This window comes from Stenotrophomonas sp. YJH_SMC_101-4, from assembly GCF_059370395.1.
Map to the genome: position 1 here is coordinate 1 of NZ_JCAFTP010000002.1, position 54,770 is coordinate 54,770.

Annotated in this window: 61 protein-coding genes (1 of these 61 running past the window's edge); 49 read left to right on the top strand and 12 right to left on the bottom strand. The window is 65.7% G+C overall.

Annotation, left to right across the window (positions count from 1 at the left end):
- The 29 genes from AC5P8D_RS06095 to AC5P8D_RS06235 form a co-directional block, all read left to right on the top strand.
- A partial coding sequence (locus AC5P8D_RS06095) for an EF-Tu C-terminal domain-related protein (RefSeq protein WP_487247787.1) occupies positions 1 to 141 on the top strand: 141 nt, incomplete at its 5' end.
- Between the two features lie 332 nt (positions 142 to 473).
- Entirely contained in the window at positions 474 to 785 is a 312-nt protein-coding gene (rpsJ, locus tag AC5P8D_RS06100; protein ID WP_005408208.1) for a 30S ribosomal protein S10, read from the top strand.
- A gap of 11 nt (positions 786 to 796) precedes the next feature.
- On the top strand, positions 797 to 1,447 hold the full coding sequence (gene rplC / locus AC5P8D_RS06105) for a 50S ribosomal protein L3 (protein WP_004145336.1): 651 nt from the start codon (positions 797 to 799) through the stop codon (positions 1,445 to 1,447).
- Between the two features lie 12 nt (positions 1,448 to 1,459).
- On the top strand, positions 1,460 to 2,065 hold the full coding sequence (gene rplD / locus AC5P8D_RS06110) for a 50S ribosomal protein L4 (protein WP_004145337.1): 606 nt from the start codon (positions 1,460 to 1,462) through the stop codon (positions 2,063 to 2,065).
- Positions 2,062 to 2,361: a 50S ribosomal protein L23 gene (rplW, locus tag AC5P8D_RS06115; protein WP_495203181.1), complete on the top strand. Its 300-nt coding sequence runs from the start codon at positions 2,062 to 2,064 to the stop codon at positions 2,359 to 2,361. The genes rplD and rplW overlap by 4 nt, the downstream gene beginning before the upstream one ends.
- Positions 2,362 to 2,371: 10 nt before the next feature.
- Positions 2,372 to 3,199: a 50S ribosomal protein L2 gene (gene rplB / locus AC5P8D_RS06120; RefSeq protein WP_004145339.1), complete on the top strand. Its 828-nt coding sequence runs from the start codon at positions 2,372 to 2,374 to the stop codon at positions 3,197 to 3,199.
- Positions 3,200 to 3,205: 6 nt separating this feature from the next.
- Complete coding sequence (gene rpsS, locus AC5P8D_RS06125) at positions 3,206 to 3,475, top strand: 30S ribosomal protein S19 (protein ID WP_004154485.1); 270 nt, start codon at positions 3,206 to 3,208, stop codon at positions 3,473 to 3,475.
- Between the two features lie 12 nt (positions 3,476 to 3,487).
- Positions 3,488 to 3,823: a 50S ribosomal protein L22 gene (gene rplV, locus AC5P8D_RS06130; RefSeq protein ID WP_004145348.1), complete on the top strand. Its 336-nt coding sequence runs from the start codon at positions 3,488 to 3,490 to the stop codon at positions 3,821 to 3,823.
- Positions 3,824 to 3,841: 18 nt separating this feature from the next.
- Positions 3,842 to 4,576 (top strand): 30S ribosomal protein S3, encoded by a 735-nt coding sequence (gene rpsC / locus AC5P8D_RS06135; protein ID WP_005415414.1) that lies wholly within the window; start codon positions 3,842 to 3,844, stop codon positions 4,574 to 4,576.
- A 5-nt stretch (positions 4,577 to 4,581) separates the two neighbouring features.
- Positions 4,582 to 4,995, top strand: a complete 414-nt coding sequence (rplP, locus tag AC5P8D_RS06140; protein ID WP_004154486.1) for a 50S ribosomal protein L16 — start codon at positions 4,582 to 4,584, stop codon at positions 4,993 to 4,995.
- Positions 4,995 to 5,180, top strand: a complete 186-nt coding sequence (rpmC, locus tag AC5P8D_RS06145; protein WP_004154487.1) for a 50S ribosomal protein L29 — start codon at positions 4,995 to 4,997, stop codon at positions 5,178 to 5,180. The genes rplP and rpmC overlap by 1 nt, the downstream gene beginning before the upstream one ends.
- Positions 5,181 to 5,191: 11 nt before the next feature.
- Positions 5,192 to 5,461 carry a 30S ribosomal protein S17 gene (rpsQ, locus tag AC5P8D_RS06150; RefSeq protein WP_004154489.1) on the top strand — a complete coding sequence of 90 codons (270 nt, stop codon included), beginning with the start codon at positions 5,192 to 5,194 and terminating at the stop codon, positions 5,459 to 5,461.
- A gap of 12 nt (positions 5,462 to 5,473) precedes the next feature.
- Positions 5,474 to 5,842: a 50S ribosomal protein L14 gene (gene rplN, locus AC5P8D_RS06155; protein ID WP_010483978.1), complete on the top strand. Its 369-nt coding sequence runs from the start codon at positions 5,474 to 5,476 to the stop codon at positions 5,840 to 5,842.
- 16 nt (positions 5,843 to 5,858) lie between these two features.
- Positions 5,859 to 6,176, top strand: coding sequence for a 50S ribosomal protein L24 (gene rplX, locus AC5P8D_RS06160; RefSeq protein WP_004154490.1), 318 nt, complete (start codon positions 5,859 to 5,861; stop codon positions 6,174 to 6,176).
- An 11-nt stretch (positions 6,177 to 6,187) separates the two neighbouring features.
- A complete protein-coding gene (gene rplE, locus AC5P8D_RS06165) occupies positions 6,188 to 6,730 on the top strand; it encodes a 50S ribosomal protein L5 (RefSeq protein WP_004154491.1) in 543 nt (180 codons plus the stop codon).
- Positions 6,731 to 6,748: 18 nt separating this feature from the next.
- Positions 6,749 to 7,054, top strand: coding sequence for a 30S ribosomal protein S14 (gene rpsN / locus AC5P8D_RS06170; protein WP_005408209.1), 306 nt, complete (start codon positions 6,749 to 6,751; stop codon positions 7,052 to 7,054).
- Positions 7,055 to 7,312: 258 nt separating this feature from the next.
- A complete protein-coding gene (gene rpsH / locus AC5P8D_RS06175) occupies positions 7,313 to 7,711 on the top strand; it encodes a 30S ribosomal protein S8 (protein ID WP_005408210.1) in 399 nt (132 codons plus the stop codon).
- 18 nt (positions 7,712 to 7,729) lie between these two features.
- Complete coding sequence (rplF, locus tag AC5P8D_RS06180) at positions 7,730 to 8,254, top strand: 50S ribosomal protein L6 (RefSeq protein WP_010483977.1); 525 nt, start codon at positions 7,730 to 7,732, stop codon at positions 8,252 to 8,254.
- Between the two features lie 32 nt (positions 8,255 to 8,286).
- A complete protein-coding gene (gene rplR, locus AC5P8D_RS06185; RefSeq protein ID WP_010483976.1) occupies positions 8,287 to 8,640 on the top strand; it encodes a 50S ribosomal protein L18 in 354 nt (117 codons plus the stop codon).
- A 161-nt stretch (positions 8,641 to 8,801) separates the two neighbouring features.
- A complete protein-coding gene (rpsE, locus tag AC5P8D_RS06190; protein WP_004145411.1) occupies positions 8,802 to 9,344 on the top strand; it encodes a 30S ribosomal protein S5 in 543 nt (180 codons plus the stop codon).
- Complete coding sequence (gene rpmD / locus AC5P8D_RS06195) at positions 9,337 to 9,528, top strand: 50S ribosomal protein L30 (protein WP_004154497.1); 192 nt, start codon at positions 9,337 to 9,339, stop codon at positions 9,526 to 9,528. Before rpsE ends, rpmD begins: the two co-directional genes overlap by 8 nt.
- A gap of 6 nt (positions 9,529 to 9,534) precedes the next feature.
- On the top strand, positions 9,535 to 9,978 hold the full coding sequence (rplO, locus tag AC5P8D_RS06200; protein ID WP_004154498.1) for a 50S ribosomal protein L15: 444 nt from the start codon (positions 9,535 to 9,537) through the stop codon (positions 9,976 to 9,978).
- A 7-nt stretch (positions 9,979 to 9,985) separates the two neighbouring features.
- Positions 9,986 to 11,353 (top strand): preprotein translocase subunit SecY, encoded by a 1,368-nt coding sequence (gene secY, locus AC5P8D_RS06205; RefSeq protein ID WP_005408215.1) that lies wholly within the window; start codon positions 9,986 to 9,988, stop codon positions 11,351 to 11,353.
- Between the two features lie 347 nt (positions 11,354 to 11,700).
- The gene (gene rpsM / locus AC5P8D_RS06210; protein ID WP_004154500.1) at positions 11,701 to 12,057 is read left to right on the top strand and encodes a 30S ribosomal protein S13; all 357 of its coding nucleotides are present in this window, start codon (positions 11,701 to 11,703) and stop codon (positions 12,055 to 12,057) included.
- A gap of 11 nt (positions 12,058 to 12,068) precedes the next feature.
- Positions 12,069 to 12,458 carry a 30S ribosomal protein S11 gene (gene rpsK / locus AC5P8D_RS06215; protein WP_004145443.1) on the top strand — a complete coding sequence of 130 codons (390 nt, stop codon included), beginning with the start codon at positions 12,069 to 12,071 and terminating at the stop codon, positions 12,456 to 12,458.
- 15 nt (positions 12,459 to 12,473) lie between these two features.
- On the top strand, positions 12,474 to 13,103 hold the full coding sequence (rpsD, locus tag AC5P8D_RS06220) for a 30S ribosomal protein S4 (RefSeq protein ID WP_004145446.1): 630 nt from the start codon (positions 12,474 to 12,476) through the stop codon (positions 13,101 to 13,103).
- Between the two features lie 55 nt (positions 13,104 to 13,158).
- Positions 13,159 to 14,157 carry a DNA-directed RNA polymerase subunit alpha gene (locus AC5P8D_RS06225; RefSeq protein WP_010483975.1) on the top strand — a complete coding sequence of 333 codons (999 nt, stop codon included), beginning with the start codon at positions 13,159 to 13,161 and terminating at the stop codon, positions 14,155 to 14,157.
- A gap of 191 nt (positions 14,158 to 14,348) precedes the next feature.
- Positions 14,349 to 14,732, top strand: coding sequence for a 50S ribosomal protein L17 (gene rplQ / locus AC5P8D_RS06230; protein WP_005408217.1), 384 nt, complete (start codon positions 14,349 to 14,351; stop codon positions 14,730 to 14,732).
- Between the two features lie 231 nt (positions 14,733 to 14,963).
- A complete protein-coding gene (locus tag AC5P8D_RS06235; RefSeq protein WP_043401431.1) occupies positions 14,964 to 15,470 on the top strand; it encodes a disulfide bond formation protein B in 507 nt (168 codons plus the stop codon).
- Positions 15,471 to 15,504: 34 nt separating this feature from the next.
- On the opposite strand, the gene AC5P8D_RS06240 is transcribed toward AC5P8D_RS06235, so the two are convergent.
- Positions 15,505 to 17,628, bottom strand: coding sequence for a TonB-dependent receptor (locus AC5P8D_RS06240; protein ID WP_010483973.1), 2,124 nt, complete (start codon positions 17,626 to 17,628; stop codon positions 15,505 to 15,507).
- 217 nt (positions 17,629 to 17,845) lie between these two features.
- Here AC5P8D_RS06240 and AC5P8D_RS06245 point away from each other — a divergent pair, with 217 nt between their 5' ends.
- On the top strand, positions 17,846 to 19,237 hold the full coding sequence (locus AC5P8D_RS06245; protein ID WP_495203182.1) for a class II 3-deoxy-7-phosphoheptulonate synthase: 1,392 nt from the start codon (positions 17,846 to 17,848) through the stop codon (positions 19,235 to 19,237).
- Between the two features lie 630 nt (positions 19,238 to 19,867).
- A complete protein-coding gene (locus tag AC5P8D_RS06250) occupies positions 19,868 to 21,055 on the top strand; it encodes a mechanosensitive ion channel family protein (protein WP_265330694.1) in 1,188 nt (395 codons plus the stop codon).
- 72 nt (positions 21,056 to 21,127) lie between these two features.
- Here AC5P8D_RS06250 and AC5P8D_RS06255 read toward each other — a convergent pair whose 3' ends face one another.
- Genes AC5P8D_RS06255 through typA form a run of 3 tightly spaced genes read right to left on the bottom strand, consistent with a single transcriptional unit; the run spans position 21,128 to position 25,118 of the window.
- A complete protein-coding gene (locus AC5P8D_RS06255) occupies positions 21,128 to 22,750 on the bottom strand; it encodes an amidase (protein WP_019336447.1) in 1,623 nt (540 codons plus the stop codon).
- A gap of 41 nt (positions 22,751 to 22,791) precedes the next feature.
- Complete coding sequence (locus AC5P8D_RS06260; RefSeq protein ID WP_005408223.1) at positions 22,792 to 23,259, bottom strand: DUF2127 domain-containing protein; 468 nt, start codon at positions 23,257 to 23,259, stop codon at positions 22,792 to 22,794.
- A gap of 11 nt (positions 23,260 to 23,270) precedes the next feature.
- A complete protein-coding gene (typA, locus tag AC5P8D_RS06265) occupies positions 23,271 to 25,118 on the bottom strand; it encodes a translational GTPase TypA (RefSeq protein WP_010483969.1) in 1,848 nt (615 codons plus the stop codon).
- Between the two features lie 273 nt (positions 25,119 to 25,391).
- Here typA and AC5P8D_RS06270 point away from each other — a divergent pair, with 273 nt between their 5' ends.
- The 6 genes from AC5P8D_RS06270 to AC5P8D_RS06295 all read left to right on the top strand — a co-directional run bounded on the left by AC5P8D_RS06270 (position 25,392) and on the right by AC5P8D_RS06295 (position 32,036).
- Entirely contained in the window at positions 25,392 to 25,883 is a 492-nt protein-coding gene (locus AC5P8D_RS06270; RefSeq protein ID WP_004153629.1) for a peptidylprolyl isomerase, read from the top strand.
- A 118-nt stretch (positions 25,884 to 26,001) separates the two neighbouring features.
- Entirely contained in the window at positions 26,002 to 26,988 is a 987-nt protein-coding gene (locus AC5P8D_RS06275; protein ID WP_004153634.1) for a malate dehydrogenase, read from the top strand.
- Between the two features lie 129 nt (positions 26,989 to 27,117).
- On the top strand, positions 27,118 to 27,732 hold the full coding sequence (locus AC5P8D_RS06280) for a pseudouridine synthase (RefSeq protein ID WP_049455385.1): 615 nt from the start codon (positions 27,118 to 27,120) through the stop codon (positions 27,730 to 27,732).
- A gap of 623 nt (positions 27,733 to 28,355) precedes the next feature.
- The gene (prpE, locus tag AC5P8D_RS06285) at positions 28,356 to 30,236 is read left to right on the top strand and encodes a propionate--CoA ligase (protein ID WP_010483967.1); all 1,881 of its coding nucleotides are present in this window, start codon (positions 28,356 to 28,358) and stop codon (positions 30,234 to 30,236) included.
- A gap of 193 nt (positions 30,237 to 30,429) precedes the next feature.
- A complete protein-coding gene (locus AC5P8D_RS06290) occupies positions 30,430 to 30,933 on the top strand; it encodes a hypothetical protein (RefSeq protein ID WP_010483966.1) in 504 nt (167 codons plus the stop codon).
- 47 nt (positions 30,934 to 30,980) lie between these two features.
- On the top strand, positions 30,981 to 32,036 hold the full coding sequence (locus AC5P8D_RS06295; RefSeq protein WP_010483965.1) for a suppressor of fused domain protein: 1,056 nt from the start codon (positions 30,981 to 30,983) through the stop codon (positions 32,034 to 32,036).
- A 67-nt stretch (positions 32,037 to 32,103) separates the two neighbouring features.
- Here AC5P8D_RS06295 and AC5P8D_RS06300 read toward each other — a convergent pair whose 3' ends face one another.
- From AC5P8D_RS06300 to AC5P8D_RS06320, 5 genes are all read right to left on the bottom strand, one after another.
- The gene (locus AC5P8D_RS06300) at positions 32,104 to 32,715 is read right to left on the bottom strand and encodes a glutathione S-transferase N-terminal domain-containing protein (RefSeq protein WP_043401403.1); all 612 of its coding nucleotides are present in this window, start codon (positions 32,713 to 32,715) and stop codon (positions 32,104 to 32,106) included.
- A gap of 84 nt (positions 32,716 to 32,799) precedes the next feature.
- On the bottom strand, positions 32,800 to 33,258 hold the full coding sequence (locus AC5P8D_RS06305; RefSeq protein WP_004154513.1) for a cell wall hydrolase: 459 nt from the start codon (positions 33,256 to 33,258) through the stop codon (positions 32,800 to 32,802).
- Positions 33,259 to 33,556: 298 nt separating this feature from the next.
- Positions 33,557 to 35,587: an NADPH-dependent 2,4-dienoyl-CoA reductase gene (locus tag AC5P8D_RS06310; RefSeq protein WP_159359830.1), complete on the bottom strand. Its 2,031-nt coding sequence runs from the start codon at positions 35,585 to 35,587 to the stop codon at positions 33,557 to 33,559.
- Between the two features lie 101 nt (positions 35,588 to 35,688).
- Positions 35,689 to 36,321: a membrane protein YczE gene (gene yczE / locus AC5P8D_RS06315; RefSeq protein ID WP_495203183.1), complete on the bottom strand. Its 633-nt coding sequence runs from the start codon at positions 36,319 to 36,321 to the stop codon at positions 35,689 to 35,691.
- A gap of 173 nt (positions 36,322 to 36,494) precedes the next feature.
- Complete coding sequence (locus tag AC5P8D_RS06320; protein WP_043401399.1) at positions 36,495 to 37,514, bottom strand: zinc-binding alcohol dehydrogenase family protein; 1,020 nt, start codon at positions 37,512 to 37,514, stop codon at positions 36,495 to 36,497.
- 357 nt (positions 37,515 to 37,871) lie between these two features.
- Between AC5P8D_RS06320 and AC5P8D_RS06325 the strand changes: the two genes are divergently transcribed.
- The 4 genes from AC5P8D_RS06325 to AC5P8D_RS06340 all read left to right on the top strand — a co-directional run bounded on the left by AC5P8D_RS06325 (position 37,872) and on the right by AC5P8D_RS06340 (position 40,941).
- Positions 37,872 to 38,963 (top strand): OmpA family protein, encoded by a 1,092-nt coding sequence (locus tag AC5P8D_RS06325; protein ID WP_010483958.1) that lies wholly within the window; start codon positions 37,872 to 37,874, stop codon positions 38,961 to 38,963.
- A gap of 220 nt (positions 38,964 to 39,183) precedes the next feature.
- Positions 39,184 to 39,690, top strand: a complete 507-nt coding sequence (locus tag AC5P8D_RS06330; protein ID WP_010483956.1) for a hypothetical protein — start codon at positions 39,184 to 39,186, stop codon at positions 39,688 to 39,690.
- A 20-nt stretch (positions 39,691 to 39,710) separates the two neighbouring features.
- Positions 39,711 to 40,520: a pseudouridine synthase gene (locus AC5P8D_RS06335; RefSeq protein WP_049412609.1), complete on the top strand. Its 810-nt coding sequence runs from the start codon at positions 39,711 to 39,713 to the stop codon at positions 40,518 to 40,520.
- An 85-nt stretch (positions 40,521 to 40,605) separates the two neighbouring features.
- Complete coding sequence (locus AC5P8D_RS06340) at positions 40,606 to 40,941, top strand: hypothetical protein (RefSeq protein WP_005412356.1); 336 nt, start codon at positions 40,606 to 40,608, stop codon at positions 40,939 to 40,941.
- Between the two features lie 118 nt (positions 40,942 to 41,059).
- Here the strand turns inward: AC5P8D_RS06340 and kbl are convergent, their stop codons facing one another.
- Entirely contained in the window at positions 41,060 to 42,268 is a 1,209-nt protein-coding gene (kbl, locus tag AC5P8D_RS06345) for a glycine C-acetyltransferase (RefSeq protein WP_049412614.1), read from the bottom strand.
- 206 nt (positions 42,269 to 42,474) lie between these two features.
- Between kbl and AC5P8D_RS06350 the strand changes: the two genes are divergently transcribed.
- A complete protein-coding gene (locus AC5P8D_RS06350) occupies positions 42,475 to 43,170 on the top strand; it encodes a TorF family putative porin (RefSeq protein ID WP_495203184.1) in 696 nt (231 codons plus the stop codon).
- Between the two features lie 115 nt (positions 43,171 to 43,285).
- On the opposite strand, the gene tdh is transcribed toward AC5P8D_RS06350, so the two are convergent.
- Positions 43,286 to 44,308 carry an L-threonine 3-dehydrogenase gene (tdh, locus tag AC5P8D_RS06355; RefSeq protein WP_010483949.1) on the bottom strand — a complete coding sequence of 341 codons (1,023 nt, stop codon included), beginning with the start codon at positions 44,306 to 44,308 and terminating at the stop codon, positions 43,286 to 43,288.
- 498 nt (positions 44,309 to 44,806) lie between these two features.
- Here tdh and AC5P8D_RS06360 point away from each other — a divergent pair, with 498 nt between their 5' ends.
- The 7 genes from AC5P8D_RS06360 to AC5P8D_RS06390 all read left to right on the top strand — a co-directional run bounded on the left by AC5P8D_RS06360 (position 44,807) and on the right by AC5P8D_RS06390 (position 53,386).
- The gene (locus AC5P8D_RS06360; RefSeq protein ID WP_010483947.1) at positions 44,807 to 46,969 is read left to right on the top strand and encodes a S46 family peptidase; all 2,163 of its coding nucleotides are present in this window, start codon (positions 44,807 to 44,809) and stop codon (positions 46,967 to 46,969) included.
- A gap of 198 nt (positions 46,970 to 47,167) precedes the next feature.
- Positions 47,168 to 47,812, top strand: a complete 645-nt coding sequence (locus AC5P8D_RS06365; protein ID WP_305730137.1) for a histidine phosphatase family protein — start codon at positions 47,168 to 47,170, stop codon at positions 47,810 to 47,812.
- 41 nt (positions 47,813 to 47,853) lie between these two features.
- Complete coding sequence (gene folC, locus AC5P8D_RS06370; RefSeq protein WP_197653910.1) at positions 47,854 to 49,125, top strand: bifunctional tetrahydrofolate synthase/dihydrofolate synthase; 1,272 nt, start codon at positions 47,854 to 47,856, stop codon at positions 49,123 to 49,125.
- Between the two features lie 81 nt (positions 49,126 to 49,206).
- A complete protein-coding gene (locus tag AC5P8D_RS06375; RefSeq protein WP_329763694.1) occupies positions 49,207 to 50,229 on the top strand; it encodes an SPOR domain-containing protein in 1,023 nt (340 codons plus the stop codon).
- Positions 50,230 to 50,275: 46 nt separating this feature from the next.
- The gene (locus AC5P8D_RS06380; RefSeq protein ID WP_019336370.1) at positions 50,276 to 51,055 is read left to right on the top strand and encodes a CvpA family protein; all 780 of its coding nucleotides are present in this window, start codon (positions 50,276 to 50,278) and stop codon (positions 51,053 to 51,055) included.
- A 30-nt stretch (positions 51,056 to 51,085) separates the two neighbouring features.
- Positions 51,086 to 52,552, top strand: coding sequence for an amidophosphoribosyltransferase (purF, locus tag AC5P8D_RS06385; protein WP_010483938.1), 1,467 nt, complete (start codon positions 51,086 to 51,088; stop codon positions 52,550 to 52,552).
- 9 nt (positions 52,553 to 52,561) lie between these two features.
- Positions 52,562 to 53,386: a ferritin-like domain-containing protein gene (locus AC5P8D_RS06390; protein ID WP_224329009.1), complete on the top strand. Its 825-nt coding sequence runs from the start codon at positions 52,562 to 52,564 to the stop codon at positions 53,384 to 53,386.
- A 69-nt stretch (positions 53,387 to 53,455) separates the two neighbouring features.
- On the opposite strand, the gene AC5P8D_RS06395 is transcribed toward AC5P8D_RS06390, so the two are convergent.
- Positions 53,456 to 54,770: the 3' portion of a T6SS phospholipase effector Tle1-like catalytic domain-containing protein gene (locus AC5P8D_RS06395; protein WP_329761165.1), read on the bottom strand. Its footprint extends 143 nt past the window's final position; only the last 1,315 of its 1,458 coding nucleotides appear in the window; its start codon lies beyond the right edge, outside the window — the gene reads right to left on this strand; its stop codon occupies positions 53,456 to 53,458.

Below are 54,770 nucleotides of genomic sequence, written 5' to 3' on the forward strand. Positions count from 1 at the left end.
GAAATGGTGATGCCGGGTGACAACGTCAAGATGGTCGTCACCCTGATCAACCCGGTGGCAATGGACGAAGGCCTGCGCTTCGCCATCCGCGAAGGCGGCCGTACCGTCGGCGCCGGCGTGGTCTCGAAGATCATCGAGTAATCTGGTAGTATCTGCGCCCCGATGTTGCCTGGGTAGGGCATCGGGGCGTATCAAATGGGAAAGCAGGCACAGGATGTGCCTTGTGTTCCCCGGACCAGGAAGGGTCAATGCCATTCAGGCGGCGTCAACAGGCGACTGTTGACAGCTGCCTTGCGTGCCATTATGCTTCTACGTCTGGGCAGGCCTGGGAACGGGTCTGCCTACGTTTTTGAGGTCTATGGAGTGACCTTGTCGGCCTGCAGGAGTGTGGGCCGTCCGTATTCAGGAATTTCATGGGACAAAGCAACCCAGAGGCTTTGTCTGTCGCTCTTTTAACGAAGGAACCTACCGCCATGGCGGACCAAAAGATCCGGATCCGGCTGAAAGCGTTCGATCATCGTCTGATCGACCGTTCGGCCAGCGAGATCGTTGAAACGGCAAAGCGGACCGGCGCGCAAGTGCGTGGCCCGATCCCGCTGCCGACCAAGATCGAGCGTTACACCGTTCTCGTTTCCCCGCACGTCGACAAGGACGCGCGTGACCAGTACGAGACCCGCACGCACAAGCGCGTGCTCGATATCGTTGACCCGAATGACAAGACCGTGGACGCGCTGATGAAGCTCGAACTGGCTGCCGGCGTCGACGTTCAGATCAAGCTGACCTGAGGACTACGACCATGACGAAGAAGTATTCGTTGGGCTTCGTGGGCCGCAAGGCCGGCATGAGCCGCGTGTTCACTGAAGATGGCCGCTCCATCCCGGTGACCCTGATCGAAGCAACCCCGAACCGCATCGCGCAGATCAAGACCGTCGAAACCGACGGCTACAGCGCCGTGCAGGTGACCGTCGGCGCGCGTCGCGCTGCCCTGGTCAACAAGCCGGAAGCCGGCCACTTCGCCAAGGCGAAGGTGGAAGCGGGTCGTGGCCTGTGGGAATTCCGCGTTGAAGACGCGCAGCTCGGCGATTTCGCCGTTGGCGGCGAAGTCAAGGCGGACATCTTCGAAGTCGGCCAGATCGTCGACGTCCAGGGTGTCACCAAGGGTAAGGGCTTCCAGGGCACCATCAAGCGCCACAACTTCCGTATGGGCGATGCAACCCACGGTAACTCGCTGTCGCATCGCGCGCCGGGTTCGCTGGGTCAGCGCCAGACCCCGGGTCGCGTTTTCCCGGGCAAGAAGATGTCGGGCCACATGGGCGCGGTGCAGCAGAGCACCCAGAACCTGGAAGTGGTCAAGGTCGACGTCGAGCGCGGTCTGATCGCCGTTCGCGGCGCCGTTCCGGGCGCGGCGGGTGGCGACGTGATCGTCCGTCCGGCGAGCAAGGCATAAGGAGAGATGACGATGGAACTCGTTATCACGGGTAGCAACAACAAGGTCTCGGTCTCCGACGCCGTGTTCGGTCGCGATTTCAGCGAAGATCTGGTCCACCAGGTCGTCGTTGCCTACCGCAACGCCGGTCGCGCCGGCACCAAGGCACAGAAGACTCGCTCCGAAGTGGCTGGTACCACCAAGAAGTCGAAGAAGCAGAAGGGCGGCGGCGCGCGTCATGGCGCACTGACGGCTCCGATCTTCGTCGGCGGCGGTGTCACCTTCGCGGCCAAGCCGCGCAGCTTCGAGCAGAAGGTCAATCGTAAGCAGTACCGTGCCGCCATGTGCGCGATCCTGTCCGAGCTGAACCGTCAGGGCCGTCTGACCATCGTGGAGTCCTTCGACGTCGAAGTGACCAACACGAAGGGTCTGATCGCCAAGCTGGCCGGCCTGGAAGTGGGCAAGCGCCCGCTGATCGTCACCGAAGAAGCGTCCGAGCACCTGTACCTGTCCGCCCGCAATCTGCCGTACGTGCAGGTGCGTGACGTCCAGGGTCTGGATCCGGTCTCGCTGGTGGGTGCCGACACGGTCGTCATCACCGCTGACGCGGTCAAGAAGGTCGAGGAGTGGCTGGCATGAACAGCAACGAAAAAATCTTCAGCGTGCTGCTCGCCCCGCGTGTCTCCGAAAAGACCGCGCGCCTGCAGGAACTCTCCAACCAGTATGTCTTCGAAGTTTCGAACGAAGCCACCAAGGCCGATGTAAAGGCCGCGGTTGAGCAGCTGTTCGACGTCAAGGTCGAAGCCGTCAACGTGGTCAACGTCAAGGGCAAGAACAAGTCCTTCCGTAACCGTGCTGGCCGCCGCGGCGATTGGCGCAAGGCGTACGTTCGCCTGGCCGATGGCCAGTCGATCGATGTAACGGCCAAGGCCTGAGGTACATCCCATGCCATTGATGAAATTCAAGCCCACTTCCCCCGGCCGCCGTTCGGCCGTGCGCGTGGTCACTCCCGACCTGCACAAGGGTGCTCCGCACGCTGCGCTGGTCGAGTCGCAGAGCCGCTCGGGTGGTCGTAACCACCATGGCCGCATCACCGTGCGTCACGTCGGTGGTGGTGCCAAGCAGCACTACCGCATCATCGACTTCAAGCGCAACAAGCTGGGCATCCCGGCGCGCGTGGAACGCATCGAATACGATCCGAACCGCACCGCGCACATCGCTCTGCTGTGCTACGTCGACGGTGAGCGTCGCTACATCATCGCCCCGAAGGGCCTGAAGGCTGGTGATCAGGTGATCGCTGGTTCGGATGCCCCGATCAAGGCCGGCAACACCCTGCCGCTGCGCAACATCCCGGTCGGCACCACCATCCACTGCATCGAACTGAAGCCGGGCAAGGGCGCTCAGATCGCTCGCGCCGCGGGTGCGGCCGTGCAGCTGGTGGCTCGTGAAGGCATCTACGCCACCCTGCGCCTGCGCTCGGGTGAAATGCGCAAGGTTCCGGTCGAGTGCTGCGCCACCATCGGCGAAGTCGGCAACGACGAGCACAGCCTGGAAAAGCTGGGCAAGGCCGGTGCCAAGCGTTGGCGCGGCGTCCGCCCGACCGTTCGTGGTGCTGCCATGAACCCGGTTGACCACCCGCACGGTGGTGGTGAGGCGAAGGCCGGCCAGGGTAATCCGCATCCGGTCACCCCGTGGGGTGTCCCGACCAAGGGTTACAAGACGCGCCATAACAAGCGCACTCAGCAGTTCATCGTCCGCGATCGTAGGGGCTAATCGACCATGGCACGTTCACTCAAGAAGGGCCCGTTCGTCGATCACCACCTCGTCAAGAAGGTGGAGGCCGCTGCGGGCAGCAAGAAGCCGATCAAGACCTGGTCGCGCCGTTCGATGATCCTGCCTGACATGGTAGGCGTCACCATTGCCGTGCATAACGGCAAGAACCACATCCCGGTTCTCGTCAACGAGAACATGGTCGGCCACAAGCTCGGCGAATTTGCCATCACCCGGACCTTCAAGGGTCACGGTGGTGACAAGAAGTCGGGCAAGTAAGGAGAGATGACAATGGAAGCGAAAGCCATCCTGCGCACTGCGCGCATCTCCCCGCAGAAGGCTCGTCTGGTCGCTGACCAGGTGCGCGGTCTGCCGGCCGAGCGTGCGGTCAACCTGCTGAAGTTCTCGGACAAGAAGGCTGCCCACCTGATCAAGAAGGTGGTGGAGTCGGCTATTGCAAATGCCGAAAACAACCAGGGCGCCGACGTCGACGAGCTGAAGGTTCAGACCATCATGGTTGATGAAGGTCCGACCCTGAAGCGTTTCATGGCGCGGGCGAAAGGCCGCGGTACCCGCATCCTCAAGCGCACCAGCCACATCACTGTGGTTGTGGGCGCCGCCAAGTAAGCGGATAAGGAAAAGACCATGGGTCATAAAGTTCATCCGATTGGTATCCGCCTCGGCATTTCCAAGGACTGGAACTCCAAGTGGTACGCCAACAAGGCCGAGTTCGCTGGTTACCTGGCAGCCGACCTGAAAGTGCGCGACATGCTGCGCAAGAAGCTGGCTCAGGCCGGCATCAGCAAGATCCTGATCGAGCGTCCGGCCAAGACCGCTCGCGTGACGATCCACACCGCCCGTCCGGGCGTGGTGATCGGCAAGCGCGGTGAGGACATCGAGAAGCTGCGCAAGGAAGTGAGCGAAATGATGGGCGTCCCGGCGCACATCAACGTCACCGAAGTGCGCAAGCCGGAACTGGACGCGCAGCTCGTTGCCGAGTCGATCGCCCAGCAGCTGGAGCGTCGCATCATGTTCCGCCGTGCAATGAAGCGCTCGGTCGGCAACGCGATGCGCCTGGGTGCCCTGGGCATCAAGGTCAACGTTGGTGGCCGCCTCAACGGTGCAGAAATCGCCCGTTCGGAGTGGTACCGCGAAGGCCGCGTGCCGCTGCACACCCTGCGTGCCGACATCGACTATGGCTTCGCTGAAGCCAAGACGACCTACGGCATCATCGGCATCAAGGTCTGGATCTACAAGGGCGAGGTCTTCGATTTCTCCCAGGTTGGCCAGGAAAAGCAGGACGACACCCCGTCGCGCAACGATCGTCACGATCGCGGCGACCGTGGTGACCGTCAGCGCCCGGCCCGTGAAGCGAGGTAACGACAATGTTGCAACCCAAGCGAACCAAGTACCGCAAGGTACACAAGGGCCGTAACGATGGCCTGAGCTGGAGCGCCAACGCTGTCAGCTTCGGCGAATACGGCCTGAAGGCAACCGCACACGGTCAGCTGACCGCGCGTCAGATCGAAGCGGCCCGCCGCTCGATCAGCCGCTACGTCAAGCGCGGCGGCAAGATGTGGATCCGCGTGTTCCCCGACAAGCCCATCACCAAGAAGCCCATCGAAGTCCGAATGGGTTCTGGTAAGGGTAACGTGGAATACTGGGTGGCCCAGATCCAGCCCGGCCGCATGATCTATGAAATCGAGGGTGTTTCCGAGGAAGTGGCTCGCGAGGCGTTCCGCCTGGCCGCCGCCAAGCTCTCGGTCACCACCACTTTCGTGACCCGTACGGTGCGCTGATGGATATCAAAACTCTCCGTGAAAAGTCGGCTGACGAACTCAAGGCCCACCTGATCGACCTGCGTAAGGAACAGTTCTCTGTCCGTATGCAGCAGGTCACCGGCCAGCTGCCGAAGACCCACGACATTCGCCGGGTCCGTCGCGAGATTGCTCGCGTCAAGACCCTGCTCGGCAGCACGAAGTAAGGATGGCCGCTATGAGCGACAATACTGAAAAGAAGACGCTGCGCACGGTCGAAGGCCGTGTCGTCAGCAACAAGATGGACAAGACGGTTACCGTCCTGGTTGAGCGTCAGGTCAAGCACGCGTTGTACGGCAAGTACATCAAGCGCTCGACGAAGCTGCACGCCCACGATGCCGACAACGCCTGCAAGGAAGGCGATGTCGTCCGCGTGACCGAGATTGCTCCGATGTCCAAGACCAAGAACTGGCGCGTGGTGGAAGTCATCACGCGTGCGGCTGAATAAGGAGTCTGAATCATGATCCAGATGCAGAGCTACCTTGACGTCGCGGACAATTCGGGTGCCAAGCAGGTGATGTGCTTCAAGGTGCTGGGTGGTTCCAAGCGCCGTTACGCCGGCATCGGCGACATCATCAAGGTCACCGTGAAGGATGCGATTCCGCGCGGCAAGGTCAAGAAGGGTGAAGTGTATGACGCCGTCGTGGTGCGTACCCGCAAGGGTGTGCGTCGCGCCGACGGTTCGCTGATCCGCTTCGACGGCAACGCGGCCGTCCTGCTGAACAACAAGCAGGAGCCGATCGGTACCCGTATCTTCGGGCCGGTGACCCGTGAACTTCGTTCGGAGAAGTTCATGAAGATCGTCTCGCTCGCTCCCGAAGTGCTGTGAGCGACAGGAGATAATCATGGCTAACCGTATCAAGAAGGGCGACCAGGTTGTCGTCAACGCTGGCAAGGACAAGGGCAAGCAGGGCGAAGTCGTCCGCGTCGACGGCGACCGTGTGGTCGTCGCCAACGTGAACATCGTCAAGCGCCACACCAAGCCGAACCCGCAGGCAGGTGTTGCCGGCGGCGTGGTCGAGCGCGAAGCTTCGATCCATATCTCCAACGTGAATGTTCTGAACCCGGCTTCGGGCAAGGGCGAACGCGTTGGCTTCAAGGTGCTGGAGGATGGACGCAAACTGCGTGTGTTCCGCTCCAGCGGTGAGGCGCTCGACGCCTGAGGAATGAGAAGATGAGTTCCCGTCTCGAAAAGTTCTACAAGGACGAAGTGGTGCCGGCGCTGATGAAGCAGTTCGGCTACACCAATCCGATGGAAGTGCCGAAGCTGGTCAAGGTCACCCTGAACATGGGTGTCGGCGAAGCGGCCACCAACAAGAAGATCCTGGAAAACGCCGTCGGCGACATGACCAAGATTTCCGGCCAGAAGCCGGTTGTCACCAAGTCGCGTGTGTCGGTTGCGTCGTTCAAGATCCGTGATGGTTGGCCGATCGGCTGCAAGACCACGCTGCGTCGCCACAAGATGTACGAGTTCCTGGATCGCCTGATCAACATCTCGCTGCCGCGCGTGCGCGACTTCCGTGGTGTTTCCGGTCGTTCCTTCGACGGCCGCGGCAACTTCAACATGGGTGTGAAGGAGCAGATCATCTTCCCGGAAATCGACTTCGACGCCGTCGACGCGATCCGCGGTATGGATATCGCCATCACCACCACTGCGAAGACCGATGCGGAAGCGAAGGCGCTGCTGGCAGCGTTCAAGTTCCCGTTCCGTAACTGATCTGTCGAGGAAACCGAAATGGCAAAGACCTCCATGGTCAACCGCGACATCAAGCGGGAAAAGCTGGCAAAGAAGTACGCTGAAAAGCGTGCAGCTCTGAAGAAGATCGTGTCCTCCGTGGACGCGACCTACGAAGAGAAGATCGACGCCGCAACCAAGCTGGCCAAGCTGCCGCGCGATTCGTCGCCGAGCCGTCAGCGCAACCGTTGCGAGCTGTCGGGTCGTCCGCGTGGCGTCTACAGCAAGTTCGGCCTGGGCCGTAACAAGCTGCGTGAAGCCACCATGCGTGGCGACGTCCCGGGTCTGCGCAAGGCCAGCTGGTAATCCCAGCCGGCCCTGCGATCAGGAGCCCCTCCGGGGGTTCCTGAACCGGGCAGGGGAGGCGTTCAGCCTTCCCGACGTAAAAAAACCGAAGAGCCCGGCGCAAGCCGGGCTCTTTTGGCGTATACTCCCGCGTCTTGCCCTGTGCAAACGGGGTTGTAGGAGTGGGCTTTCGGCCCGCTGCATCAAGGGACCTGGCCCGTTTCCAGGAGACAACAGATTTTCGCGAAAGCGGATATCGGTGCACTCAAAGGTACTCATATGAGCATGACTGATCCCATCGCCGACCTGCTGGTCCGCATCAAGAATGCGGCCGCGGTTGGCAAGCAGACGGTGAAAGCCCCGTCGTCCAAGATCAAGGTTGCGATCGCCCAGGTCCTGAAGGACGAGGGTTACATCACCGACCTGCGCGTGACCCAGCTGGAGAACAACAAGTCCGAGCTGGAAATCGTGCTGAAGTATTTCGAAGGCAAGCCGGTCATCGCGACCCTGAAGCGCTTCTCGCGTTCGGGCCTGCGCCAGTACCGCGGCAAGAGCGAGCTGCCGAAGGTCATGAACGGCCTGGGTATCTCCATCATTTCCACCTCCAAGGGCATCATGACTGATGCGCAGGCGCGCCAGCTGGGCGTCGGCGGCGAAGTCCTGTGCTTCGTGGCCTAAGGCGAAAGGAGTAGAACTATGTCCCGCGTAGCCAAGAAGCCGATCGACCTGGGTAAGGTTGAACTGAACGTCCAGTCGGACAGCGTCACCGCCAAGGGCCCGAAGGGCTCCCTGTCGCTGGCCAAGCCGGCCGGTATTGCCATCAACGTCGACAACGGCGTTGCCACCCTGAGCACCGAGAACGCCGAGCTGGTCGCACTGACCGGTACCGTGCGTGCGATCCTGGCCAACATGGTCAAGGGCGTGTCCGAAGGCTTCGAGCGCAAGCTGGAGCTGGTCGGCGTGGGTTACCGTGCTGCCATGCAGGGCAAGGACCTGAGCCTGTCGCTCGGTTTCTCGCACCCGGTCGTGTTCGTGGCGCCGGAAGGCATCACCATCACCACCCCGACCCAGACCGAGATCCTGGTCCAGGGCGCTGACAAGCAGGTCGTCGGTGAAGTTGCCGCCAAGATCCGTGCGTTCCGCAAGCCGGAGCCGTACAAGGGCAAGGGCGTGAAGTACTCCGACGAAGTCATCATCCGTAAGGAAGCCAAGAAGGCCTAATTAGGCACTTCCGCTTTCAAAGGAAAAACATCATGAACAAGAACATCGCCCGCCTGCGTCGCGCCAAGTCGACCCGCGCCCACATCCGTGAGCTCGGCGTCGCCCGCCTGTCGGTGTTGCGCACCGGCCAGCACCTGTACGCCCAGGTCTTCACCGCCGACGGTTCCAAGGTGCTGGCTGCCGCCAACACCACCCAGACCGACGTCATGGAAGGCCTGAAGAACGGCAAGAACGCCGACGCCGCCGCCAAGGTCGGCCGCATCGTTGCCGAGCGCGCCAAGGCCGCCGGCATCGAGAAGGTTGCCTTCGATCGTTCGGGCTACCGCTACCACGGCCGCATCAAGGCCCTGGCAGAAGCCGCCCGCGAAGCCGGCCTGCAGTTCTAAGGGATAAGGGCAGGGGACCTGTGGTCTCCTGCCCGCCTGCTCGCCCGCCTGAGTGAGGCGGGACGGCGCCACTCTTCTGCAGTGGTCCCCCGGAACAACGCGACATTCCACAACCATAAGCGGCCTCGAGCCGTACATACCCAAACTACCAAGGAATCAACATGGCAGAAGAGCGTCAGCAGCGGGGTCGCGATCGCGACCGTAACCGCGAAGAGAAAGTCGACGACGGCATGATCGAAAAGCTGGTCGCGGTCAACCGCGTCAGCAAGACCGTCAAGGGTGGCCGCCAGTTCACCTTCACCGCCCTGACCGTGGTCGGCGACGGCGAAGGCAAGGTCGGTTTCGGCTATGGCAAGGCCCGCGAAGTGCCGGTCGCCATCCAGAAGTCGATGGAGCAGGCCCGCAAGAACCTGGTCAGCGTTGACCTGAACAACGGCACCCTGTGGCACACCATCAAGGATGGTCACGGCGCAGCCCGCGTGTTCATGCAGCCGGCTTCGGAAGGTACCGGCGTCATCGCCGGCGGTGCCATGCGCGCCGTGCTGGAAGCCGTTGGCGTGAAGAACGTGCTGGCCAAGGCCACCGGTTCGCGCAACCCGATCAACCTGGTGCGTGCCACCGTGAAGGGCCTGTCTGCTGCGCAGTCGCCGGCCCGCATCGCGGCCAAGCGCGGCAAGAAGGTGGAGGAACTCAACCATGGCTAATGAGTCCAACAAGACTGTGAAGGTGCGCCTGGTGCGCGGCCTGCGTGGTACCCAGTCGCGTCACCGCCTGTCGGTGCGTGCTCTGGGTCTGAACAAGCTCAACGATGTGCGTGAACTGAAGGACAGCCCGCAGGTTCGCGGTCTGATCAACACCGTTCACTACCTCGTCAAGGTTGAGGAGTAATCGATCATGACTCTGCGTCTCAATGAACTGAGCCCGGCACCGGGCGCCCGCACCGAGCGCACCCGCGTCGGTCGCGGTATCGGCTCGGGCCTGGGCAAGACTGCCGGCCGCGGCCACAAGGGTTCGTTCGCCCGTAAGGGTGGCGGCAAGATCAAGGCTGGCTTCGAAGGCGGCCAGACCCCCATGCAGCGTCGTCTGCCGAAGATCGGCTTCCGTTCGCCGATCGCCAAGGACACCGCTGAAGTGCTGCTGTACGCGCTGGACAAGCTGCCGGCCGGTGAGATCGACTTCGCCGCCCTGCGTGCTGCCAAGCTGGTCCCGAGCACTGCGAAGAAGGCCAAGGTCGTCGTCAAGGGCGAAGTGACCAAGGCGTTCACCCTGAAGGGTATCGCTGCCACGGCGGGTGCCAAGGCCGCGATCGAAGCTGCCGGCGGCAGCGTAACGGAGTAAGAAAATCATGGCGCAAGCTGGCATCGGTAACCTCGCGGGCGGAATGGGCAAGTTCACTGAACTTCGCCAACGTTTGCTGTTCGTCGTCGGGGCTTTGATCGTCTATCGCATCGGCTGCTACGTGCCGGTGCCGGGCGTCAATCCCGATGCCATGCTTGCCATGATGCAACAGCAGGGCGGCGGCATCGTGGACATGTTCAACATGTTCTCGGGCGGCGCCCTGCACCGTTTCAGCATCTTCGCGCTGAACGTGATGCCGTACATCTCGGCATCGATCGTGATGCAGCTGGCCGTGCACATCTTCCCCGCCCTGAAGGCGATGCAGAAGGAAGGTGAGTCCGGCCGCCGCAAGATCACCCAGTATTCGCGCATCGGCGCCGTGCTGCTGGCAGTGGTGCAGGGCGGTTCGATCGCGCTGGCCCTGCAGGGCCAGGTCTCGCCGTCGGGCGCTCCGGTCGTGTACGCACCGGGCATGGGCTTCGTGCTCACCGCCGTGGTCGCGCTGACCGCCGGCACCATGTTCCTGATGTGGGTCGGTGAGCAGGTCACCGAGCGCGGCATCGGCAACGGTGTGTCGTTGATCATCTTCGCCGGTATCGTCGCTGGCCTGCCGGGTGCGATCATCCACACCTTCGACGCCTACCGCGACGGCAACATCCAGTTCATCCAGCTGCTGCTGATCGCCATCGTCGTGCTCGCCTTCACCTTCTTCGTGGTGTTCGTCGAGCGTGGCCAGCGCCGGATCACGGTCAACTACGCGCGCCGCCAGGGCGGTCGCAATGCGTACATGAACCAGACCTCGTTCCTGCCGCTGAAGCTCAACATGGCCGGCGTCATCCCGGCGATCTTCGCCTCGAGCCTGCTGGCCTTCCCGGCCACCCTGGCCATGTGGTCCGGCCAGGCCGCCAACCAGAGCAGCTTCGGCCAGGTCCTGCAGAAGGTCGCCAACGCGCTGGGCCCGGGCGAGCCGCTGCACATGATCGTCTTCGCCGCGCTGATCACCGGTTTCGCGTTCTTCTACACCGCGCTGGTGTTCAACTCGCAGGAAACTGCCGACAACCTGAAGAAGTCGGGCGCGCTGATTCCGGGCATCCGTCCGGGCAAGGCCACTGCCGACTACATCGACGGCGTGCTGACCCGCCTGACCGCGGCCGGCTCGGCCTACCTGGTGATCGTCTGCCTGCTGCCGGAACTGATGCGCACGCAGCTGAACGCCTCGTTCTACTTCGGCGGTACTTCGCTGCTGATCGTGGTGGTGGTGGTGATGGACTTCATCGCCCAGGTGCAGGCGCACCTGATGTCCCACCAGTACGAGAGCCTGCTGAAGAAGGCCAACCTGAAGGGCGGCAACCGCGGCGGTTTTGCCCGCGGCTGATTGGCCTGTTATACTTTCGTCTTCCTGACGTGATGGTCCCTCCGCTTCGCGGACTCCGGCCACACAAACGAAGGGCGGCCCCCGCAGCGGTTCCGGGTGGGGGTGTGATGAGGTGGTCCCGCGCTGGAGTAGCGCGGGCGGCTCCGGGGGAAACCCCAGGTCCAACCCCATCCGGCGCCGGAGCCTGGGCACACTCCCCAGGCCGGGTTCATGAAACCAATGGTTTCACGGGCTTCCATGTAAACCGGAACCTTGTTAGTATCGCTAGTTCACTTTTTTGATCCATCCTGCCGGATTGGCGTGCCCGAGGCGCGCTGTCGGCCATCACTCAGCTGGAGAACCGCGTCATGGCGCGTATTGCAGGCGTCAACCTGCCAGCCCAGAAGCACGTCTGGGTCGGGTTGCAAAGCATTTACGGCATCGGCCGTACCCGTTCGAAGAAGGTCTGCGAAGTCGCAGGCGTTGCTTCGACCACCAAGATCCGCGATCTGTCGGAGCCGGAAATCGAGCGCCTGCGCGCCGAAGTCGGCAAGTACATCGTGGAAGGCGATCTGCGCCGTGAGATCGGCATCGCGATCAAGCGCCTGATGGACCTGGGCTGCTACCGCGGCCTGCGTCACCGTCGTGGCCTCCCGCTGCGTGGCCAGCGCACCCGTACCAACGCCCGCACCCGCAAGGGTCCGCGCAAGGCGATCAAGAAGTAAGGGACTGAGAAATGGCTAAGCCCGCTGCTAAGACCAAGAAGAAGATCAAGCGCGTCGTCACCGACGGCGTTGCCCACGTCCACGCTTCGTTCAACAACACCATCGTCACCATCACCGACCGCCAGGGCAACGCTCTGTCGTGGGCGACCTCCGGTGGCGCTGGCTTCCGCGGTTCGCGCAAGTCGACCCCGTTCGCTGCCCAGGTGGCTGCTGAAAAGGCCGGTCGTGCTGCGCTGGACTACGGCGTGAAGTCGCTGGAAGTCCGCATCAAGGGCCCGGGTCCGGGCCGTGAGTCGGCCGTGCGTTCGTTGAACAACGTCGGCTACAAGATCACCAACATCATCGACGTGACGCCTATCCCGCACAACGGGTGCCGTCCGCCGAAGAAGCGTCGCGTCTAAAGGGAGCGATAAGAAATGGCTCGTTATATCGGTCCTACCTGTAAGCTCGCCCGTCGCGAAGGCGCCGACCTGTCCCTGAAGAGCCCGGCGCGTGCGCTGGACTCGAAGTGCAAGCTGGAGCAGAAGCCCGGCCAGCACGGCGCCACTGCCCGCAAGGGCAAGCTGTCCGACTACGCCACCCAGCTGCGTGAAAAGCAGAAGGTCAAGCGTATCTACGGCCTGCTGGAGCGTCAGTTCCGCAACTACTACAAGAAGGCCTCGACCAAGAAGGGCAACACCGGCGAGAACCTGCTGCAGCTGCTGGAAACCCGCCTGGACAACGTCGTCTACCGCATGGGCTTCGCCGTGACCCGTCCGGCTGCCCGTCAGCTGGTGTCGCACCGCGGCGTCACCGTGAATGGCAAGTCGGTCAACCTGGCTTCGTACCAGGTCAAGGCTGGCGACGCCATCGCCCTGTCTGAAAAGGCTGCCAAGCAGCTGCGCGTCCAGGAAGCCCTGACCGTCGCCGCCCAGCATGACCTGAGCCCGTCGTGGGTTGAAGTGGATTCCGGCAAGTTCACCGGCATCTTCAAGGCTGTTCCGGATCGTTCGGATCTGCCTGCGGACATCAACGAAGCGCTGATCGTCGAGCTGTATTCGAAGTAATTCACATTGGAGAGCCCCCGGCGACGGCCGGGGGTTCACTAGGAGAACCCGCAACATGACGGTTACCGCCAACCAGGTTCTGCGTCCTCGCGGTCCGCAGATCGAACGCCTTACCGACACCCGTGCAAAGGTCGTTATCGAACCTTTGGAGCGGGGTTACGGGCATACGCTGGGTAATGCCCTGCGTCGCGTGCTGCTGTCGTCCATCCCGGGCTTCGCCATCACGGAAGTCGAAATCGACGGCGTGTTGCATGAGTACACCACGGTCGAAGGTCTGCAGGAGGACGTGCTCGAAGTCCTGCTGAACCTGAAGGACGTGGCCATCCGTATGCACTCCGGCGACAGCGCCACCCTGTCCCTGTCCAAGCAGGGCCCGGGCGTTGTCACCGCTGCCGATATCAAGGTCGACCACAATGTGGAGATCCTGAACGGCGAACACGTGATCTGCCACCTGACCAAGGATACGGCGATCAACATGCGTCTGAAGATCGAACGTGGTTTCGGCTACCAGCCGGCTGCCGCGCGTCGTCGTCCGGACGAAGAAACCCGTGCCATCGGCCGCCTGGTCCTGGATGCCTCGTTCTCGCCGGTCCGCCGCGTCGCCTATGCCGTTGAAGCGGCCCGCGTCGAACAGCGTACCGACCTGGACAAGCTGGTCATCGATATCGAGACCAACGGCACCATCGACGCCGAGGAAGCCGTGCGCACCGCCGCCGACATCCTCAGCGACCAGCTGTCGGTGTTCGGTGACTTCACCCACCGCGACCGCGGTGCGGCGAAGCCGGCCAACAACGGCGTGGATCCGGTGCTGCTGCGCCCGATCGACGATCTGGAGCTGACCGTGCGTTCGGCCAACTGCCTGAAGGCTGAAAGCATCTACTACATCGGCGATCTGATCCAGAAGACCGAAGTGGAGCTGCTGAAGACCCCGAACCTGGGCAAGAAGTCGCTCACCGAGATCAAGGAAGTGCTGGCTCAGCGCGGCCTGTCGCTCGGCATGAAGCTGGAGAACTGGCCGCCGGCCGGTGTCGCCAGCCACGGCATGCTGGGCTGATATCGGTAATGCCTGAAGGCTCCACCGTTCGCGGTGGGGCCTTCAACGCAACACAACATGCCACGACGAACCGCAGGTTCGCGGGGCAGGTCGTCCAGGACGGGCGGCCAGGACCAACCGCAGTCCGCGCAGCAACGCCAGGAAGGCGACAACGATCCGCACAGCCTCATCATTAACCAAGGAATATCACCATGCGTCACCAGAAGTCTGGCCGTAAGTTCAGCCGCACCAGCGCCCACCGCGAAGCGATGTTCAAGAACATGGCTGCCTCGCTGTTCAAGCACGAGCTGATCAAGACCACCCTGCCGAAGGCCAAGGAACTGCGCCGCGTTGCCGAGCCGCTGATCACCCTGGCCAAGGTCGACTCCGTCGCCAACCGCCGTCTGGCCTTCGCCCGCCTGCGCGACAACGAAGCCGTGGGCAACCTGTTCACCATCCTGGGCCCGCGCTACGCGAACCGTCCGGGCGGCTACCTGCGTCTGCTGAAGTGCGGTTTCCGCGCCGGCGACAACGCGCCGATGGCCTACGTCGAGCTGGTCGACCGTCCGGTCGTGGCCGAGGAAGTGGCCGAGTAATCGGACTGCTCCAACGCGACACAGCGAAAGCCCGGCCTCTGCCGGGCTTTTGCGTTCTGGTAGCGCCGGGCCATGCCCGGCGTTTCCGTATCCGCTACGCTCGCCGGGCATGGCCCGGCGCTACCTGCGGCACAATGCGACCCACACCGTTCCGACAGGCGTCACCTGTGGCGGTTCAGACGGCGCGCACTCTCGGTTACGCTTGGCGCCTGATCCATTCGAGCGTTGACGATGAATCCACTGCGCTGGCCCTTCCGCGCCCAGTTCTTCCTGGGCTTCCTGATCTGCGCGGGCCTGCTCGGCTACGCGATCTTCCTGCAGCTGAAGATGGGCCTGGAGCCGTGTCCGTTGTGCATCTTCCAGCGCCTGGCATTTGCCGCGCTGGGGCTGCTGTTCCTGATCGGTGCACTGCACGGGCCTTCCAACCGTCCCGGCCGCGCGACCTATGGCGTGCTGGCCTTCATTGCCGCCGCAGTGGGCGTCGGCATCGCCGCGCGCCACGTCTACGTGCAGATGCTGCCGCCGGAAATGGGTTCCACCTGTGGCCCGCCGCTGGCCTTCCTGAGCGAGACCATGGGCCCGCTGGAAGTGTTCCGCACCGTGCTGACCGGTACCGGCAACTGCGGCAACATCGACTGGACGTTCCTGGGCCTGACCATGCCGATGTGGTCGGCCGTGTGGTTCGTGCTGCTGGCGCTGTGGGCGCTGGTGGTGTCGCTGCGCAAGGTCAAGCGCTGAAGCAGGGGAGTGCCGGCCGCTGGCCGGCACTACCTCAGAAGTCCTGCTGCAGGCTCAGGTAAGCGCCACGGCGCGGCCCCCACTGCGGGGCGAACACGCCGACACCGCCGCCATCGCGCAGCTGGTAACTGCGGTCCAGTGCGTTGATCACGGCCAGCTGCACGTGCAGCGGATGACCGCTGTCGGCGTTGAAATCGTGTCCGGCGCTGAGATTCACCTGCAGGTAGGACGGCAGCTCGCCACCATTGGGCACGCCCTCGATGTCCGAACGCAGGCCGCTGCCGAACACGTAGTTGGCCCCGATCCGGTTGTGCCCAGCGAAGGCGTAACTGAGGCCACCGGACGACGTCAGCTTCTGGTCGTGGTCGAGGTGGATCCAGTGGTTGGCCGCATAGGCCAGCGCGTCCGGATCGAGGTTGTACTGGCCGGTGATGACGTCGGTACCGATGGCCTTGTTCAGCGCGGCGTTGAAGTAGGCGCTGAACGGACCGTTGCTGTAGTCGGCACTGAACTCCAGGCCGCGGATATGGCCACGGCGATAGTTGAAGGTCGAATAGATGTAGGCGGCGCCGAACTGGCCTTCGTCCTGCAGGCGGGCGACGCGTCGGTCATACGCATCCAGGCCCAGGGTCAGGTGCTCGCCCAGTTGCTGCGAGACGCCGATGTCGTAGTAGTCGCTGCGCTCGGCCAGCGGCGTGTTGTTGCCGCCGCTGGGCTGCTGGTTGGTGGTGCCGTCGTATAGCGCGATGTCGCTGCTGGCGATCAGTTCGCTGGCCGGTGGCGTGAAGTAGCGCGAATAGCCGGCGTGCACGGTGGTGCTGTCGCTGGCATTCCAGACCACGCCCACGCGCGGGCTGAGCTGGCCCTCGGTGTGGCCGAAGGCTTTGTAGCGGTCGCCACGCAGGCCGTAGTTCACGGTCCAGTCGTCGCCGAGCTTCCATTCGTCCTGCACGTACAACGCCAGCGTGCTGGCATGGAACGCGCTGCGATCAGGTATCAGCAGCGGTGTGGTGCTGGACTGCTGGCCGGCATCATCAACCGGGAACACCCAGCTGTTGTTGCTGGCCCGCGCGTTCTCGTAATTGCCGTACAGGCCGTAGCGCAGCGTGTGGTCGTTGCCCAACGGCGCCGAGAAGTCGGCCTGCAGCGTGTTGGCGCGGTTGCTGCGCTGGACCTGCGAGGCGACGCCGCTGAACACCAGATCGCCGACCACATCGGGATTGAAGCCGACATCGCTGTATCGCTGCCCGGCCGAGACCTGGTAGGCGGTGTCGCCCAGTGTGCCCTGCAGCACCAGCATGCCGAAGCGCGTGGTCTCGCGCTGGGTCTCATCCAGCTGGCTGGAATCGAAGGTGGTGGTGTCCAGGTAGCCGAACTGCGGCGTCTGGCCGGGGTTGACCGGAATCTGGAAGCGGTTGTTGGCGAAGCCGGCGAACACGCTCAGGCGGGTGGTGTCGTTGACCAGATAGGTCAGGTCGGCGAACGCCTTGCCTTGGTGGGTATCGTCATGCTCCGGCTTGCGCGAACGGGTCGGGTTCTCCAGGCCGACTTCGTTCTGGTCGTAGTTGCCGGTCAGGAACCAGCTCCAGCGCCCCTGCGAGCCCCACCATGAGGCATTCGGATTGACCTTGCCGAACGAGCCGGTGGTGATGCCGACGCTGCCGCCATTGCCGAGCTCGGCGCCACTGCGGGTGGTGATGTCGACCACCGCGGCGGTGCGCTCGCCGAACTGTGCTGGCAATGCCCCGTCCATCAGCCGGATGCTCTTGATCGTGCGCGCATCCAGGGTCTGGCCGAAGCCGGAGATCGATTCGGGCAACAGCACGCCGTTGATGCGGTACTGCAGATTGGCGTGGTCGCCGCGCACGTGCACGCCACCATAGGAATCCTGGACCACGCCCGGCGCCTGCAGCAGCACCTGGCTGAGCGGCGCGGAGGCGCCCAGCGGCTGCTTCTGGATGTCCTCGGCGGTGATCTGGTACTGGCTGCTGCCGATGTCCGGCGACAGTGCGTTGCGGGCCTGGTCGAGCTGGGCGCTGACGGTGACCGTGTCGAGGTCCTTCACGGGAGCGGCGGCATCGGCGGCCACAGCGAGGGAAGGCAGGCTGGCCAGGGTCAGGGCGAAGGTGATGCCGGTAGCGAGCAGGGAGGGCTTCATGGCGGATACGCTGTGGAAGGGGCCAATGGGGATTGAGTGTTACTTCGTAACAGTGCGTGGCGAATCATGCGCCTGTCCGGCTGGCCGTGGGCATGCCGCTTTTGGCCGGTCGCGATGCCCTTTCCCCGGCGTTCAGTCATGTGCAGACGACGTTCGACCCTTTGCGACAGCGGTCGGCTCTGCGACCATGAACGTCTCCCACCTCCGGAAGCCTGCAATGAGCCTGTCCGCCGTTTCGCCTGTCCCCGATCCCGTCGCAGCGGCCACCGGCGCTGCCTGGTCGCCGGAGAGCTGGCGTGGCAAGACCGCGCTGCAGATGCCGACCTACCCGGACCCTGTGGCGCTGGACGCTGCCCTGCACGAGCTGAAGCGGCTGCCGCCGCTGGTCACCTCGTGGGAGATCCTGGCGCTGAAGCAGCAGCTGGCCGAGGCCCAGGAGGGCAAGCGCTTCCTGCTGCAGGGTGGCGACTGCGCCGAGAATTTCAGCGACTGCGAATCGGGCACCATCTCCAACCGCCTGAAGGTGCTGCTGCAGATGAGCCTGGTGCTGGTTCACGGCCTGCGCCAGCCGGTGATCCGCGTCGGTCGTTTCGCCGGCCAGTACGCCAAGCCGCGTTCGGCCGATACCGAGACCCGCGACGGTGTGACGCTGCCGAGCTACCGCGGCGATGTGATCAACGCGCCGGCCTTCACCGAGGCGGCGCGCCTGCCGGACCCGAAGCGGATGCTGCAGGCCCACGCGCACTCGGCGATGACGATGAATTTCGTGCGTGCGCTGATCGACGGTGGCTTCGCCGACCTTCACCACCCCGAATACTGGAACCTGGAATGGGTAAGCCACTCGCCGCTGGCCGCCGAGTACCAGAAGATGGTGGCCTCGATCGGTGATGCGGTGCACTTCATGGAGACCCTGGCCGGGGCCCGCGTGCACAACCTCAACCGCATCGATTTCTACACCTCGCACGAGGCGTTGCTGCTGCCCTACGAGCAGGCGCTGACCCGGCAGGTGCCGCGCCAGCAGGGCTGGTTGAACCTGAGCACGCATTACCCGTGGATTGGCATGCGCACCGCTGCGCTCGATGGCGCACACGTGGAATACCTGCGTGGCGTGCGCAATCCGATCGCGATCAAGGTCGGCCCATCGGTGACGCCGGACCAGCTGCTGCGCCTGATCGACGTGCTCAACCCGCATGAAGAACCGGGCCGCCTGAGTTTCATCCACCGCATGGGTGCGGCGCAGATCGCCGAGAAGCTGCCGCCGCTGCTGGATGCGGTCAAGCGCGATGGCCGTCGCGTGCTGTGGGTGTGCGATGCGATGCATGGCAACACCGAAAGTACCGCCAACGGTTTCAAGACACGTCGCTTCGACAATGTGCGTGGCGAAGTGGAGATGTCGTTCGATCTGCATGCGGCCGCAGGCACGCGCCTGGGTGGTGTGCACCTGGAGCTGACCGGCGAGGACGTGACCGAATGCACCGGTGGCGCACGCGAGCTGACCGAGCGTGATCTGGAGCGCGCCTACCGTTCGACCGTGGACCCGCGGTTGAACTACGAGCAGTCGCTGGAGATCGCGATGGCGATCGTGCGCAAGCAGGAGCAAGTGCGGTAAGGGTTTTTCGGCAGGGCTTGCAGCCCTGCACCTGCCCAGAATCCGAAGCAACAGCAAAAGCAACAGCAGAAGCGGCATTCCGTGGGATGGCGGGGCGGTGTGGGTGGTCAGGACACGCCGTAAACCCGTCCATGGGGGCTCGATGGCGCCATCCATGGCGCCAACGGTCCTGTCCACCCACACCGCCCCGCCTCTGACAGATCCCTGCGGTCTGTTGGTAACTGCGGCCGTTGTTCAGCGCGGTTGTTGGTGGGTGTCGACCTTGGTCGACACGATTTTTCTTGCATATATCGAATGAGTCATCCACGCACGGCGTGGATCTACCGTGTCGACCAAGGTCGACACCCACCAGGGCAATACGCCGTTCCGACAGGTCGCAAGAATCTGTCGAAGGCGGGGTGGGTCCGGTTGCGGGAGTGTCCGCGGCATGGATGCCGCGGCCAAGCCCCCATGGAAGGGTTTACGGCGTCTCCCGCAACCGGACCCACCCCGCCATCCCACAGGAAACCCGCTTCTGCTTCGGCTGTTGCTGTTGCTGTTGCTGTTGCTCCAGCTTGCAGCAGGTGCAGGGCTGCAAGCCCTGCCGATCAACACCCTGCTTACGAACGGCTGACGTGACGCTCATGCCCCATGCGCGAGGCTGTCTGCTTGGCTGTTCGAGTGGAGGTGGCAACAGTGCACTGGCAAAGCGCACAGGCCTACGCATGGCCGTTGGGATTGGCAGCAGTAGTGGGTGGCATCGGTGCGTGGCTGATCCTGTGGATCTACCATCGGCTGAAAGGGCGTGATCGCCGGCGTGCGCGCATCGGTCGTGTGCTGGGGCTGCCGATGGCCACTGCATGGCCGCTGCTGCTGTTGATTCCCGCGTTGCAGGCCACACCGCTGCAGGATCCGTTGCTGGGCAATCTGCAGCATGTGCTGCACATCGCGTTGACTGCCTGCTTCATCTGGTTGCTGGTACGTGCGGTGGCGGCGGGCGAGCGCGCAATCCTGCGCAGCCATCCCATCGATGTCTCCGATAACCTGGAGGCGCGCCGCATCCAGACGCAGACGCGGGTGCTCAGTCGTGTGCTGATGGGCGGCATCGTCGTGCTGGGCGCGTCGTTGGTGCTGCTGACCTTCCCGATGGTGCAGAAGATCGGTACCGCGCTGCTGGCCTCGGCGGGCCTGATCGGTCTGGTGGCCGGTATCGCGGCCAAGCCGGTGTTCGGCAACCTGATCGCTGGCCTGCAGATTGCAGTGACGCAGCCGATCCGCCTGGATGACGTGGTGATCGTGGAAGGCGAATGGGGCCGCATCGAGGAGATCGGCAGCAGTTACGTGGTGGTGCGCATCTGGGATGAGCGGCGGATGGTGGTGCCGTTGACCTGGTTCATCGAGAACCCGTTCCAGAACTGGACGCGGCGCAGCGCCGATCTGCTCGGCACTGCGTTTCTGTGGCTGGACTACCGGGCGCCGATCGCGGCGATCCGCGCCGAACTGGAGCGCATTTGTCGTGGCGAAGCGCTGTGGGATGGCCGGGTCTGCGTGACCCAGGTGACCGAGACCAGCGAGCGTGCGATCCAGGTGCGACTGCTGGTCAGCGCGCGCAGCTCCGGTGATGCCTTCGACCTGCGTTGCCTGGTGCGCGAGCGCATGCTCGACTTCCTCGCGCGTGAGCATCCGCAGTCGCTGCCGCAGGTGCGTGCGCGGCTGCAACACGAAGACGAGCTGGATATGCCGCGCGGCCCACGTGCGCGCACCGCGGATGTGCGTTCGCCTGGCGCGGAGGATGGTGAAGCGGCGATCGTGCCGGCGGAGCCTGACCAGCCTCTGTAGAGCCGGGCCATGCTCGGCCGCTTTCGATCTTCCGGTGAAGCCGAGCGTGGGCTCGGCTCTACAGAAACACGATCACGGCTCGCCGGCGTCGATCAATGCATCGGTATCGAAGTGCGGCGGGCGCCGTGCGCGGGTGCGCTGCTCGTAGGCGTAGGCCATTTCGATCAGCTTCGGTTCGCTCCAGGCGGTGCCCATGAACAGCAGGCCGACCGGCAGGCCATCGATCTGGCCCATCGGCACGGTCAGGCTGGGGTAACCAGCGACGGCAGCGGCGCTGTAGCTCTCGCCGGGGAAGTCGTCGCCTTCGCTGCGGATCGGCCATGCCACACCGGTGGTGGGTGCGACCAGCGCGTCGAGCTGGTGGGCGGCGAGGGCGGCGTCGATGCCTTCCGGGCCGGCCAGGCGGCGCGCATCGCTGCGCGCGCGGATGTAGGCGGGGTCGGCCAGGCCAGCAGTGGCATCGGCCTCTACCAGCAGCTCCTGGCCGAACAGGCCCAGTTCCTGCTTGCTGTGCGCCTGGTTGAAGGCAATCAGTTCGGCCAGGCTGCGCAACGGCGCGCGGTGGGTGCTGAAGTAGCGCTCCAGCCCGGCCTTGAATTCGTACAGCAGCAGCGTGCGCTCGGCTTCGGCCCAGGCGCCCTGGTTGGGCAACTCGACGGGGACCACGACGGCACCAGCGCGACGCAGCTCGGTCGCTGCCTGATCGATCAGCGGCGGCATGCCGCGGTACTTCAGCAGCGGCGTCTGCAGCAGGCCGATGCGTTTGCCGCGCAGGCCCTGCGGGTCCAGGCGTGCGGTGTAGTCGTAGACCGCGCGGCCGGGCATGGTCGCGGTGGCCGGGTCGGCATCATCGCGGCCGGCGATCGCGGTCAGCACGGCGGCAGCGTCGGCGACGCTGCGTGCCATCGGCCCGGCAGTGTCCTGGCTGAAGGAGATCGGGATGATGCCGTCGCGGCTGACCAGGCCGACGGTTGGCTTCAGGCCGACCACGCCGTTGATCGCCGCCGGGCAGACGATGCTGCCATCGGTCTCGGTACCGATCGCCACGCTGGCGAGGTTGGCGGCCACGGCCACCGCGCTGCCGCTGCTGGAGCCACAGGGCGAATGACTCAGCCGATAGGGATTGCGGGTCTGGCCACCGCGCGCGCTCCAGCCGGAGATGGAGTCATTGCCGCGGAAATTGGCCCATTCGCTCAGATTGGTCTTGCCCAGCACCACCGCACCGGCTTCGCGCAGCCGGCGCACCAGGTAGGCATCGTCCGGACGGAAGCCCTGCAGGGCCAGTGAGCCGGCGCTGGTGGCCATCGGCGCGGCGTTGATGTTGTCCTTCAGCAGCAGCGGGATGCCATGCAGCGGGCCGCGCAGGCGTCCTTCGCGGCGCTCGCGGTCGCGCGCGGCGGCTTCCTTCAGGGCATCGGGGTTGAGCTCGATCACTGCGCGCAGGCGCGGCCCGGTGCGGTCCAGGGCGGCGATGCGCTGCAGGTAGGCCTGGGTCAGGGTGGTGCTGTCCAGTTCACCGGCGGACATTCGCGCCTGCAGGTCGGCAACATCGGTTTCGGCGTACGGGAACGGCACGTTGCGGCTCGCAGGTTCGGCCGCATGCGCGCTGGGCGTGGCCGGGCTGCAGCCAGCCGAAAGCAGCGCCGGCAGCGCGGCGAGCAGGCAGGTCAGCAGAGGCGGCAAGGACGGGCGCATGGGGCGGCTTGGTCGGCTCCAATCCCCAGTGTAGCGGGTGCTCAGCGGTGACGCTTGCGCAGGTCGCGGGCGAGGACGTAGACCACGATCAGGTTGATCGCCAGGATCGTCCACGACGGCCAGCCGGGATGGCGGATGATCGCGAAGATGTCGAACGGCAGGTACAGGGCGGCGGTCAGGCAGCCCAGCCAGGAAGCCCAGGCCTTGGCCCGCCACAGGCCCCAGGCCTCAACCAGGTGCAGCAGGCCGTAGCCGATCATCCCCGCCGCGGCCAGGTGGACCGCGTCGGGGCTGATCATGTGCAGCAGCGAGGGCAGGGTGCCATGGTCCGGATCCAGGCTGAAACGCCGGATCAGGGCCATGATGCCGTGCCGTAGCGGCTGCGGTCCGAGCACTTCCAGCCCGGTGGCGGCCAACAGCGCCAGCATCGCCTTGCTCGCTTCGAGCAGGGCGATGACATGGAGACCCGGATGCCGGTGTGGATCCGGGTTGTAGCCGCTCTGGTTCACGGGGTGCTGGCTCAGCCGCCGCGCGAAGCCTTCTTGCGGTCGCTTTCGGTCAGGAACTTCTTGCGCAGACGGATCTCCTTCGGGGTGATCTCGACCAGCTCGTCGTCTTCGATGAAGTCCAGGGCCTGTTCCAGCGAGTACTTGATCGCCGGGGTCAGCTGGATCGCATCGTCCTTGCCCGAAGCGCGCATGTTGGTCAGCGGCTTGGTCTTGATCGCGTTGACGGTCAGGTCGTTGTCCTTGGAGTGGATGCCGACCAGCTGACCTTCATACACGTTGTCGCCTTCAGCTGCGAACAGCTTGCCGCGTTCCTGCAGCGGGCCCAGCGAGTAGGCCGGCGTGGTGCCCGGCGCATTGGCGATCATCACGCCGTTGATGCGCTTGGCAATCGCGCCCTGTTCCTTCGGACCGTAGTGGTCGAACACGTGGAACAGCAGGCCCGAACCCTGGGTCAGGGTCTTGAACTCGTTCTGGAAGCCGATCAGGCCACGGGCCGGGATCGAGTATTCCAGGCGCACGCGGCCCTTGCCGTCCGATTCCATGTTCTTCAGCTGGCCCTTGCGGGTGCCCAGCTTTTCCATCACGCCGCCCTGGTGGATTTCTTCGATGTCCACCACCAGCTGCTCGATCGGCTCCATCATCTGGCCGTCGATTTCCTTGATGATCACTTCCGGGCGCGACACGGCCAGCTCGTAGCCTTCGCGACGCATGTTCTCGATCAGCACCGACAGGTGCAGTTCGCCACGGCCGGAGACCAGGAACTTGTCAGCGTCTTCCAGCTGCTCGACCTTCAGGGCCACGTTGTGGACCTTTTCACGGTCCAGGCGGTCCTTGATCTGGCGGCTGGTCAGGAACTTGCCACCGGACAGGTCCTTGTTGCCGGCGAACGGCGAGTTGTTGACCTGGAAGGTCATCGAGATGGTCGGCTCGTCGACGGTCAGCGCCGGCAGGGCTTCCGGGAAGTCCGGCGCGCAGATGGTGTCGGAGATGGTCAGCTCCTGGATGCCGGAGATGGCCACGATGTCGCCGGCCTCGGCCGAATCCTGCTCGATGCGCTCCAGGCCCATGAAGCCCAGCACCTGCAGCACCTTGCCGTTGCGCTTCTTGCCTTCACGGTCGATGACCGCGACCTGCATGTTCTTCTTCAGGGTGCCGCGCTGGATGCGGCCGATGCCGATCACGCCCACGAAGTTGTTGTAGTCCAGCTGGCTGATGCGCATCTGGAACGGGCCTTCCGGGTCCACTTCCGGACGCGGCGCGTGCTGCATGATCGCTTCGTACAGCGGGGTCATGTCGCCGTCGCGCACGGTGTCTTCCAGGCCGGCGTAGCCGTTCAGGCCCGAGGCGTAGACGATCGGGAAGTCCAGCTGCTCGTTGGTCGCGCCGAGCTTGTCGAACAGGTCGAAGACCTGGTCGATCACCCATTCCGGACGGGCGCCCGGACGGTCGACCTTGTTGACCACGACGATCGGCTTGAAGCCCATCGCGAAGGCCTTCTGGGTCACGAAGCGGGTCTGCGGCATCGGGCCGTCCATCGCATCGACCAGGATCAGCACGGTGTCGACCATCGACAGCACGCGCTCGACCTCACCACCGAAGTCGGCGTGGCCGGGGGTGTCGACGATGTTGATCCGGTTCTTGATGCCGGTCTTCTTGTCTTCCCAGGTGATGGCGGTGTTCTTGGCCAGGATGGTGATGCCGCGTTCCTTTTCCTGGTCGTTGCTGTCCATCACGCGCTCGGCGAGGACGGTGCGCTCGGACAGGGTGCCGGACTGCTTCAGCAGCTGGTCGACCAGGGTGGTCTTGCCATGGTCGACGTGGGCGACGATGGCGATGTTGCGAAGATTTTCGATGGACATACGAAAGGGGGCCAGTCGGCGCCGGATTTGGAAAAAGAAGTCCAACATTATACGTCGAACTTGACGATTCGCGAAAAGGTGGATTTCACGCCGGTCATGGGGCCCATTCAGCTGGCTGTCCGCAGCGGCGGCCGAGGCCGCCAGGACCGTCGTGTGGGGCTCCCCCGCCGGCGGCTGAAGCCCGGATCTGCGCCCATGGTCGAAGCCGCCGCCGCCACGAGGCAGGTGTAAACTAGGTGGCTAGACGCGTTCCCCTCTGCATCAAGGATCTTCATGTCCCTCATCGCCACTTTCGACACCACCCAGGGCCCGATCAAGGTCGAGCTGTTCGCCGACAAGGCGCCGCTGACCGTGGCCAACTTCGTGAACCTGGTCAAGCACGGTTTCTATGACGGCCTGATCTTCCACCGCGTGATCGCCGACTTCATGATCCAGGGCGGCTGCCCGCAGGGTCGTGGCACCGGCGGCCCGGGCTACAAGTTCGAAGACGAGAAGAATGGCGTGAAGCACGAGGTCGGCTCGCTGTCGATGGCCAACGCCGGCCCGAACACCAACGGCAGCCAGTTCTTCATCACCCACATCAAGACCGACTGGCTGGACGGCCGCCACACCGTCTTCGGCAAGGTCCTGGAAGGCCAGGCCATCGTCGATTCGGTCAAGCAGGGCGACGTGATCCATTCGATCACCCTGGAAGGCGACGTCGACGCCGTGCTGGCCGCCCAGGCCGAGCGCGTCGCGGAGTGGAACAAGCACCTCGCCGCCTGACCCCCCTTCGAGACGGCCACCCACGGGTGGCCGTTTCCCTGTTCCCCGCCGCCCGCCAGGCCAGCGTGGCCACGCCCGCGGCGTCCCATCAAACGCTTGCAAGCAAGAGGAAACCCCCATGAAAGCACCCGTTCGTGTTGCCGTGACCGGCGCCGCCGGCCAGATCGGTTATGCCCTGCTGTTCCGCATCGCCTCCGGCGAAATGCTGGGCAAGGACCAGCCGGTCATCCTGCAGCTGCTGGAACTGCCGGTCGACAAGGCCCAGGCCGCCCTGAAGGGCGTGATGATGGAGCTGGAAGACTGCGCCTTCCCGCTGCTGGCCGGCATGGTCGGCACCGATGACGCCGAAGTCGCGTTCAAGGACGCCGACATCGCCCTGCTGGTCGGCGCACGTCCGCGTGGCCCGGGCATGGAGCGCAAGGACCTGCTGCTGGAAAACGCCAAGATCTTCACCGCCCAGGGCGCAGCGCTGAACAAGGTCGCCAGCCGTGACGTGAAGGTGCTGGTGGTCGGCAACCCGGCCAACACCAACGCCTACATCGCCATGAAGTCGGCGCCGGACCTGAAGCCGGAAAACTTCACCGCCATGCTGCGCCTGGACCACAACCGCGCGCTGAGCCAGCTGTCGACCAAGCTGGGCAAGCCGGTCGGTGGCATGGAGAAGCTGGTCGTGTGGGGCAACCACAGCCCGACCATGTACCCGGATTACCGTTTCGCCACCGCCGATGGCGCATCGATCGCCGATGCGATCAACGACCAGGAGTGGAACGCCAACACCTTCATCCCGACCGTGGGCAAGCGCGGCGCGGCGATCATCGAAGCCCGTGGCTCGTCCTCGGCTGCTTCGGCCGCCAACGCTGCCATCGACCATGTGCGTGACTGGGTGCTGGGCAGCAACGGCAAGTGGGTCACCATGGGCGTGCCGTCCGACGGTTCCTACGGCATTCCGGAAGGCGTGATCTTCGGCTTCGCAGTGACCACCGAGAACGGCAAGTACACCCTGGTCAAGGATCTGCCGATCGACGACTTCAGCCAGAAGTACATCGACAAGACCCTGGCCGAGCTGGAAGAAGAGCGCGCCGGCGTCGCCCACCTGCTGGGCTGATGCAGGCGGTACCGGCCACGGCCGGTACCTCCACCGCGATGGTGGGTACCGACCGTTGGTCGGTACGCTCACCGCAGAAGACGGGGAGGCTTCGGCTTCCCCGTTTTCGTTTGGAATTCCTGGAATCGCATGATCCACCTGCACTACATCGACGACGCGCTGCTGGTGGCCGAGAAGCCGGCCGGCCTGCTGTCCGTGCCCGGCCGCAGCGCCGAGAACCAGGACTGCGTGGTCGCGCGCCTGCAGGCGCTGTACCCGGATGCGTTGACGGTGCATCGGCTGGATCAGGTCACCTCCGGCCTGCTGCTGCACGCGCGAGGCAAGAAGATGCAGGCCGCATTGTCGATGCAGTTCGAGCAGCGCCAGGTCGGCAAGCGCTACGAAGCCGTGGTGCAGGGCGTGCTCGAAGGTGATGCCGGCGAAGTGGACCTGCCATTGATCGTGGACTGGCCGAACCGGCCGAAGCAGATGGTCGACCATGAGCGCGGCAAGCCGGCGCTGACGCGCTGGCGCGTACTGGCCCGCGATGTCGAGGCGCAGCGAACCCGCGTGGAACTGGAACCGATCACCGGCCGCAGCCATCAGCTGCGCCTGCACATGGCCAGCCTTGGCCATCCGATCGTCGGCGATGTGCTGTATGACGCGGCACCGGCGCAACGCGTGCATCTGCATGCGCGCAGCCTGCGGTTTACGCATCCGCTGACGGGCGAGGCGCTCGCGTTCGAGTCCGCGGCTCCGTTCTAGGGGCCGGCAGGGCTTGCAGCCCTGCACCTGCCGAAGCTTTCAGGCAACAGCAACAGCAACGTCAAAAACTAAAGCGGCATTCCGCGGGATGGCGGGGCACTGTGGGTGTGCGGGGACGCCGTGAACCCATCCATGGGGGGCTTGGTCGCGGCATCCATGCCGCTCACACCTCGCACACCCACAGTGCCCCGCCTTCGACAGATTTCCGTGGTCGTTGGTAGGTGTCGACCTTGGTCGACACATCTGTCAGAAATCGAATCGAATGGAATTCATCCGCGCATGGCGTGGATCGAGCGTGTCGACCAAGGTCGACACCCACCAAGAGCAGGCAATGCCAGCCCGAAAGATTGCGGGGAACTGTCGAAGGCGGGGTGGGTCCGGTTGCGGGGGCGTGAGCCGCATGGATGCGGCGACCGAGCCTCCATGGACGGATTCACGGCGTCCCCCGCAACCGGACCCGCCCCGCCATCCCCGGTAAGCCAGCTTCTGCTGTTGCTTCGGCTTCTGCAGGTGCAGGGCTGCAAGCCCTGCAGAACAAACCCACCCCCTACCAAGGTAGGGCGGCCCGCTCGCCAGCGCCGGACTATCCTCGAACCCATGACTTTGTCTGGGAGGGCTGCGTCATGAACTACGAGGAAACCTACCGTCGCTCGATCGACGAGCCGGAGGCCTTCTGGGGCGAGGAAGCCAAGCGCATCCATTGGCACAAACCGCCGCAGCAGGTGCTCGACTACAGCAACCCGCCGTTCCGGCGCTGGTTCGTCGGTGGTGAAACCAATCTCTGCTACAACGCCGTGGATCGCCACCTGGCCGAGCGCGCCGACCAGCTCGCGCTGGTCGCCATCTCCACCGAAACCAACAGCACGCGTGAGATCACCTATCGCCAGCTGTATCGCGAAGTGAACGACTTCGCCGCCGTGCTCAAGCACCTCGGCGTCGGTCACGGTGACCGCGTGGTGATCTACATGCCGAACATGGCCGAAGCCGTGTTCGCGATGCTGGCCTGCGCGCGCATCGGTGCGGTGCACTCGGTGGTGTTTGGTGGCTTCGCCGCGCACAACCTGGCGCTGCGCATCGACGATGCGAAGCCCAGGCTGCTCATCGCCGCCGATGCCGGCATGCGCGGTGGCAAGCTGATTCCGTACAAGCCGATGGTCGACGCCGCCTGCGCCGAAGCGGCTTCGCCGCCACCGCATGTGCTGATCGTGTCGCGTGGGCTGGATGCAGCCGAACCACGCGTGCCGGGCCGTGATGTGGAGTACGCCACGCTGCGTGCGCAGATCGGGGAAGTCGATGTGCCGGTGCAATGGCTGGAAGCAAGCGAACCGAGCTACCTGCTGTACACCTCCGGCACCACCGGCAAGCCGAAGGGCGTGCAGCGTGATGTCGGTGGCTATGCCGTGGCGATGGCGCAGTCGATGGAGACGGTATTCGACTGCAAGCCTGGCCAGGTGATGTTTTCCACCTCTGATGTCGGCTGGGCTGTCGGTCATTCCTACAATGTGTACGGCCCGCTGATCGGTGGTTGCACCTCGCTGCTGTACGAAGGGCTGCCGACCAATCCGGACCCGGGCATCTGGTGGGCACTGTGCGAGCAGTACAACGTGCGAACGATGTTCTCGTCGCCCACCGCCATCCGCGTGCTGAAGAAGCACGACGCAGACTTCATCCATCGCCACGACCTGCGCGCGCTGAAGTACCTGTTCCTGGCCGGTGAGCCGCTGGATGAACCGACCGCGCACTGGATCAGTGAAGCGCTCGGCAAGCCGATCATCGACAACTACTGGCAGACCGAAACCGGCTGGCCGGCACTGACCCTGCTGCCGGGCCTGGAGATGAAGCCGGTGCGCTTCGGTTCGCCGGGTTTCCCCAATCTCGGCTATCGGATGAAGGTGATCGACGAGAACACCGGTGAGGAAGTCGCACCGGGGCAGAAGGGCGTGCTGGTGGTGTCGCCGCCGTTGCCGCCGGGCTGCATGAGCACGGTGTGGAATGATGACAGCCGCTTCCTGCAGAGCTACTTCAGCCACTTCAAGGAACTGCTGTACAGCTCGCTGGACTGGGCGATCCGCGATGATGATGGTTACACCTTCATCCTCGGCCGCACCGACGATGTGATCAACGTGGCCGGGCACCGCCTGGGCACGCGCGAGATCGAGGAGGCCATTTCCAGCCATCCGCGCGTGGCCGAGGCTGCCGTGATCGGGGTCAAGGACGAACTGAAGGGGCAGGTGCCGCTGGTGTTCGTCACCCTCAAGCAGGGGCTCGATGGCGAGGATCCGGCGCCGGTGGTGGCCGAGATGATGGCGACGGTGACGACTTCGCTTGGTGCGGTAGCGCGCCCGGCGCATGTGCACGTGGTCAATGCACTGCCCAAGACCCGTTCGGGCAAGCTGCTGCGGCGCTCGTTGCAGGCGTTGGCCGAACAGCGCGACCCGGGTGACCTGTCGACGCTGGATGATCCCAGCGCGCTGGAGGAAATCCGCCGCGCGCTGGGCCGCTGACCTGCTTCTGCAGAGCCGAGCCGATGCTCGGCTCCGCATGCCTTGCCAAAGCAGCCGAGCATGGGCTTGGCTCTACAGGGGAGGCCGTTGCTGCACCGCAGCTTCCTCCCTGCAACCGGTGCGCTAAGCTCGGTTGCAGGGGAGCGTGCCCGCCAGGGCGCGCCGGCATTGCGCATCGAGGGAGGGGGAGGCAATGGCATTGCTGCACGCCAAGACGGCGGCTGGCCGTCAGGAAATCGAAGACCGTGGCCGGCGCCTGCCGGCGGCACTGCGTTCGATCCTGCTGATGGTCGACGGACATCGCGATGACACTGAATTGCGCGGCCTGTTCGAAGGCCTGCGTGCGCCACCCGACGCACTGGAGCAATTGTCAGCGCAGGGCCTGATCGAAGTGATCGGCGGAAGTGCCGAGGTGACACCGCTGCGCGGCATCAGCACCGGGCGCGAACAGGACCCGGCGCTGTACCAGCAGCTGTACGACGCGATGAGCGAGGCGGTACGCCGCCACCTGGGCCTGAAGGGCTACTTCATGCAGTTGAAGATCGAACGCTGCACCGATGCGCTGGCGCTGGAACGCCTGTGCCCGGAACTGCTGGCGGCGGTGGGCAAGGCGCGCAGTCCGGCGCTGGCGCAGCGCTGGTGGCAGGAAACCCAGGCTGCCGTGGTCAATGGTGGTGGCGAGGTCGTGCAGGCCTGAGCCACCGCGTAAAGTGATCGGTTCACTTCCCCCACAAGGAGTCCCGCGTGCAGGACGACCACGACGACACCGACACCCCTGGCTGGGACGCGATCAATGCGGCGCTGGCGCCCCTGTATGCCGGGCAGGAGCCGCGTCACTTCGGCACCGCGCTGCCGTACACGCTCGGTGGCCAGGATCCTCTCGATGGCATCAGCGTGTACTGGGCGGATGCGCCTGTACCCCACTGGCACTACATCACTTACGGCTTCTCCGAACTGTATGCCAAGGAGAGCAGTGATGCCGCCACCAGCGGCTATGGTTTCGAGCTGACCTTCCGCCTCGCTGCCGACGCCGGTGAGAACGCCGGCAGCACCCCGCCGGTGTGGCCGATGAACCTGCTGCAGAACCTGGCGCGCTATGTGTTCGGCAGTGGCAACGTGTTCGAGGACGGTCACCATCTCAATGCCAACGGCCCGATCGCGCTGGAGACCGGCACGCGCTTGTGCCATCTGGCCTTCGTCGCGGATCCGCAGTTGCCCGCACGCGACACCGCCAATGGCCACCTGCAGTTCCTGCAGCTGGTCGGGCTGACCGATGAGGAGATGGAAGCGGTCAAGCGCTGGTCGACGCGCGGCGTGCTGCAGGCGCTGCAACCGGCGATGCCGCTGTGGATCAGCGACCTGCATCGCGGCAACCTGCTGGAGGAACCGGCGCTGGCCGCACAGGTGCAGGCCGGCAGCGAGCGCGAGGGCTCCAGTACCGGCATGTTGTTCATCGAGACACTGGATTGGCGGCAGGAGGCGGGCGTCACCACCCTGGTGCTGGGGGCCGGCCAGGTCGCCAGCGTGTGCGAGCTGCTGCCGCTGCGCCTGCGCCACGGCAGATCGCTGGAACTGGTCAGCCGCGAGCGGCAGTGGGAGTTCGTTCCGGCCAGGGGCGGTGAAGTGGGCGACGTCTCCGCCGACAACGCGCGCTGGGCACTGGACGAGGCGGGATTGCGGGCCCTGGCGGGCGTGCGTGCCGAGCGCGGTATCTACCCGGTGGTGGAGGCGCTGCGCATCGAAGTGGTGCCGACCTACCTGCGCGATGCCAAGGGCGAAGTGATCCGCCAGATCGGCTGATCACGCTGCTGGAACCGAGGGGGTCAGAGCCGCCTGCTGCGCAGACGGATCCGACCCCAGGTCAAGATCAGGCCAGGCCTTCAGCCTTCAGCGCGGCCTGCACGCCGGCGTCGGCATCCATGCGCGCCTTGTAGGCGGCCAGGTTGTCCAGGCCGGACAGGTCGACCTTGGCGCCGGCGGCCCAGCGCAGGGTGATGTAGAAGTACGGATCGGCGAAGCTGCGGAAGCCGGCCAGCCACGGCTTGTCGGCCAGCTGCTTGTCGGCGGTCTCGAACAGGCCACGCAGGCGCTTGTGCGCGGCGGCGCGGATCGCATCGAACTGGCTCTCGTCGGCGATGAACTTGCCCGGCGCGAACAGCGGCGAGAAGGCCGGATGCACATCGGAATTGACGAAGGCCAGCCAGCGGGTGGCTTCGGCGCGCTGGCGCGGGCTGCCATCGCCGCCGAGGCCGGCCTGCGGGTAGGTGTCGGCGATATAGCCCATGATCGCGGCGTTCTGCAGCAGCACGAAGTCGCCGTCGACCAGTGCGGGGACGGCACCGGCCGGATTGATCTTGAGGAATTCCGGCCCCTTCAGGGTGTCCTTGTTCAGCAGTTCAACCTCGAACGGCTGGCCGGTCCACTGCAGGGCGATGTGGTCGGCGGTGGAACAGGCACCGGGCTTGCTGTACAGCTTCATGGGAACTCCAGGTGATGCGGGCGGGAAACGCCCACTATCCCAGAGCCTGCCCGCGGGCGGCAACGCTGCCGCCAGCACGGATCGTTACGACTGCCGCGGCTTGAGGTTCTGCACCTTGTAGAAGGTGTGATCGCCGATGGTGGCCACCTGGTACGCATTGCGCCAGTTCGGGCTGGCGATGGACAGCGCGGCGAAGTGGCTGGCACCGGGCACGATCTCGCGGCGCTCGCCGGCCGGCAGCGCCCAGTTGCGCTCGGCGTCGAAGGCCACGTTCATCGCCTCGCTCCAGGCCGCGTCGTTGCCCAGCTGGGTACCGGGGGAGACGATGGTCGGTGCGAACTGCTTGCGCGCGGTGACCACCTGGCACATCGAGTCGCCCCACAGGCCACTGTCGAGACGGCGCAGGGCGACCTCGGCGACGGCCTGCTGGCCCCGCAGGGTCTGGTCGCGGGCTTCCAGGTAAACGGTGGTGCTCAAACACAATGAATCAGCGGCCGGCTGCGGCAACAACTGCGACAGCCAGAGAATCCAAGCCAGTTTCATATAACTCCTTGCTCCGTGTGGGCCGCACCCTCCGGTTCCTGCCGCGGGGGCGACAGGAGGCGGGGTACGACTTGGCGTCATGGGGAGGCGGCCATCGGGGCCGCCCCGTGGGCAGCCCCAAAAGAAACGATCAGTACCGATCGAGGGGGCTGCGCCGGCTCACCGGAAACTGGCTGGTGAGCGGAAAGATGGCGCAAGGTAGGGGGGCATAGCCGAACGCATCGTGAACCGTCCGGCTTGACATTCAGGTTCGGCAGGGGTGACGGAAATCACATTCCGCCCCCCATTCAGGCGCTCATCAGAGCGCGGCGGCGACCCGGCTGCCCTGGTCGATGGCCCGCTTGGCGTCCAGTTCGGCGGCCACATCGGCGCCGCCGATCAGCTGCGCGTTGATGCCGGCGGCCTGCAGTTCGGCCTGCAATGCACGGTTCGGTTCCTGCCCGGCGCAGATCACCACATGGTCGACCGGCAGCAGCTGTTCGCTGCCTTCCACGCGGATGCGCAGGCCTTCGTCGTCCACGCCCAGGTACTCGACACCGCCGAGCATGCGCACGCCCTTGGCCTTCAGCGTGGCGCGGTGGATCCAGCCGGTGGTCTTGCCCAGTCGCGCGCCGGGCTTGCCCGGGCTGCGCTGCAGCAGCCACAGCCGCCGCGGTGATGCCTCGGCCTGCGGCCTCGCCAGCGAGCCGCGGGCCTCGAACGTGCTGTCCACGCCCCATTCGGCCATCCAGCGCTGCGGGTCCAGCGAGGGAGACTCACCGGCGTGGCTGAGGAACTCGCCGACATCGAAGCCGATGCCACCGGCGCCGATGATCGCCGCATTGGTGCCCACTTCGACCCGCCCCAGCAGCACGTCCAGGTAGCTGACCACCTTGGCGTGGTCGGCGCCGGGGAAATCGACCTTGCGCGGGGTGATGCCGGTGGCCAGCACCACCTCGTCGAAGCCGGCCAGGGCGGCGGCATCAGCACGGGTGCCGAGGCGCAGCTGCACGCCGGTCTCCTGCAGCGTGTGGCGGAAGTAGCGCAGGGTCTCGTAGAACTCTTCCTTGCCGGGGATGCGCTTGGCCACGTTGAACTGCCCGCCGATCTCGTCGCCGGCATCGAACAGGGTGACCTGGTGGCCGCGCTGGGCAGCGACGGTGGCACAGGCCAGGCCGGCGGGGCCTGCACCGACCACGGCAACCTTCTTCGGCGTAGTGGTGGGACGGTAGACCAGCTCGGTCTCGTGGGCGGCGCGCGGATTGACCAGGCAACTGGCCAGCTTGTTCTCGAACACGTGGTCCAGGCAGGCCTGGTTGCAGGCGATGCAGGTGTTGATCGCCTCGGCGCGGCCGGCACGGGCCTTGTTCGGCCACTGCGGGTCGGCCAGCAGCGGCCGCGCCAGCGACACCATGTCGGCGCCGCCATCGGCGAGGATGCGCTCGGCGACGTCGGGCATGTTGATGCGGTTGGTCGCCACCAGCGGCACTTTCACATGTGGCTTGAGCTTGGCGGTGACCCCGGCGAAGGCAGCGCGCGGCACCGAGGTGGCGATCGTCGGGATGCGCGCTTCGTGCCAGCCGATGCCGGAATTGATGATCGTTGCGCCGGCCGCCTCGATGGCCTGCGCCTGCTGCACGATCTCGTCCCAGTTGCTGCCGTCGTCCACCAGATCCACCAGCGACAGGCGGTAGATGATGATGAAGTCCGGGCCGCAGGCCTCGCGGATACGGCGCACGATCTCCACCGCGAAGCGCATGCGCTGGCGCGCGTCGCCACCCCAGGCATCGGTGCGCTTGTTGGTGCGCGGGGCGATGAACTCGTTGATGAGGTAGCCCTCCGAGCCCATCACTTCCACGCCGTCGTAGCCGGCCTCGCGGGCCAGCTTCGCGCTGCGTGCGTAGTCGGCGATATGGCGCTCGACGCCGCTGGCCGAGAGCGCGCGCGGGGTGAACGGGTTGATCGGTGCCTTCAGCTTCGACGGCGCCACCGACAAAGGGTGGTAGGCATAGCGGCCGGCATGCAGCAGCTGCAGGCAGATCTTCGCGCCGTGCTGGTGCGCGGCGGCGGTGAGCTGGCGGTGCGGGCGTACTTCCCACGGCCAGGACAGCTTGCCGCCGAACGGCTTCAACCAGCCCACTACATTCGGCGCGAAGCCACCGGTGACGATCAGGCCGACGCCGCCCTCGGCGCGTTCGGCGAAATAGGCCGCCAGCCGCGGGAAGTCGCGGGCGCGATCCTCCAGGCCGGTGTGCATCGAGCCCATCAATACGCGGTTGCGCAGCTGGGTGAAGCCCAGGTCCAGCGGGGCGAACAGGTGGGGATAGGCGCTTTCGTTGGCTGGCGACATGGTCGATACGCTTGCGTACGGAAGCGCGAAGCGTGCCGCGAAACGGCGGCCGGAGCAAGGGCTGGCGAATCGGTAGCGCCGGGCCATGCCCGGGGACGCGGCTACCCGTGGCCGCGCTGTGCGCTCGCCGGGCGCGGTCCGGGCATCGGCCGGCCAATCCCGAACCAGCCCAGCGTCATTCCGCACAGCGGCCCGATCAGCAGGGCGAAGGCCAGCGTGCCGAGGCCGACATTGCCGCCCAGCCACCAGCCCAGCAGCAGCACGCTGCCCTCGATCAGGCTGCGCACTTTCCAGATCGGCCAGCCGGTACGGGCGTGCAGGCCGGTCATCAGGCCGTCGCGCGGGCCAGGGCCCAGCTTGGCGCCGATATACAGGCCGGTGGCCAGCGCGACCAGCAGCATGCCGGCGCAGAACATCGCCAGCTGCCAGCCCAGGCCGACCGCCGGCGGCAGCAGCCACAGCCCGAACTGCGCGGACGGGCCGATCAGCATCACGTTGAGCACGGTGCCAACGCCCGGCTTCTGCCGCAGCGGCCACCACAGCAGCAGCACCAGCGCACCGATCACATTGGTGGCCAGCCCGAACGAGAGCGGCGTCTGCGCGGCGATGCCCTGCGACAGCACGTCCCAGGGCGCCACGCCGATGGCGGCACGGATCATCAGCGATGCGCCGAAGCCGTACAGGAACAGGCCGGCGATCAGTTGCAGCATGCGCAGGGGCAGGGCGATGGGCATGGCGGTCTCGGGGGAGGGGGATCTGTTCCCACCGTAATCCTGATCCAGTCACTTCAATAGATACAGATGCCGACCAATCCGCCGCTACAGGCGGAATCTGTAGCGCCGAGCCCATGCTCGGCTGCTTTGCCTGGCACCACCAGCCGAGCATGGGCTCGGCGCTACATGACGCGTCAGTCGCCCCAGCCTGCCAGCGCCAGCTTGCCCACCGTGCGTCCGCCGGCCAGGCGCTGATGCGCGATGTCCAGATTTGTCGCATTGATCGGGCCCAGCGTCTCGCTGAGGGTGCCGCGCAGCTGGCCGGCATCGATCATGCTGGCCGTGCGGCTGAGGATGCGGTGCTGCTCGATGCAGTCGGCAGTGGCAAAGCGCGAGCGCGCGAACATGAACTCCCAGTGGATGCCGATGCACTTGGCCTTGTAGGGATCGCCGATCCGCAGCGGCCCACGTGGCTCGACGATCAGGCCGACGTGTCCCTGCGGCGCCAGCAACAGGCCCAGTTCGTCCCAGTAGTGATCGGTGTCGGCCAGGTTGAGTGCGACCTGCACCGCGTCGATGCCCAGCGCCTGCAGCTGGGCCTGAAGCGGTTGCCGGTGGTCGATCACGTGCCGGGCACCCATCTGCCGGCACCAGTCGGCCGAGGCCTCGCGCGACGCCGTGGCGATCACCTCGAAACCCGCATGGCGGGCCAGCTGGATCGCCATCGAGCCGACCCCGCCCGCACCGCCGATCACCAGCAGGTGCTGGCCGGCGTGGCGGCGATCGTCCAGGCGCAGGGGCATGCGCTCGAACAGCAGCTCCCAGGCGGTGAGCGTGGTCAGCGGCAGCGCTGCGGCCTCAGCGAAATCCAGCGTGGTGGGTTTGCGCGCGACCAGGCGTTCGTCCACCCACTGGTACTGCGCATTGCAGCCGGGGCGGGTGACATCACCGGCGTAATAGACCTCGTCACCAGAGGCGAACAGGCTGGCCTCGTCGCCGATCGCCTCGACCACGCCGGCGGCGTCCCAACCCAGCACGCGGGGCGCCTGGAGCGTGGCCGGATCCGTGCTGGCACGCTGCTTGCCATCGACGGGGTTGACCGAAACCGCCTCGACCCGGACCAGCAGGTCACGCCCCCGGGGAGGCAGCGGCGGGGGCAGGTGGATATCGCACAGGGCAGGGGCGGATTCACGACTCAGGGCGACGGCTTTCATCACGGCTCCGGCTGGGTTCGTGGCTCCATCATAAGGTTCCTCACCTTTCCGCAAACACGCTGAACCGTGTGATGCAGTACGTTGCGCAATATGTCGTTTTCCCCGCCTAAACCCCGTCAAACCCTTGCAGCGTGAGGGTCTTGCGGATTTTCATCATCCTGTATAGGGTTTCAACGTCGGACCGGTGGACGGTCGGGCGCAACACTTCACATGTTACGGGACTGTTAACATGGCCTTCACCCGCCTGAGCATAATGTTCGCGGCGGTGGCGTGCTGAATCGGCTGTCGTACATCGACGCACTTGTGCTGGCCCATGCCTCTACCGGTTTCATACCCCCGAAATAGGAGCTGTACTCAATGAACAAGAAGATCCTTACTGCCGCGCTGCTGGGCGGCCTGGCTTTTGCCCAGGCAGCTTCGGCGCAGGAGTTCGATGACCGCTGGTACCTGACCGGTTCGGCCGGCTTCAACTTCCAGGACAGCGACCGTCTGACCAATGACGCTCCGTTCGTGACCCTGGGCCTGGGCAAGTTCATCAGCCCGAACTGGTCGCTGGACGGTGAGCTGAACTATCAGAACCCGAACTTCGATTCGAACAAGGACCTGAACTGGTCGCAGTACGGCGTCTCGCTGGACCTGCGTCGCCACTTCATCAAGGAAGGCCGCGGCTGGAACCCGTACATCGTCGGTGGCCTGGGCTACCAGAAGTCGGAAGAAGAGTACCCGGCGCTGAATGCCAATGGTCCGCGCCAGCGTAAGGACGGCAACGTTGCCGCCAAGCTGGGCGTCGGCCTGCAGACCACCTTCGAAAAGCGCGTTGCTGTCCGCGCCGAAGTGGCCTACCGCGCTGACTTCGACGACCAGAGCGTTGCCGCTCCGAAGGAAGACTGGTTCGGCGACGTGCTGGCTTCGGTCGGCGTCGTGATCCCGCTGGGCCCGGCTCCGGTCGCGGCTGCTCCGGCTCCGGCTCCGGTTGCCCCGAGCTGCGCCGACCTGGACGACGACGGTGACGGCGTCAACAACTGCGACGACAAGTGCCCGAACTCGCAGCCGGGTCAGACCATCGGTCCGGACGGTTGCCCGGTGCCGGTCTCCATCGACCTGAAGGGCGTCAACTTCGACTTCGACAAGTCGAACCTGCGTCCGGACGCCGTGGCGATCCTGAGCGAAGCCACCGAGATCCTGAAGCGTTACCCGGATCTGCGCGTTGAAGTTGCCGGTCACACCGACTCGAAGGGTACCGACGCTTACAACCAGAAGCTGTCGGAGCGTCGTGCTACCGCCGTGTACAACTACCTGACCAAGAACGGCGTTGACGCCGGTCGCCTGGTCGGCCCGATCGGCTACGGCGAGAGCCGTCCGATTGCTCCGAACACCAACCCGGATGGTTCGGACAACCCGGAAGGTCGCGCCAAGAACCGTCGTACCGAGCTGAACGTCCAGAACTAAGTTCTGACGCTCTGCCTGTAGGACACAGCAGGACCCGGCTTCGGCCGGGTCTTGTTGTTTCTGCGGCCCGGAATCCGGGTATCTACTGCTACGCAGGCAACCGTTCGTCGGGTTTTTGTTCGTAAAACCAATGAGTTGCCGTATTCATTGAAAGTGGCGCTTGAAAGCTGTCGCGGCATTGCTAAACTCGCCGCGTCACTTCCTTTCCTGGATGCCCTTCATGCTGCGCTCTGCATCGGCCGCCTTCCTGGCGCTGGCCCTGGTTCCCGCTGCCCACGCTGCGGTCGATTGCTCGGTCAACACCAGCGCCTCGCCGCTGCCGTTGCCGGCCACGACCATTGCGCCGGTGGCCGACGAGCTCTACATCCGTGGCAACCAGCTGGGCATGCCGGCCGGTGTGCTGAGCAGCAACTACGATCCGTCGCAGTCGCTGGACCAGGTGCTTCAGCGCCTGCGCATCGACGGCTGCCAGAACATCGCCAAGGCCATTCCGAGCGCACCGGCGGTGAAGCCGAACGATCCGGCGGCCTACAAGCCGCAGACCGAATTCGACAACACGCCCTGGCGCTTCGACATGAGCCAGAACGGCAAGCGCATGACCGCTGAAGAGTTCGATGCCTGGATGAAGGCGCGTGGCGTGCGTGTGGTCAAGGCACGTCCGGCTCCGGCCGCCACCCCGGCTCCAGCCGAAGCACCGGCTGAGACCAAGCCGGTCGACAAGAAGTAAGCGCCGCGGGGAGCAGAGGCTTGCGCACGCGCCGCCCACCTGCCGCCCCCGCCGCCCGCTCCCACGCACCGCGTGGGCGTGCGATTCCCGCTGCCACAGCCGCCGGTGTCCGTCATGGCCTGGCGCGCGTGCTGTCCAAGGCCGGCGTCTGCTCGCGCAGCGAGGCCGCGCGCTGGATCGCCGAGGGCCGCGTACGCGTGTCCGGCCGCATCGTGCGGGATCCCGAGTTCCCGATTGGCCAGCCGGCGCCGCCGATCGAGGTCGATGGCCAGCCGATGGGTGCGCCGCAGCGCCTGTACCTGATGCTCAACAAGCCGCGCGGGGTGGTGACCACCGCGCAGGACGAGCGTGGCCGCGACACCGTCTACCGCTGTTTCGATGGCGCCGGGCTGCCGTGGATCGCGCCGGTCGGGCGCCTGGACAAGGCCAGTGAAGGCTTGTTGCTGTTCAGCAACGATCCGCAGTGGGCGGCGCGCCTGACCGACCCGCAGACCGGGCCGGACAAGACCTACCACGTGCAGGTCGACCGCCTGCCCGATGACGCCACGCTGGCGGCCCTGCAGGCCGGCGTGGAGGACGAGGGTGAGTTCCTCGTTGCCCAGGCCGTGCGCGTGCTGCGCAGCGGCGACAAGACCGCGTGGCTGGAGGTGGTCCTCGACGAGGGCCGCAACCGCCACATCCGCCGCCTGTTGGCGGCCTTCGACCTGCAGGTACTGCGCCTGGTCCGGGTCGCGATCGGCGGGCTGCAGCTCGGCGATCTCGGCAAGGGGCAATGGCGGATGCTGGAGGTCAGTGACCAGCAGCGGCTGGGGGCCGCTGCACCGGGCTGATCATCGCCCGCGGCCGGCGGTTGCCGGCCACCGTTCCAGGCGTAGGGGGCGCCTGGTTGCTGAATTTCCCGAACGGAGCCTGCCCATGTACCACCCGACCCTCAACCAAACCCTGCGCTGCGCAGGCCTGCTGCTGCCGATGGTGCTGCTGACCGCCTGTGGTGGCCACAAGAAGGTGGCCAAGGCGGAAACGCCGGCTGAAACCCCGGTGGTGGAGGTGAAGACCCCGGAGCTGGATGGCCGCGGCAGCTACCGCTTCCTGATGAGCAACGGCGACAAGAAGATGACCGCCGATGAGTTCGATGCCTGGATGAAGGCCAACGGCATCCGCGTTGCCAAGGGCAACGGCCAGGACGCTGCCGCCAAGCCGGTGGTGGTGGCCAGCAAGGACGAGCCGAAGGGCAAGAAGAAAAAGAAATGACGCGCGTCGCGCGTCATTTCGGTAGCGCCGGGCCGTGCCCGGCGAGCGCATAGCGCGGCTATCGGGAAACCGCCGGGCATGGCCCGGCGCTACCCGTGGGGATCCGACCCCGGGGCGATCAGCCCTTGATCACGCCCAGCTCGACACCGATGCGGGTGAACGCATCGATCGCGCGGTCCAGATGCTCGCGGCTGTGCGCGGCGCTGATCTGGGTGCGGATGCGCGCCTGGCCCTTGGGCACCACCGGGAAGAAGAAACCGATCGCGTAGATGCCTTCTTCGAGCAGGCGCTCGGCGAACTTCTGCGCCAGCGGTGCGTCGTACAGCATCACCGGGCTGATCGGGTGCACGCCCGGCTTCACGTCGAAACCGGCGGCGACCATCTTTTCGCGGAAGTAGCGGGTGTTCTCCACCAGGGTGTCGCGCAGGTCGTCAGCGGCGGCCAGCATCTCGAATGCCTTGATGCCGGCGGCAACCACATGCGGCGGCAGCGAGTTGGAGAACAGGTAGGGCCGCGAACGCTGGCGCAGCAGCTCGATCACCTCGGCGCTGGCGCAGGTGAAGCCGCCCAGTGCGCCGCCCATGGCCTTGCCCAGGGTGCCGGTGATGATGTCGATCTTCTCCAGCACGCCCTTGACCTCGGCCGAGCCGCGGCCGGTGGTACCGAGGAAGCCGGTGGCGTGGCACTCATCGATGTGCACCAGCGCGTTGTACTTCTTCGCCAGCGCGGTGATTTCGTCCAGCGGCGCGATGAAGCCGTCCATCGAGAACACGCCGTCGGTGGTGATCAGCTTGGTCTTGCAGCCGGCGGCATCGGCGGCCTGCAGCTGCGCTTCCAGGTCGGCCATGTCGCAGTTGGCGTAGCGGAAGCGCTTGGCCTTGCACAGGCGCACGCCGTCGATGATCGACGCATGGTTCAACGCATCGGAAATGATCGCGTCGTTCTCGCCGAGCAGCGGTTCGAACAGGCCGCCGTTGGCGTCGAAGCAGGCCGCATACAGGATGGTGTCCTGCTTGCCGAAGAAGTCGGCGATCTGCTTCTCCAGCTGCTTGTGCAGGTCCTGGGTACCGCAGATGAAGCGCACCGAGGCCATGCCGAAGCCGTGGGTATCCAGCGCATCCTTGGCGGCCTGGATCAGGTCCGGATGGTCGGCCAGGCCGAGGTAGTTGTTGGCACAGAAGTTCAGCACCTTGCGGCCGTCCTCGAGGGTGATCTCGGCCGACTGCGGGCTGGTGATGATCCGTTCGGACTTGAACAGGCCCTGGGCGCGGATGGCGTCCAGTTCCTCGGCGTAGTGGCGGGTCAGGGCGGAGGAAGCGTCGGTCATGGCGTGGGCACGGCTCTGAACGGGGAAACCGCTGATTCTACCGGGCATCGCCGCGTGCCGACCGGCCCGGCTGGGGCATCGCCACGGCCGGCACATGTTGCATCGCAATAGCAAACTGGTTAAAAATTCGTGAACCGGAGCTGTCCCGCTCCGGCCGCTACGCCTGCTCCCCGCCTTCCACGCCACCGCCCCCACCGGAGACGCTCATGAAGCACGCCCGTGCCTGCCTCGCCATTGCCGCTGCCCTGACCCTGGCCGCCCCGTTCGCCGCCAGCGCCCAGGAAAACGAATCGCCGTACAGCTGGAACGTCACCGCCGTTTCCGATTACCTGTTCCGTGGTGTGTCGCAGACCGACGAGGATCCGACCCTGCAGGCCGGTTTCACCTACACCAGCCCGGTTGGCCTGTATGCCGGCGTGTGGGGCTCGGGTGTGGACTTTGGTGCGGGTGACCCGAAGACCGAGGTCGATTACCTGATCGGCTACGGCGTGGATGTCACCGAGCGCGTGAACGTCGATGTGCTGTTGAACCGCTACACCTACCTGAAGTCCAGGCACCAGAACTACAACGAGCTGATCACCACCACCACGCTGGATGACACCTACAAGCTGACGGTGGCCTACACCAACGATGTCTGGAACAGCAGCACCGATGGCTGGTACTTCGGCCTGGGCGGCAGCTGGGGCCTGCCGAAGGACTTCACCCTGAATGCCAACGTCGGTCGCAGCACCTTCGAGGACGGCATCGCCAAGGACTACACCGACTGGAACGTCGGCGTCGCGCGCCAGTTCGGCCTGTTCAACGTCGGCCTGGGCTACTACGGCACCGATGGCAACGGCCGCGACAATTCGGGCAAGCTGGCCCACAGCCGCGTCATGCTGAGCGTGGCCGTGGGCAAGTAACCCTTGCTTCGGCAGGGGCCAGGCTTGCCTGGCACGCTTTGCGAAAAAGGCGCCCATCGGGCGCCTTTTTCATTCCGGTGACGCCGGGCATGGCCCGGCGCTACCGTGGGGCGGATCAGTTCCAGCTCAATACCACTTTGCCGGCCTTGCCTTCTTCCATCAGGTCGAAGCCCTTCTGGAAATCGTCGATCGGCAGCTGGTGGGTCATCACCTTGCCGAGCGGGAAACCGGACAGCACCAGCTGGGTCATCTTGTACCAGGTCTCGTACATCTTGCGGCCGTAGATGCCCTGCACGGTCAGGCCCTTGAAAATGATCTTGTCCCAGTCGCAGCCGGCGCCCTTGGGCATGATGCCGAGCATGGCGATCTTGCCGCCGTGGTACATGCAGTCGAGCATGTCGTTGAACGCACGCGGGTTGCCGCTCATTTCCAGGCCCACGTCGAAGCCCTCCATGTGCAGTTCCTTCATCACGTCCTTCAGCGACTGGTTGGCCACGTTGACCACGCGGGTGGCGCCCATGTCGGCGGCCAGCTTCAGGCGGAAGTCGTTGACGTCGGTCACCACCACATTGCGTGCACCGATGTGCTTGCAGATGCCGGCGGCGATGATCCCGATCGGGCCGGCACCGGTGATCAGCACGTCCTCGCCGATCACGTTGAACTCCAGCGCACAGTGCGCGGCGTTGCCGTACGGGTCGAAGAACGCAGCCAGCTCCGACGGGATCTGGTCCGGGATCGGCCACAGGTTGCTGGCCGGCATCACCATGTATTCGGCGAAGGCGCCGTTGACGTTGACGCCGATGCCGACGGTGTTGGGGCACAGGTGCGGGCGGCCGCCACGGCAGTTGCGGCAGTGGCCGCAGACGATGTGGCCTTCGGCCGAGACGCGCTGGCCGATTTCATAGCCAGTCACGGCCGAGCCGAGTGCGGCGACGCGACCGACGAATTCGTGGCCGATGGTCAGGCCCGGCTTGATGGTGCGCTGGCTCCACTCGTCCCACAGGTAGATGTGCAGGTCGGTGCCGCAGATCGCGGTCTTCTCCAGCTTGATCAGGACCTCGTTCGGGCCCGGGGTCGGAACCGGAACTTCTTCCAGCCAGATGCCCTTGGCCGCTTCGCGCTTGACCAGGGCCTTCATCGTTTGCTGCGCCATCGAGGTGGAACTCATCAGGGGGAAAGCGCGGATTATAGGGTGCCGCACGGATTTCCCATGTTGCGCTGCGGGTGCAGTGGTGGAACGAAAGGCGTGCGCCGGCGGGCATTTCGAACGTGGCCGCTGCACTCGCCGGGCATGGCCCGGCGCTACCGTCCGAGGCCAGGCAATTGTCGGGAGACGGGAGGCCAGGCCGATGCAGGACCGTGAGCGCCATGGATGGCGCGATCGAGCCCCCATGGGTGAGGGCGCTTTGCTTGCGAAGCACTGCTTCGCAAGCGCCAGAACGCACAGCCGCCAGCGGCTGGGCCGGGCCGCGGAGCGGGGTTTACGGCGTGTCCTGCATCGGCCTGGCCTCCCGCCTCCGTCCGATCGCAGTGGAGACGCTGAACGATGGAAGCATCCGATTGCATGACTTCCGGGGTTCGGGCCGGGGCAGGGCGGCGGGCTACAATCGAAGGTTCCACTACCAGGGGCCGCTCCATGCGCTCGAACCTGCTTGCATTTTCCATCGTCGCCAGCCTCGGGCTGGCCCAGGTCGCCCATGCCGCTGAAGGCATGTGGGTGCCGCAGCAGCTGCCGGAAATCGCCGGCCCGCTGCAGAAGGCCGGCCTGAAGCTGTCCCCGGAACAGCTGTCCAACCTGACCGGCGACCCGATGGGTGCGGTCGTCGCCCTCGGCGGCTGCACCGCCAGCTTTGTCTCGCCGCAGGGCCTGGTGGTCACCAACCACCACTGCGCTTATGGCGCCATCCAGCTGAATTCGACCGCGCAGAAGAACCTGATCAAGGACGGCTTCAACGCGCCGACCCTGAAGGACGAACTGAGCGCCGGCCCGAACGCCCGCGTGTTCGTGCTCGACCAGATCACCGACGTCACCACCCAGGCCAAGGCCGCCATCGCTGCCGCCGGCAACGACCCGCTGGCCCGCAGCCGCGCGTTGGACGCCTTCGACAAGGCCCAGGTTGCGGCCTGTGAAGCCGATGCCGGCTTCCGCTGCCGCCTGTACAGCTTCTCCGGCGGCAACACCTACCGCCTGTTCCGCAACATGGAAATCAAGGACGTGCGCCTGGTCTACGCGCCCCCGGGCAGCGTCGGCAAGTTCGGCGGCGACGTCGACAACTGGATGTGGCCGCGCCACACCGGCGATTTCTCGTTCTACCGCGCCTACGTGGGCAAGGACGGCAAGCCGGCCGCCTTCGCCGCCGACAACGTGCCGTACCAGCCCAAGCACTTCCTGAAGTTCGCCGACCAGCCGCTGGGCGCCGACGACTTCGTGATGGTGGCTGGCTACCCGGGCCGCACCAACCGCTATGCACTGGCCGGTGAGTTCAACGAAACCGCCAGCTTCACCTACCCGACCATCGCCAAGCACTACAACGCGGTGCTGAAGATGATCGCCGACGCCGGCAAGGCCGACGCCGACGTCAAGGTGAAGTACGCCGCCACCGCCGCCAGCATGAACAACGTGGCCAAGAACTACCTGGGCCAGCTGGAAGGCTTCAAGCGCATCGACGCCGCTGGTCAGAAGCAGGCTGAAGAAGCCGCCGTGCTGGCGTGGCTGAAGAAGCAGGGCGCTGCCGGCAAGCCGGCGCTGGCCGCACACGCGCAGCTGCTCAAGCATCTGGATACCAGCAAGTCGACCCGCGAACGCGACCTGTTCGTCGGCCAGTTCAACAACACCTCGGCCGTTGGCGCAGCGATCACCCTGTACCGCCTGTCGATCGAGCGCAGCAAGCCGGATGCCGAGCGCGAAGCCGGTTACCAGGAACGCGACCTGACAACCATCGAAGGTGGCCTCAAGCAGATGGACCGCCGCTATGTGGCGAAGATGGACCAGCAGCTGCAGGCCTACTGGCTGGAGCAGTACGTGGCGCTGCCGGCCGCGCAGCGTGACAACGAAGTGCTGAACAAGTGGCTGGCCGGCAGCGATGCCGCTGCGGTGAAGTCGCTGGTGGCCAAGCTGGGCGGCACCGGACTGGGCAGCCTGGACACCCGCCTGAAGTGGTTCAAGGCCGACCGTGCCGCATTTGAAGCCAGCAGCGATCCGGCCATCCAGTACGCCGTGGCTGTGATGCCGGCACTGCTGAAGCAGGAAGAGCAGAAGAAGATCCGCGAAGGCGAATCGCTGACCGCCCGCCCGCTGTACCTGCAGGCCGTGGCCGACTACAAGAAGAGCCAGGGTGAGTTCGTCTACCCGGACGCCAACCTGTCGCTGCGCATCACCTTCGGCAACGTCATGGGCTATGGCAAGGACGGCGTGAAGTACACCCCGTTCACCACCCTGGAAGGCGTGGCGGCGAAGGAAACCGGTGAAGATCCGTTCGATTCGCCGAAGGCGCTGCTCGATGCGGTCAAGGCCAAGCGTTACGGTGGCCTGGAAGACAAGCGCATTGGTTCGGTGCCGGTGAACTTCCTGTCCAACCTGGACATCACCGGTGGCAACTCGGGTTCGCCGGTGCTGGACGCCAACGGCAAGCTGGTTGGCCTGGCATTCGACGGCAACTGGGAATCGGTCAGCTCCAACTGGGTGTTCGATCCGGTGATGACCCGCATGATCGCCGTCGACAGCCGCTACATGCAGTGGATCATGCAGGAAGTGGCGCCGGCGCCGCAGCTGCTGAAGGAACTGAACCTGGCGAAATAAACCGGTTGCGGTAGTGCCGGCCGCTGGCCGGCAACCTCGACCAGATAGCCGGAGTTCCAAAACCCCGCGACCCACGTCGCGGGGTTTTTTCATGCCCGGCCCGGCCCGGTGCGCCGAACAGGTATCATCCCTGTTCCGCGCACTTCACAGGATGTGAACGAAACGCGGAAACCTCCTCCCCCAGGACCCCTTGCACGCATGCGCATCCTGCTTGCCCGCCACGGCGAAACGCCGTGGAACGCCGAAGGCCGCTACCAAGGCCAGATCGATATTCCGCTTTCGCCGATCGGCGAAGCCCAGGCCCAGGCGCTTGGCGCCCGCTTGGCCTCGGTGGACATCACCCGTGCCGTTGCCTCGCCGCTGTCGCGCGCGCAGCGCACCGCGCAGCTGGCGCTTGGCGCCGCCCGCGCCGACATGCTGCTGACCGAGCCGGAGCTGCAGGAAATCGCCCACGGCGAATGGGAAGGCCTGCTGGCCAGCGAAATCAACGAAAAGGATCCGTCGCGCCTGCAGGCCTGGCGCGAGGAACCGGATACCGTGCTGATGCCCGGCGGCGAATCGCTGCGCCTGGTGCTGGAACGCAGCTGGCGTGGCCTGGCCCGTGCCACCGAAGGCCTCGGCGAGCACGACACCCTGCTGGTGGTCGCGCATGACGCGGTCAACCGCGTGATCCTGTGCAAGGTCCTGGGCCTGCCGATTTCCCGCCTGTGGACCTTCCGCCAGGCACCGACCACGCTCAACCTGCTCGAAGGCGCCGAACTGGACAGCCTGGAAGTGGTGCGCCTGAACGACTGCGCCCACCACACGCCGTTCTTCGGCGAAGCCAAGCACCGCGCACTCTGACCCGCCACACCGAACCACCTGTACCTGCTGGAAGCACTGCCGTGACGAACACCCCGACCACCCTGGCCGATTGGCTGGATTACATTGAACGCCAGCACCCGGCGACCATCGACATGGGCCTGGAGCGCGTGCGCACCGTGGCCACGGCGATGGGTCTGGGCGCGCCGGCCGGGCGCACCATCGTGGTCGGTGGCACCAACGGCAAGGGCTCCACCGTGGCCTTCATCGAGGCCATCGGCCGTGCTGCCGGTTGGAAGGTCGGCGCCTACACGTCGCCGCATCTGCTGCGCTACAACGAGCGTGTGCGCATCGACGGGCAGGACGTGGACGATGCAGCGCTGGTCGCTGCGTTCAACGCCATCGAGGCCGCGCGGGGCGAGACCACGCTGACCTATTTCGAGTACGGCACGCTGGCCGCGCTGCAGTTGTTCACCGACGCCGGGCTGGATCTGGCGGTACTGGAAGTGGGCTTGGGTGGCCGCCTTGATGCGGTCAACATCGTCGATGCCGACGTGGCGGTGATCACCACCGTGGACATCGACCATGCCGAGTGGCTGGGCGAGGACCGCGAAGCGATCGGCACCGAGAAGGCCGGCATCATCCGTGGCTGGAAGCCGGTGATTCTGGGCGAGACCGATCCGCCGTCCAGCGTGCTCGCACGTGCCTATCTGGTGGGTGCCAACGCGATCCGTGGCGGCAGCGATTATTTCTACGAGCCGATCGATGCCCAGCGCTGGCGCTGGCGTGATGTCGGCCTGCGCATGGAGCTGCCGACCCCGGCGCTGGCCGGCCCGATCCAGCTGGCCAATGCCGGTGCCGCCATCGCCGCCCTGCGCGCGCTGGACAAGCCGGTGCCGCGCGCGGCGTGGGCTGCCGGTGTCGCGGCGGCGCGCATTTCCGGCCGCATGCAGGCATTCGAGCGCGACGGCGTGCAGATCCGTGTGGACGTGGGCCACAACCCGCAGGCCGCGGGCCAGCTCGCGCGTGCGCTGAAGGCCGAGGTCTCGGCCGGGCGCACCCTGGCGGTGTACGCCGCGCTGCAGGACAAGGACGCAGCGGGTGTGGTGCAGGCGCTGGAGGACGTGGTGGGCGAGTGGACCCTGGCCGGGCTGGAAGGCCCGCGCGGGCAGAGCGCCGCCCAGCTGCAGGCACGCCTGGCCGGCACGGCCGCCGCCACGGCGGCGCTGGCTGACAGCGTCGAACAGGCGCTGGCGCAGACACTGGCCCAGGCCGAACGTGGGGACCGGGTACTGGTGTTCGGCTCCTTCCATACCGCCGCCGCCGCCCTGCAATGGCTGCAGGACGCCGCCTGATACGCGTTCAGCCAACGCCGACGCCGTCCGGTCCGGCACCCGTATAATCGATGGCAATCTCCGGACAGTTGCCTGCCTCACGTGGATACGCCTCTGAAACAGCGTCTGATTGGTGCCATCGTGCTGGTGGCACTGGCCGTGATTTTCCTGCCGATGCTGGTCAAGGGACCGGCACCGGACAGCGGCGTCGCCAATGTGCCGATCGCCGCGCCGGATGCACCGGCCGATGGCCAGTTCGAAACCCGTGAACTGCCGCTGGTGGCCCCGGCGGGCGGTGCCACGGGGCTGCAGACCGGCCAGGCCAAACCGCTTGCGGAGGCCGCAGCGCCTGCCACGCCGCCGACCGTGGACACGTCGCCGGCGGTCGCCGCCGGCAACTATGCGGTTACCTTCGGTGCCTACGGCAGCAAGGCCGACGCCGATGCCGTGATCGCCTACCTGAAGCGCTCGCAGCTGCCGGGCTTCACTGAAACCGCCACCATCGGCGGCCGTCAGGCTTGGCGTGTGCGGGTCGGGCCGTATGCCGACCGCGCCCAGGCCGAGGCGGCCCGCCTGCAGGCGGTGAAGATCCGGGCGGATGTGAAGGCCGAAGTGATCACCCTGGACGCGGCGGCCGGCAGCAGTGCCCCGGTCGCGGCCACCCCGGCACCCGCTACGCCGAGCGCCAGCACCCCGTCCGCAGCCACTGCGCCGTCGGCCAGCAGCAACCCGGTCCGCAGCGAAAGCCTGCCGCCGAGTACGCCGACCGCGCCCCCGGCCGCCAAGCCGGAACCGCCGAAGCCTGCGCCGAAGCCCGAGCCGAAGCCGGAGGCCACCGCCAGCAAGCCGGCGACGGCGCCGACCACGCCGGCGGCACCGGCTGCCAGCGGCGTCGGCTTTGCCGTGCAGCTGGGCGCGTTCGGTCAGGCCAACGATGCCAATGCCCTGCGCGACAAGGTCCGCGCCGCCGGTTTCAGCGCGTTCGTTGAACAGGTGCGCACGGACAAGGGCACCCTGCATCGCGTCCGCGTCGGGCCGGTGGCCAACCGCGCCGATGCCGAGCAGCTGAAGGCGCAGGTCGCCGCCAAGGTCGGCGTGGCCGGCATGGTGCGACCGCACCCATGACCCACGCGCAGCCCCGTTGCCAGCGCCGCCGAAGGAGCGGGGCGCCATGATCGACGTGGTGCTGCTGATCGTGATCGCCGCCTCCACCCTGCTGGGGATGCTGCGCGGCTTTGTGGGAATCGTCATCGGCACCCTGTCGTGGCTGCTGGCCGCGTGGGCGGCCTTCGCCTTCGGCAATGATGCCGCCCATTGGTGGGCCGCCCCGGCGGCCCCCGGTGGCGAACACTTCGTCGGTGGCTACCTGGGGGTCGGCATCGGCGTGATGATCGTGGTCGCGGTGATCGGCATGGTCATCAAGGCCCTGGTCCACCGCAGCATGCTGACCAGCCTGGACCGCCTGCTGGGTGGGGTGCTGGGCGCGGTGCGGGGCGGCCTGATCGCCGCGATCCTGCTGCTGCTGGGCAGTTTCACCCCGCTGACCGCCGAGCCTTCCTGGCAGCGTTCGGCGGTGCGCCCACTGCTGAACCCCACCGTTGCCTGGATGAACAGCAAGCTGCCGCACTGGGAGGTTCCCGGCGCCGATCTGCTGCCCAAGGGCTTGCCCACCGACGCCCTGTCCCCATCTGCATTGATGGAGTTGGGGAAGAACGCAGGCGCCGGGTTGGGAAAGCCGGGCGCGGCAGGCGATAATGGCATCCTCAACCAGGTAGTGGCAGGCAGCGGATGGCTGCGGCCTGCGAAAGCGGAACAGGGCGATTCCTACGATCCGGCCGAAGTGCGTCCGGACGCCCCAGCACTGCCGGACAGTATCGAGCCGGGCGATCCGGCCAATGTCGACCGCGCGCGCGGCGACCACCGCGGCCAGGTACGGCCACCTTCCTTGTAACTGGGCAAAGCCCAGCGGAGACCTCGCACCATGTGTGGCATCGTCGGAATCGTCGGCAACCAGAACGTCGCCGGGCAGTTGTATGACGGCTTGACCGTCCTCCAGCATCGCGGCCAGGACGCAGCAGGCATCGCCACCGTCAATGGCAGCCGCCTGCGGGTGCAGAAGGCCACCGGCCTGGTCCGCGATGTGTTCGATGCCCGCACCATGTCCACCCTGGAAGGCAGCGTCGGCATCGCCCATGTGCGCTACCCGACCGCCGGTTCGGAAGGCATGGACGAGGCACAGCCGTTCTACGTGAATTCGCCGTACGGCATCGCGCTGGCCCACAACGGCAACCTGATCAACACCGAGGCGCTGCGCCAGCAGGTGTTCGAACAGGACCGGCGCAACGTCAATACCGATTCGGACAGCGAAGTGCTGTTGAACGTGTTCGCCTACGAACTGGAGCAGCAGCGCCAGCTCAGCCCGGAAGCGGCCATCCGTGCCGTGGCTGGCGTGCACCGCCGCTGCAAGGGCGGCTATGCGGTGGTCAGCGTGGTGCTGGGCCTGGGCCTGGTGGCTTTCCGCGATCCGCATGGCATCCGTCCGCTGGTGCTGGGCAAGCGCAGCCACGCCGAAGGTGACGAATACATCGTCGCTTCCGAGTCGGCCGCGCTGGACGTGCTGGGCTTCCAGCGCGTGCGTGACGTGCAGCCGGGCGAAGCGCTGGTGATCACCGCGCGTGGCGAGCTGTTCTCTGAGATCTGCGCCGAGCCGGCCGAGCACACCCCGTGCATCTTCGAGTACGTGTACTTCGCACGCCCGGATTCGATGATCGACAACGTGTCGGTGCACAAGGCGCGCATGCGCATGGGCATCAAGCTGGGCGAGAAGATCCTGCGCCTGCGCCCGGACCACGACATCGACACCATCATCCCGATCCCGGACACCTCGCGCGACGCCGCGCTGGAGATCTCCAACGTACTCGGGGTGAAGTACCGCGAAGGCTTCATCAAGAACCGCTACATCGGCCGCACCTTCATCATGCCGGGGCAGGGCGAGCGCGTGAAGTCGGTGCGCCGCAAGCTCAATCCGATCCACCTGGAATTCCGCAACCGCGTGGTGCTGCTGGTGGACGACTCGATCGTGCGTGGCACCACCAGCCAGCAGATCGTGCAGATGGCCCGTGATGCAGGCGCACGCAAGGTCTACCTGGCCAGTGCTGCGCCGCCGGTGCGCTACCCGAACATCTACGGCATCGACATGCCGGCCGCCGAAGAGCTGGTCGCGCACAACCGCAGCGTGGAAGAGATCGAAGCGCACCTGGGCTGCGACTGGCTGATCTACCAGGATCTGGAAGACATGGAAGCGGCGGTAAGCGAGGGTAATCCGGCGCTGCGCAACTTCGATTCGTCCTGCTTCAACGGCCACTACCCGACCGGTATCGAGCCGGGCTACTTCGAGCGCATCCAGCAGCTGCGTTCGGACGATGCCAAGCACAAGCGCCGCGCCTGAGGTCCAGGCGTGGTTGACGTGCCCGACGTTGGTGGTGACCTGCTGCGTGCGGCGCAGCAGTGCCTGGCCGAAGCCGACCCGCTGCGCAAGGTCGCGCTGACCCAGGCGTACGCCGCCGCGTTCCGTGCCGGTCGCCTGAGAGTGGCCGCCGATGCGCCGCCGCCGGAACCGATCCGCATGCCCGGCCGGCCGTCGCAACTGGTGCTGGTGCATCCGCGCGAGGTACCGCGGCGCGGACTGGGCGGCGTGGAAGGGCGGGCCGCCTTCATCCACGCCATCGCCCATATCGAACTCAACGCGATCGACCTGGCCTGGGATGCGGTGTACCGCTTCCGCGGCCTGCCGCCGGCGTTCCATGCCGACTGGGTCAGCTGTGCCGACGACGAATCGCGGCACTTCATGTTGCTGCGCGAACGCCTGCAGGTGCATGGCCACGACTATGCCGATTTCCCCGCGCACAACGGCCTGTGGGAAATGTGCGAAAAGACCGCGCATGACGGCTTGGCACGCATGGCGCTGGTGCCGCGCGTGCTGGAAGCGCGCGGCCTGGACGTCACCCCGGGCATGATCGAGAAGCTGCGCAACGTCGGTGATGGCGAAACCGCCGACGTGCTGGAAGTGATCCTGCGCGAGGAAGTGGCGCATGTTGCCGCCGGTTCGCGCTGGTACCGCTGGTACTGCGACCGCGCCGGTGTCGAGCCGCGCGCACGCTTCAAGGAACTGCTGGTGGAGTACGCCGGCGGCTACCTGCACGGGCCGTTCAACATCGAAGCGCGCCTGCTGGCTGGTTTTGATGCGGATGAGCTCGCCAACCTGGTCGAGCAGGCGGGTTGAGAAAAAGGGGACGGAGGGGATCAAGTCGTGAATGCCACAAACGACTTGATCCCCTCCGTCCCCTTTTTCTTATGCATTCGGCAACACCACGCGCTTGCCGTCCACGGTCGGCCGGTTGATGTAGAACAGGCCTGGGCCCGGCCGGTACGGTAGTTCGCTGACGCCGGCATCGGCGGCGTAGGTCAGTGCGGTGTCGCCCAGGGCGTCGAAATTCCAGTGTGCCGACTGCATCAGGTAACGCCGCCGCAGCAGCGCTTCCTGTGTCTGCGTCAGCGGCTGTCCGGCCACCAGGCGGCGTGCGATCGGCTGCAGGGCCGACGGCAGCTCCCAGCCGGGAACTCCGGCCGCATTGGCGGTCCATTGCACGCCGGCATCGATGGCCTGCTGCTGCATCACCTGCAGTGCGATCAGTTGATAACGCCAGTCGATGCGCCGACGCAGCACCACCGCGGCAGTCACATACAGCACCGGTGACAGCAGCACGCTGCGGCTGCCGGCGCGACGCTGCTGCTGCCACTGGTGCCAGACATCCACCCAGATCTCTTTTTCCCCAACGCCCAGCTGCTGCCGCCAGCGTTCGGCATCGGCCTGTGTTTCAGCGTAGGCCGTGGTGGCCTGCAGCAACGCCAATGGTGGGACCTGGTAGTCGGCAACCGCTGGGCGGCGCAACTGTTGCCGGCGCGGTCGGCTGAGCAGCTTGGGGCCTTCCTCCAGCTGGTTGTAGCCACCACCGATGTTGGCATGCACACCGGGCAGGGCGATCTCGGCGAATGGCGGCGCCACGCTGGTCAGCGGATAGTGCTGGCGGTGTTCATCGCGTGCAGTGAGCTGCACGACGCGACCGGCGATGCCGCTGTGCAGGGCCAGCTGCGGGTGCTCATCGGCGCGGCCGCCATTGACTGCGACCACGGTGTCGAACAGTCCGATGAAGCGCAGCACCGGTGTGGCGGGGGCGAAGTTCGCAGTGCAGGACAGGCCGGCGCCCTGCAGCAGCTGGCGCCAGCGCACGCTGTCCCAGCTCTGCAGCTGGTTGGCGATATCACGTGCCGCGGCAGCGCCGCGCGAATAGCCGAACAGATCCAGCTGCACGCCACGCAACGGTCGCTGCCAGCGCGCGGACAGCTCGGCCAGTGCCGCCGGCAGCAGCACCTGCAGCGCGCGCTGCACTTTTGCACGAACGCCACTGGCACCGATGCCGAAGGCCAGTCCGATCAGATCATCATCGGCATCATCGCGGGTGCCCACGCCCTCCACATAGATCGACAACGAAGGTGCGCCCGTCGCATCGCGGCGGCCGTCCGGATACAGCTGCTGCAGGCGCGCGATGTTGGTCAGGCCGTTGTCGTAGCTGCTGGTCAGCCGGCTCTGGTAGGTCGAATCATCA

Bases quoted from the DNA above. Each gene is read 5' to 3' on its own strand.
- AC5P8D_RS06280 (WP_049455385.1), top strand. From the start codon at position 27,118: ATGATCCACCTGCACTACATCGACGACGCGCTGCTGGTGGCCGAGAAG.
- rplR (WP_010483976.1), top strand. From the start codon at position 8,287: ATGAACAAGAACATCGCCCGCCTGCGTCGCGCCAAGTCGACCCGCGCC.
- AC5P8D_RS06270 (WP_004153629.1), top strand. From the start codon at position 25,392: ATGTCCCTCATCGCCACTTTCGACACCACCCAGGGCCCGATCAAGGTC.
- rplE (WP_004154491.1), top strand. From the start codon at position 6,188: ATGAGTTCCCGTCTCGAAAAGTTCTACAAGGACGAAGTGGTGCCGGCG.
- rplW (WP_495203181.1), top strand. From the start codon at position 2,062: ATGAACAGCAACGAAAAAATCTTCAGCGTGCTGCTCGCCCCGCGTGTC.
- rpsQ (WP_004154489.1), top strand. From the start codon at position 5,192: ATGAGCGACAATACTGAAAAGAAGACGCTGCGCACGGTCGAAGGCCGT.
- AC5P8D_RS06300 (WP_043401403.1), bottom strand. From the start codon at position 32,715: ATGAAGCTGTACAGCAAGCCCGGTGCCTGTTCCACCGCCGACCACATC.
- AC5P8D_RS06235 (WP_043401431.1), top strand. From the start codon at position 14,964: ATGAATCCACTGCGCTGGCCCTTCCGCGCCCAGTTCTTCCTGGGCTTC.
- AC5P8D_RS06380 (WP_019336370.1), top strand. From the start codon at position 50,276: ATGATCGACGTGGTGCTGCTGATCGTGATCGCCGCCTCCACCCTGCTG.
- rplV (WP_004145348.1), top strand. From the start codon at position 3,488: ATGGAAGCGAAAGCCATCCTGCGCACTGCGCGCATCTCCCCGCAGAAG.
- AC5P8D_RS06250 (WP_265330694.1), top strand. From the start codon at position 19,868: ATGCGCGAGGCTGTCTGCTTGGCTGTTCGAGTGGAGGTGGCAACAGTG.
- rpsC (WP_005415414.1), top strand. From the start codon at position 3,842: ATGGGTCATAAAGTTCATCCGATTGGTATCCGCCTCGGCATTTCCAAG.
- rpsN (WP_005408209.1), top strand. From the start codon at position 6,749: ATGGCAAAGACCTCCATGGTCAACCGCGACATCAAGCGGGAAAAGCTG.
- rpmC (WP_004154487.1), top strand. From the start codon at position 4,995: ATGGATATCAAAACTCTCCGTGAAAAGTCGGCTGACGAACTCAAGGCC.
- typA (WP_010483969.1), bottom strand. From the start codon at position 25,118: ATGTCCATCGAAAATCTTCGCAACATCGCCATCGTCGCCCACGTCGAC.
- rpsJ (WP_005408208.1), top strand. From the start codon at position 474: ATGGCGGACCAAAAGATCCGGATCCGGCTGAAAGCGTTCGATCATCGT.
- rpsK (WP_004145443.1), top strand. From the start codon at position 12,069: ATGGCTAAGCCCGCTGCTAAGACCAAGAAGAAGATCAAGCGCGTCGTC.
- AC5P8D_RS06310 (WP_159359830.1), bottom strand. From the start codon at position 35,587: ATGTCGCCAGCCAACGAAAGCGCCTATCCCCACCTGTTCGCCCCGCTG.
- AC5P8D_RS06365 (WP_305730137.1), top strand. From the start codon at position 47,168: ATGCGCATCCTGCTTGCCCGCCACGGCGAAACGCCGTGGAACGCCGAA.
- AC5P8D_RS06240 (WP_010483973.1), bottom strand. From the start codon at position 17,628: ATGAAGCCCTCCCTGCTCGCTACCGGCATCACCTTCGCCCTGACCCTG.
- tdh (WP_010483949.1), bottom strand. From the start codon at position 44,308: ATGAAGGCCCTGGTCAAGCGCGAAGCGGCCAAGGGCATCTGGCTGGAA.
- prpE (WP_010483967.1), top strand. From the start codon at position 28,356: ATGAACTACGAGGAAACCTACCGTCGCTCGATCGACGAGCCGGAGGCC.
- AC5P8D_RS06245 (WP_495203182.1), top strand. From the start codon at position 17,846: ATGAGCCTGTCCGCCGTTTCGCCTGTCCCCGATCCCGTCGCAGCGGCC.
- AC5P8D_RS06340 (WP_005412356.1), top strand. From the start codon at position 40,606: ATGTACCACCCGACCCTCAACCAAACCCTGCGCTGCGCAGGCCTGCTG.
- rpsS (WP_004154485.1), top strand. From the start codon at position 3,206: ATGGCACGTTCACTCAAGAAGGGCCCGTTCGTCGATCACCACCTCGTC.
- AC5P8D_RS06305 (WP_004154513.1), bottom strand. From the start codon at position 33,258: ATGAAACTGGCTTGGATTCTCTGGCTGTCGCAGTTGTTGCCGCAGCCG.
- rplX (WP_004154490.1), top strand. From the start codon at position 5,859: ATGGCTAACCGTATCAAGAAGGGCGACCAGGTTGTCGTCAACGCTGGC.
- rplC (WP_004145336.1), top strand. From the start codon at position 797: ATGACGAAGAAGTATTCGTTGGGCTTCGTGGGCCGCAAGGCCGGCATG.
- AC5P8D_RS06330 (WP_010483956.1), top strand. From the start codon at position 39,184: ATGCTGCGCTCTGCATCGGCCGCCTTCCTGGCGCTGGCCCTGGTTCCC.
- rplN (WP_010483978.1), top strand. From the start codon at position 5,474: ATGATCCAGATGCAGAGCTACCTTGACGTCGCGGACAATTCGGGTGCC.
- secY (WP_005408215.1), top strand. From the start codon at position 9,986: ATGGCGCAAGCTGGCATCGGTAACCTCGCGGGCGGAATGGGCAAGTTC.
- AC5P8D_RS06255 (WP_019336447.1), bottom strand. From the start codon at position 22,750: ATGCGCCCGTCCTTGCCGCCTCTGCTGACCTGCCTGCTCGCCGCGCTG.
- AC5P8D_RS06275 (WP_004153634.1), top strand. From the start codon at position 26,002: ATGAAAGCACCCGTTCGTGTTGCCGTGACCGGCGCCGCCGGCCAGATC.
- AC5P8D_RS06360 (WP_010483947.1), top strand. From the start codon at position 44,807: ATGCGCTCGAACCTGCTTGCATTTTCCATCGTCGCCAGCCTCGGGCTG.
- kbl (WP_049412614.1), bottom strand. From the start codon at position 42,268: ATGACCGACGCTTCCTCCGCCCTGACCCGCCACTACGCCGAGGAACTG.
- rpsH (WP_005408210.1), top strand. From the start codon at position 7,313: ATGAGCATGACTGATCCCATCGCCGACCTGCTGGTCCGCATCAAGAAT.
- rpsE (WP_004145411.1), top strand. From the start codon at position 8,802: ATGGCAGAAGAGCGTCAGCAGCGGGGTCGCGATCGCGACCGTAACCGC.
- AC5P8D_RS06325 (WP_010483958.1), top strand. From the start codon at position 37,872: ATGAACAAGAAGATCCTTACTGCCGCGCTGCTGGGCGGCCTGGCTTTT.
- rplP (WP_004154486.1), top strand. From the start codon at position 4,582: ATGTTGCAACCCAAGCGAACCAAGTACCGCAAGGTACACAAGGGCCGT.
- rpsM (WP_004154500.1), top strand. From the start codon at position 11,701: ATGGCGCGTATTGCAGGCGTCAACCTGCCAGCCCAGAAGCACGTCTGG.
- purF (WP_010483938.1), top strand. From the start codon at position 51,086: ATGTGTGGCATCGTCGGAATCGTCGGCAACCAGAACGTCGCCGGGCAG.
- AC5P8D_RS06225 (WP_010483975.1), top strand. From the start codon at position 13,159: ATGACGGTTACCGCCAACCAGGTTCTGCGTCCTCGCGGTCCGCAGATC.
- rplF (WP_010483977.1), top strand. From the start codon at position 7,730: ATGTCCCGCGTAGCCAAGAAGCCGATCGACCTGGGTAAGGTTGAACTG.
- rpmD (WP_004154497.1), top strand. From the start codon at position 9,337: ATGGCTAATGAGTCCAACAAGACTGTGAAGGTGCGCCTGGTGCGCGGC.
- rplB (WP_004145339.1), top strand. From the start codon at position 2,372: ATGCCATTGATGAAATTCAAGCCCACTTCCCCCGGCCGCCGTTCGGCC.
- AC5P8D_RS06320 (WP_043401399.1), bottom strand. From the start codon at position 37,514: ATGAAAGCCGTCGCCCTGAGTCGTGAATCCGCCCCTGCCCTGTGCGAT.
- rplQ (WP_005408217.1), top strand. From the start codon at position 14,349: ATGCGTCACCAGAAGTCTGGCCGTAAGTTCAGCCGCACCAGCGCCCAC.
- yczE (WP_495203183.1), bottom strand. From the start codon at position 36,321: ATGCCCATCGCCCTGCCCCTGCGCATGCTGCAACTGATCGCCGGCCTG.
- AC5P8D_RS06350 (WP_495203184.1), top strand. From the start codon at position 42,475: ATGAAGCACGCCCGTGCCTGCCTCGCCATTGCCGCTGCCCTGACCCTG.
- rplO (WP_004154498.1), top strand. From the start codon at position 9,535: ATGACTCTGCGTCTCAATGAACTGAGCCCGGCACCGGGCGCCCGCACC.
- rplD (WP_004145337.1), top strand. From the start codon at position 1,460: ATGGAACTCGTTATCACGGGTAGCAACAACAAGGTCTCGGTCTCCGAC.
- rpsD (WP_004145446.1), top strand. From the start codon at position 12,474: ATGGCTCGTTATATCGGTCCTACCTGTAAGCTCGCCCGTCGCGAAGGC.
- AC5P8D_RS06290 (WP_010483966.1), top strand. From the start codon at position 30,430: ATGGCATTGCTGCACGCCAAGACGGCGGCTGGCCGTCAGGAAATCGAA.